This is a genomic window from Microcoleus sp. AT3-D2, from assembly GCF_036705715.1.
GTDB lineage: Bacteria > Cyanobacteriota > Cyanobacteriia > Cyanobacteriales > Microcoleaceae > Microcoleus.
Genome location: NZ_JAUBVE010000002.1, coordinates 1 through 56,744 on the forward strand (window position 1 = coordinate 1; position 56,744 = coordinate 56,744).

Sequence of the window (56,744 nt, forward strand, 5' to 3'; positions counted from 1 at the left end):
CTATTGTTATCGTCGAAAGAGTGCGTCATCTGTGGAACAAAATCACTCACGAGGTACAATTTTACTTAAGTTCTTTACCAGTAGATGCTCAGCTAAATGGTCGTGCTATTCGTCAACATTGGGGGATTGAAAACCAAGTTCATTGGAGTTTAGATGTGACTTTTAATGAAGATAAATCCCGCATTCGTTCTCTCAACAGTCCTCAGAACTTCGCTCTGGTAAGACGGCTGGCGCTGAATGCGGTCAACCAGGAAACAACTCTCAAGCGTAGTCTGCGACAAAAAATCAAACGGGCCGCGATGAACAATGACTATATGATGCAAATTCTCAAGTGCTTTTGTCAAGCATGATTGAGATGCTCTTACCCTGAGCATATTCACTCCCTTGACTATCAGCAAACTCCACTAAATACTGACATTCCTTTTCCGTATCATACACTTCAATAATAGTTCCCACAAGTCCAACTGGCAAACTAGAAATAGATGCGTATTCGGGTTCCACTAGCGCTAATCGCGTATTTGAAATCGGCTTGAGAATCGCAACAGAATCCAAAACTCTAAAGTGTTTGATCATAGTTTAACAAAAGCTGAAATCCAACAACGGTTAGAATTAGTTGAAGTCATTCCCCAGAAGTACCTTCTCAAGGTTTTTAGGGGCAGGTTTAGTTAGGATATACGCGATCGCAGCGAGTTTAGCCCTTTCACGCACCCGCCCTCCCCACGCTAGGATTTACACTTTACTTAGGTCTTAACTTCGCGCTGCTAAACTCAGAAGCCACAATCATCGACCCAATCCCCGCATCCGTAAATATTTCTTGCAGCAAAGCATGAGGAATTCGACCGTCAATAATGTGAGCACCATTCACACCCTGAGCCAAACTCCGCACACAACAATTAACTTTCGGAATCATCCCCCCAGACACAACTCCCGACTCAACCAACTGTCTCGCTTCCTGAATATCTAACTTAGCAATCAGACTCTCTGGCTTGTGATAATCCTCCAAAATTCCCGCCGTATCAGTCATCAAAATCAACTTTTCCGCTCCCAAACCAGCCGCAATTTCTCCAGCCACCGTGTCAGCATTAATGTTGTAAGATTGACCTTTTTCATCCGCCGCCACGCTCGACACCACCGGAATATAACCGCTGTTCACCAAAGACTCCAAAATCTGGATTTTCACGCCGCTGACTTCACCAACAAATCCAATTCCTTCCCGGCCATCTGGACGAGCTTGAATCAGATTGGCATCCTTGCCACACAATCCCACTGCTTTGCCGCCAGCTTGGTTGATTAACGAAACAATTTCCTTATTTACTTTCCCCACCAAAACCATTTCTACAACTTCCATTGTCGCCGCATCAGTCACCCGCAAACCATCCTTAAATTGCGGCTCAATCCCCAATTTTTCCAGCCAAATATTAATTTCCGGGCCGCCGCCGTGAACCACAACCGGACGCATCCCCACGCAAGCTAGCAGCACAATATCCCGAACCACCTTGTCTTTGAGATTGCTATCTTTCATCGCTGCACCGCCATATTTGACCACAATGGTGCGACCGGCAAAGTGTTGAATGTAAGGCAGTGCTTCGGACAGCACCTCTACTCGATTAGTGTCCGAATTCCTAACAAAATCGCTTTGTTTGAGCATGGGTAAATTACAAAAGACTAAAAACTTAATTCTAAACTTTAATGGCTAAAGCACATATTAACAGCCACAAAAATCACTTTTTCCCTTCAAGTTATGGACGCAGAGGCCCGATCGCCCTTATTGAACCCCATTATCAAAAAATTAATAGGTTTTTTTAATAAAATCATTAAAATTTATGTATTATAACTTATACATTTTTTGCTACAGTCAAGAAATGTATAGCTCCATTGATTTACTTAACGTTTTATGTTAACTGCTGTCGCCCAAAACTCCGAAAACCTTCAGTACCAGCTACCCTCAGAGGCTGAGTCGTCCCCCCGGATGACGGTATTTTGCGATTTAGATGGGCCCATAGTCGATGTGTCCGATCGCTACTATGCCACCTATCAACAGGGATTGGCCGACGCTCAAGCAGCTTATCTTGCTAGGGGAATCAACCTCAACCTTCAAATCCTCAGCAAACAGCAGTTTTGGCAGATGAAGCAAAACCGAGTCCCCGATGCTGAAATAGCCAAAAGTTCCGGCTTGTCGGGAGAAGAAATTCACGTTTTTCTCGGATGCGTGAGTCAGATTGTCAATCAGCCAGACTTGTTGCACTTAGATCGCATCCAGCCGGGAGTGCAATGGGCGATCGGACTTCTGCACTCCCGCGGCGTGCGACTGATTTTAGTCACCCTGCGACCGAGAAATCAAGCCGTTCAACTGTTACAAAATTACGGTTTAGCCAGACTGTTTACCAGCATTCGCGGAACTCAGATGGCGGATGCCGCCTATCACAACTATACAGCCTTAAAAACTGAATTGTTGGCTGAAGTGGCAGAAGAATTTGAGTCATCCCTGGGTTCGGCTTGGATGATTGGAGATACAGAAGCAGACATCCTCGCAGGAAAAGCATTGGGAATACCTACAATTGCCGTTACCTGCGGAATTCGCAGCCGCTATCAACTCCAAAAGCACCAGCCTAATTTCATTCTCAGCGATTTGATTATTGCCGTTCATCACTTATTAGGTTCGGCTCAACAAGTAATAGTAGAATGACTACAGTTAACTGTTGACTGTTGACTGTTGACTGTTGACTGTTGACTGTTAACTGTTAACGAATGACTGATGACTGATGACTAATGACTAATGACTAATGACTAAGGCTTTTCTACATTTTTGGTCATTTCCCACAAGCGATTGAGCGGAAAATAAATTACCGGAGCCCAAAGACTGCTAAGAATAGCAGAACACAAAGCCACTCGCTGGTGATAGCTCCAAATTTCCAGTAAAGCCCGATCGCCCATAGAAAAAAATTGCAGCCCCATCACCGTTTCCGCTACCACCGCCATCCCAAACACAATTAGCGCGATCGGAATCGGATCTCTCTCAACAATATCTACCGGAATCGACCAGGTTTTCTGCAAAACAACTGTTAGGACTCCTACAACAACTAGACTGACAGCATGGGTGGGATGAGGAGCCGTCATCGCATCTTGAAGAAACCCCAAAACCAAGCCCATGCTAGCAGCTCCCCAAACTGTACGTTTCCGCTTAATACTCCAAGCTACCAACCAAATTAACAGCCAGTTGGGTCCAATTCCCAGCAATTCCATTCCCGGCATCCGAGTGGGCAATATCAGTATGCACAGCATCACAGATAGAAATGTAACTGCGAAGTTGAGAAATGGGCGCGATCGCGAAGACATCCGAGATAAAGCTTTCATTGTTGCTGTGCTCCCTCAGATGCTGCTGAAGATTGACTCTCCGACTCCTTCGGTTCGGCTTGCTTAGAGTGGGGGTAAACCACCGCCCACTCCAGAGAATTCATCGGTGCAGAGAACTCAACAACAGCTTCGGGAGCCGGAGTTTTATTCATATCCACCGAAACCACTTTTCCCACCGGCAAACCAGGAGGGAACAACTGACTGAAAGAAGAAGTTGAAACCACATCCCCAGGCTTGACATTGGGAACATTATCAAAAAACTCCATCACCGCCTGATTTCCGCCTTTCCCGCGCATAAAACCCATGTGGCGACTGCGGGTAATTCCCACACCCAATTGACTCGTAGCGTCGCTGACTAACAGCACCAAGCTAGTATTAGGAGTAACGCTGACAACCCTGCCTACCAAACCGCCGGGGCCCATGACAGTAAAATCTGTTTTGATGCCATCCTTACTGCCGCGCCCCAAGGTTACTTGCTGCCACCAGTGGTCTGCGCTGCGACCGACAATAGGAGCTACAATTCCTTGAGGTTTCTTACCCGAAACGTAACCTAAAAGCTCTTTTAGCTTCTGATTTTGATTTTCTAATTCTAATACCTGCGCTTGCAATTCTTGAGTCCGCGCAGAGATGAGTTCCTCTTGCCCAGAGCCGTTGGCATGAAACGGACGAGTCACCCAATTGTAGACTTCAAATACTGCCTCACCTTGTGTTTGCCGAACTCCCCAAGCGGCCGTTACAGCTAAACCTAAAAGAGCAATTGGCAGTCGCAGATCCCACCACTTTCGGAATGTATTTTTTAGCATAATTTCACTAATCTAAAATTGTTAAGTCAGGATTTTAGATTTGAGATTGCAGCCGTATTTCTAAATCCACAATCCCAAATTTGTTAACTACATATTACGCGACGACTGCCCGCTGAAAACCCGTTCCAACTGTTTGTTTTCCAATACCCTACCAGTTCCCAGAACCACGCAGCACAGAGGATCGGCTGCCACGTGAGTGACAATTCCTGTTTCGTGACTGATCAGAGTATCTAAACCTTTCATCAGCGCGCCACCACCAGCCAGCATAATTCCCCTGTCAATAATATCTGCTGCTAATTCCGGGGGGGTGCGTTCCAAAGTACGCTTGACAGCTTCCACAATTACTGAAAGCGGTTCCGACATACTTTCGCGAATTTCTGGGCCTTTGATAGTAACAGTTCGTGGCAAACCAGACAGTAAGTGCAAGCCCCGCACTTCCATCATTACATCGTCATCCTCTGGAGTTGGATATGCAGAACCAACCTGAATCTTTATTTCTTCAGCAGTGCGTTCGCCGATAACCAAATTGTGAACTTTTTTCATGTATTGGACGATCGCCTCATTGAGTTCGTCGCCGGCTACCCGCACAGACTCACTGATCACCGTACCTTGCAAACTCAAAACCGCAACTTCCGTCGTACCTCCACCTATATCTATAATCATATTGCCAGTCGCCTCAGCAACAGGCAGTCCAGCCCCGATCGCCGCAGCGATGGGTTCATCAATTAACCGTACTTCTCTAGCACCAGCCTGAGTCGCCGCCTCAATGACAGCACGCCTCTCGACTCCGGTGACACCACTGGGGATGCCAATAATTATCCGTGGCGAAACTAAGCTTCGGCCTTCGTGAACCCTGCGGATAAAAGTCTTCAGCATGAGTTCTGCCGTATCGAAGTCTGCAATTACCCCGTCGCGAAGCGGGCGCAGTGCTATGACATTCCCTGGCGTGCGGCCGAGCATTTTTTTTGCTTCTTCTCCAACAGCCAGCGGTATTTTTAAATCTTGGTCGATCGCCACTACAGAAGGTTCCTGCAGAACAATACCTTGGCCCGATACATAAACGAGCGTGTTAGCAGTACCGAGGTCGATACCCATATCTCTAGATAACGAAAATCGATTGAGAAGACCCACTGATTCGTACCCCCCCCAAAAACTAAAATACTATTGTGTGCAATAATGTTGTTACAAAAGTGTAACCGAGGTGGATTCTATTACGTTTTTCATCCTGAGTCTAGTCAGAAATGTACATTGTCGAGCTCAGGTTGAGCGCAGACTTGCCAATCATCCACCATCAATATGTTCTCCTAACTCGATGTACAATCAGGATGAAGCCTCACAAGCGTTGTTCCAAGTTCAGTTTGGAGGCTAATGCGCGTGTGGACTGTTTAACTACATCACCGATCGACCACATTCCCAAAAAAGTTTATGAGTCTTAATGTTGTGACTTTAGTAGGCCGCGTCGGCGGCGACCCGGACGTGAAGTATTTTGAGTCGGGTACAGTTAAGTGTAGTTTGACGCTGGCAGTGAACCGCAGAACTAAGAACAGCGATCAACCAGACTGGTTCAATCTGGAAATCTGGGGCAAAACAGCGCAGATTGCTGCTGACTACGTTCGCAAAGGCTCTCTAATTGGCGTAACAGGCTCTTTGAAGTTCGATCGCTGGCAAGACCGCAATACGGGTTCAAATCGCTCGAAGCCTGTAATTAAGGTAGACCATTTAGACTTGCTGGGCTCCAAACGCGACAACGAGTCGGGTATGTCGCAACACAACAGCGAATTCTAGCGTTTGGGGAATTTGGGAATTAATATTTGTGAATTGGGTGGGTGCTTGTGACTTCAGAAAAGTTAGAAATTGTTCAAACTGAGTACCAAGCTGGGCAAGTAGCTTTTGAGAGTGGCCGGTATGCTCAAGCTGTGCAGAGTTTAGAAACAGCTACCGGTTTAGTCGATCGAAATTCCCGGTTGGGCGGTGAGGTGCAGATGTGGTTAGTGACAGCCTACGAAGCCTCTGGCAATACAGAAAGGGCGATCGAGCTTTGCCGCAAGCTCACCCGCCATCCCCGCCAAGAAACCCGCCAGCAAGCAAAGCGCTTGCTGTTCATTCTCGAAGCTCCCAAACTCACTATACCTCCTGAATGGATGGTGAAAATCCCTGATTTGGCAGCTTTAGATGAAAATCAATCAATCAGTTTTCAAGCCAATCCGAACGCTGATATCAAGTACGCTAAACCCAAGCCCGCCGTACCAGAACCCGTAGATTTGAGTCAGGTTAATACGAAAGATAATAGGTTTATTTGGGTGGCGTTAATTGCGATCGGGCTAATTTTAGGTGGCTTATTTCTTAGTTATTAATCATTTTTTCATTCGCACAAACTCTATCTCTAGGGTGCGCCGAGGCGCACCTGACCCCTACTGAGAGAAGTTAAGCAATGCCTTTTAGCAATTATAAAGGTATCAGCGCTGTCACCAAAGAATTCCCAATTAATTACCGACGGGATAATTTTATTGTAGAAACAGAATTTGCAGTCAGCGACGTTTTTCGGAATGAATTAGAATTGATTTTCAATGAGGGAGTATTTGACAACTCGGAAATCGCCATTTGTAAAAATATCATTTATCCTCTATTAAAAGAAGTTGGGAAAAATTATTGCAGTAATGTTATCCTCTGGAGTCACTAAACCTTAGTCTATAATGATATCAAATCTGTTAGCATCGGCATTATTCCTATCTCTGTTCTCGACCTCTGCGTAAATCAGCGTCAATCCGTTGTCATCTGCGGTTAATACATTCTCTTTTTTAAACCGCAGATACAGGCAGATAAACACAGATTAACGCAGATGAATTAGATCAATTCCGGTTGCACCATCCATCCGTGATTGTTGACTGTTGATGGGATGTGACTATTCCGATGCAACCGGAATTGATACGAGAATCTGTCAGGAATTCCAGATTATATATTGGCGAAGCGCTCACCCCTCGGCACAGTAGTTTTTGACAAGCCCTATTTCATATTAGTTGAATCCAAGAAAGAGAGCGCATTTGATGAACTATGGGGGCAGTGTTTGGCAGAAATGAGCGCCGTGCAGCGACTTAACAATGAACCGGGAAAAACTATCTTTGGTAGTGTTTCTAATAGGGTAATGTAGCAGTTTGGCAAGCTCAAATTAGAAATGTTTACTCACAATAAAATTTTCTATACGATTCAGGACTTAGAGCGACTGTTTGCAGCCGTAACTATGTTTTTAAACAGTGTGAATTACAATTAGAGGAGAAGGAAGTTCGGCAACGGATTATTTAACCGATGTAACGGATGTAACGGATGTAGCCGAGGTTAGGAAGAAGGAATAAGGAAGGCAGCACAAGTGATTTTTACACGGATACACCGCTTAATTATCGAGCATGAGGCAGGAGTCAGAAGTTGAATAGCGATAATTGCTAAAATAAAAAAAAGACCAAACCAGAAAGGCTATTATTGTGAGCGATTCAACCGTAGACCAGATTTTGAAATTGGCCTCTCAGCGCGCCGATGCGGCTGAGGTATACTACCTGTCGAGTCAAGACACGCCCATCGAATTTGAAAACAATCGCCTCAAATCCCTGCAAACCAAAGCACTGCAAGGCGTAGCACTCCGGCTGATTTACAATGGCAAAATCGGTTTTGCTAGTTCCACAGATTTAACGCGGATAGACGATTTAGTAGATGCAGCGATTCAAACAGCCGAAATCGGCGACCCCGCAGAATTTGAACTAGCCTCCAACTTCCACCTAAAAGGCCCGGAAACCACCTACACTCCACCCACAACTCAAGAATTAGTCGAAAACGGCAAAAACCTGATCGAGCAAGTTCACGCCTACAATCCCGATATTATGGTAGATGTGGGCTTCCACGTCCGCAGCGGCCGCGTGAAAATTGCCACGACGCAAGACGTGTATGCCGAAAGAAGCAGCCAAATAGTCAGCGGTACGATCGCGGGCAATTTGGTACAGGGAGAAGATTTTATGCAAGCATACAGTTACGACGTAGCGCGCGATCGTCCCCTAGACACCAACAGCATCCTCGAATCACTCCTCGAAAAATACCGCCTCGCCGAACATTCAGCCACCATCGCCAGCGGTTCCTACCCAGTATTATTTACCCCCAGAGCCGCCGCTAGCACCCTCGGCGGCTTGTTTGATACCATCCTTTCAGGTCAAGCAGTAGTTCAAAAAGCCTCTCCCCTAGCCGACAAAATCGGCGAAACCTTATTTGACGAACGCTTTACCTTTTTTGAAGACCCCACTTTAGGCCCTTCTGCTTGTCCCTTTGACGACGAAGGTACGCCCACCACCCGCAAAATCTTGATAGACAAAGGTACTGTCACCGGATTTTATTGGGATCGCAGGTGGGCCGCTCGCGCCGGTGTACAATCAACCGGCAACGGTTTTCGTGGCGGATTGTCTCGCCCCGGCCCTGATTTGACTAACTTTTGCATTTCCCCAGGAAATACCGCCACTCAAGACTTGATTGCTAGCATGGACGAAGGTCTAATAGTAGAGCAGGTTTTAGGTGCCGGTCAGTCCAATCAGTTAGCTGGCGAATTTTCTGTCAATTTGGACTTAGGCTATAAAGTAGAAAAAGGCAAAATTGTGGGTCGCGTCAAGAATACAATGGTGGCAGGCAGCATTTTTGAAGCGTTTAAAAATTTGGCAGATTTGAGTAGCGAAGCCGAATGGGTAGGCGGTGCGGCATATTTGCCGAGTATGCTGTTTCAACAGTTGGGTGTAGCTTCCAGGCAATAATTTCAGTGCGGTTAATTCCAGGTGACGCTGATTCTTTTGCTAGAAAAATTTTAGCACTCACCTCAAAAAAACCCGGTTTCTGCCACAAATTCTCTGTGAAATCGCCCTTCGGTAGCTCATAAACCTGCTTTTGGGTATGCGGTTCGCAAGTCCAGACGTGGAAATAAAAACACAGAAACAGTGCCGGCAATTCAACGCTTTGCTAATTCATGCAAATAGGAAAAAACAGGGAAAAAGGTACAATGAAAGAGCAAAATGTCAAGGATGGAACTCGGAAGAAGAAAAAGCACTTTTTCTTTCTTTTACCTTTGGTTTTTTGCCTTTTAACTCTAGTGACTGGATGCGTTCAGTACGATGTCGGGGTTAACTTTGAGAGTCAAACTCGTGGCGAAATCGTGCAGCACATTAAACTGGGGGAAAGGTTGACGAGCTTCAGCGGCGAAACTGTTGCAGAATGGTTGAAAAGCGTAGAACGCCGGGTGAGGTTGCTGGACGGAAAAACTAAACGGCTTTCCCCCACAGAAGTTCTAGTGAGGATTCCTTTCAATAATGGAGCCGAGTTGCAAGACAAGTTCAACCAATTTTACAATCCGATCGCACAAACCGCAAAATCTCGGGTTGCAAGTCCGCTAGAAACAGATTTGCCGAAGTTTGAATCTCACCTGAATGTCAAGCAGAATAATTTGTTATTGGTGCTGCGAAATCGGTTGAGTTTGGAATTGGATTTGCGCTCTCTTTCACTGCTTTCTTCTAATGGCAGTCTGCTGCTGAGTCCGGGGGGACTTTTGGAGCTAGACTTTAGCTTGAACACGCCTTGGGGCGCCGAAAGTATTGAAACTGTCGCCGGTGCGCTGGTTCCCGAAAGCTATCAGCAAGGAAAACAGTTAGTTTGGAAGCTCAAACCCGGAGAAGTTAACTATTTGGAGGCGATATTCTGGATTCCCAGTCCCGTAGGAATTGGGGCGCTGATTATTGCCTTATTTGTAGCCGCGGGCATTGCTTTGAAATATAAAATATTGCCAGCACTTGGAATCGGCAAGAAACCGCAAAACATCGGCCAAACCTAAAGAGGATATGTCCTGCAGGGGCGGGTTAACCAATCTCTTCAATCAACTCTCAGAGCTGCAATAAACCCGCCCCTCCCCGGATATTATGGTTAATTGACCCGATTTGATGTTATCAAAAAAACTGGCAGGATCAGCCTAAAGATGGTTGACGATGGGCCAATAATTTGCTTAACCTGAATTGAGAATTAGGAATTGAGAATTAGGAACAGAGAAAATGCGAGCGCTAAATTTCTTCTTCATCTTTCTGATTTGCTTGGCTCTAGTATTTTTCAGCATCGAAAATACACAGTCAGTCGCGATTCAAGTTATCGAAGGCGTCCAAGTTAAAGCTCCGCTGTGCGTAGAACTAATTGTAGCGACCGGATTAGGGGCAACACTAGCGTGGCTGTTCAGTCTGTGGTCGAGAATGCAGCGAACCCTCGCGTTGCGCCAAGAGATGCGCCAAGTTCGCGAAAAAGAGCAGCGGATTCAGGAATTAGAACAAAATCTTGAACGCTATAAAGCCGAAGTAGAAAGCCAACAACCTTTGTTAGAAAGTGCAGAACCGATAAGTTTAGAAATAGCAGCCATTGAGGCCAAAGCTGCGGAAATAACCGCCAATTAATTTGATATGCTCTCTCGTCTTCCCAGAGGCAAAATCTAAAATCTAAAATCTAAAATCTAAAATCTAAAATCTAAAATCGAATGGCCGTTTCCCGAGACCAAGATGGCTTAGAAACGATTTCCGAGGGGATCGCAATTTTAATTGACCTAGCAGAACGGGGAGAAATTGATCCTTGGGACGTTAAGGTAATTGAAGTGTTTGATCGATGTCTGAGCAAGCTTACGAACGCCTGCGATGCAGATCAGAGTAAGGATTTCTCCGATTTGTCCCACTCCGGCCAAGCGTTTTTGTACGCTTCAATGCTGGTTTTGCTCAAAGCAGAAAGTATCGTCCTCTCAGAACCCCCCGCGAATCCCGACTCGGCCGACGAGCCGGCAGTAGAAGACGCAGAGCACTCAGGCGGGCGACACTTGCCGCAGCACTTAGAGCGGCAATTGCGCCGTCGCGGTGTAGCTCAACTACCGCAAAAACGCCCGGTGACTCTCCCAGAACTGATTGAGCAGTTGCAGCTAATGAAAGCAGCAATGGAACAGCAGACAGTTACCCCCCGGCGTCGCCCTACCTCAAAAATGCGATCGCAAGCGGCCCAGGCTATCTTTGAGCTAGCTCACCAAGAAAATCTCGTAGAAACTGCTAGCGAACTCGAACGGTTTCTGGCTCAGCGGGGCGCGGAAATAGACGAGGGTTGGCTCGACTTGGACAAATTGCTGGAACTCTGGCATCATAACGATTTGCACTCTCCTGTCAACCCAGAACTCCCGGTATCGACTGGGGAAGTTAACTTGCCAAATCATGACCGCGTGGGTATTTTTTGGGCGTTGTTGCTGCTATCGGCTCAGTCTAAAGTAGAGTTGCTTCAAGAGGAGTTTTACCAAGACCTCAAAATCCGCGCGCTTTGAGCTTGCAGGGTATTAGGTTCTCGGGCGAAACTAATAACAATGCCACTGCGTCGGTTAAGATTCTAGGCAGAATCTCGCTCTCTGGCATTCTGTTGCTGAGTCCCGAATGCGGAGAGCGGGAGTTTGAAGTTATTGCTGGTTCCCGATACCTGGTTTCTTAAATCCAGGTTAATTCGGAATAAATGATTGATAGCCTGGTACGATGTCGCCTATAAAGAGGTCAGTCGATTTTAGATTTTAGATTTTAGATTTTAGATTTTAGATTTTAGATTTACTTTCGCATTGAATCTGAGAGCTTGAACTAGCGTCTAAAATTTTGAAATCGACCCGGACGCTCGCGTCGGAAACTTGTACCCGTTTTTGGGCGGGGTCAGGATTTTGCTGTGCTCGATCGATTCGACGATCGCAACCGCTAGCATCTAATTGTTCAGTTGATATCAGTTAACAGAGGGTTGAGGAAGTTAATAATGAAAGCGATGATTCTGGCGGCCGGTAAAGGCACTCGCGTCCGTCCTATTACTCAGACAATACCCAAACCGATGATTCCCATCCTGCAAAAGCCAGTGATGGAGTTTTTGGTTGAATTGCTCCGCCAGCACGGATTTGACCAAATTATGGTCAATGTTTCCCACCTGGCAGACGTGATTGAAAACTACTTCCGCGACGGTCAAAAGTTTGGCGTACAAATTGGCTATTCTTTTGAAGGGCGAATTGAGGAGGGAGAAATGATTGGAGAGGCTATCGGTTCGGCTGGTGGCATGAAACGAATTCAGGACTTCTCGCCGTTTTTTGACGATACTTTTGTGGTGCTGTGCGGCGACGCTTTGATTGACTTGGACTTGACTGCTGCTGTGAAGTGGCACCGAGAAAAAGGGGCGATCGCTACTATTGTTATGAAATCGGTTCCCCGCGAGGAGGTTCCCAGTTACGGAGTGGTGGTAACAGACGAGTCTGGCAAAATTAAAGATTTCCAAGAAAAACCTTCTGTAGAGGAAGCTCTGAGTACCGACATTAACACTGGTATTTATATTTTTGAACCGGAAATATTCAAATACATCCCTTCGGGTCAGGAATACGATATCGGTTCGGAGTTATTTCCCAAGCTAGTAGCAGAAGGCGCCCCTTTTTACGGGATTACGATGGACTTTGAATGGGTGGATATCGGCAAAGTTCCTGACTATTGGCGGGCAATTCAGAGCGTGCTGCTGGGACAAGTTAAAAATGTTTCGATTCCGGGAATTGAAGTGCGCCCCGGCATTTACGCTGGTTTGAATGTAGCTGTTAACTGGGATAAAGTTGATATTACTGGGCCTGTTTACATTGGCGGGATGACGATCATTGAGGATGGAGCAAAAATTGTCGGCCCGACAATGATTGGCCCAAATTGCTGGCTTTGCAGTGGCGCTACTGTGGAAAACAGCGTGATTTTTGAGTATTCGCGTTTGGGCCCGGAGGTGCGGTTGGTGGACAAACTGGTGTTCGGGCGCTACTGCGTTGATAAAACCGGGGCTGCGATCGATTTGCAAGCGGCGGCTCTCGATTGGCTGATTACTGACGCACGCCAAGTTTTGCCGACTCAACACGGAGAAGAGCGGCGGGCGATATCTGAAATTCTCGGTCATGGTGCATAATTGCTAATTGCTAATTGCTAATTGGTAATTACTCAAGGTAAGGTGCGCAGTGCGCACCCTACTTTTACAGCTATTATCTCACCTTTCAATTCGGGTAATGTGCTTAGGTTGCACCCTACATTTTAAGACTGAAGATAAGTATATTGGCTGAGACTCCGCTCGTAATTTTGCAGCAAAAGCTGGGCCTCGGAAAGAGTAATTTTATTTTGCTGCAAAGCTGCTTCTGTCTGACGGCGGATGCTTTCCACCAAATTTTCTGAATCGTACTGTACATAGCTGAGGACTTCTTTCATAGTGTCTCCTTTCACCACGTGTTCGATATGATAGCCAGAAGGTGTTAGCTGAATGTGAACTGCATTTGCGTCACCGAATAAGTTGTGAAGGTTGCCCATAATTTCTTGATAAGCACCTCCCAAAAATAGCGCCAAATAGTAAGGTTCTCCAGGTTTGAGAGTATGCAGTTCCAAAACCGACTTCACATCTCGCAAATCGATGAATTGGTCTATTTTACCGTCGCTGTCGCAGGTGAGATCGGCTAAAATACCGCGTTGAGTTGGTTCTTCGTCGAGTCTGTTAATTGGCATAATTGGGAACAATTGGTTAATGGCCCAACTGTCCGGTACGGACTGGAAAACAGATAAGTTGATGTAATAAATGGACGCCATCACCTTTTCTAAGTCTTCCAAATCGTCAGATACGTATTCATTTTGCCGCGCGATCGCCTGGATTTTATCGCAGCAAGCCCAGTACAACTGTTCGGTTTTCGCCCGTTCCGCAATTCCCAAATAGCCTAAGTTAAATAAACTGACCGCTTCTTCCTTGAATTGGATAGCATCGTGATAAACTTCTTGGTAATTTTCGGGACTGATAGATTGGTAAATTTCGTAGAGATTGCGCGGAATTTGGTGCGCGTTTTCATCTACTGGTTCTGGTACTTCTCTAGGGACATCGCTAGTACCGAGTACGTCAAAAACTAACACTGATTGGTGAGAAGCGATCGCCCGCCCGCTTTCGCTAATGATAATTGGAACCGGGATTTTGCGCTCGTCGCAGGCATCTTTCACTCCCGCTACTACGTCGTTAGCGTAGTTTTGCATATTGTAGTTTTTGGAAGCGTGGAAGTTTGTTTTAGACCCGTCGTAGTCAACGCCGAGTCCACCGCCTACGTCCAAGTAGTTCATATTAGCTCCCAATTTAGCTAATTCTACATAAATGTGGCTGGCTTCTCGAATGGCGTCTTTGATGACGCTAATTGAGGAAATTTGAGAGCCGATGTGGAAGTGCAGTAACTGCAAACAGTCGAGCATTCCAACTTTTTCTAGTTCGGCGACGGCGCGGATAATTTCAGGAATTGTCAAGCCAAATTTTGCCCGATCGCCCGTAGAACCTCCCCAGCGGCCAACACCTTTGGTAGTGAGTTTTGCTCGCACTCCCAAAATCGGTTTAATTCCTAATGCTTTGCTGGCGGCGATTGCGAGTTCTACTTCCTCTATTTGCTCCAGCACAATTACGGAAGTTTGCCCTAGCCGCTGCGCCAAAATAGCAGTTTCGATGTATTCGCGGTCTTTGTAACCGTTACAAATTAATAAAGCGCCAGGGCTTTTTAATGTCGCCAAAGCTATCATTAATTCCGGTTTAGATCCGGCTTCCAGTCCGAAGTGATGGGGTTTACCAAAACGCACCAAATCTTCAATTAATTGTCGGTGCTGGTTGCATTTTACTGGAAAGACACCGCGATAGACATTTTTGTAATTGTACCGAGCGATCGCTCTGGCAAAACACGAATTTAAGCGCTCGATCCGGTCTTCCAAAATATCAGAAAAGCGAATCAACAGTGGCAAAGCCAAATTTCGCTGTTTCAGGGATTCTACCAGTTCGCACAAGTCGAGGGAACCGCCGCGATCGCCCTTGGGAGACACTGTAACGTGACCGGCTGCATTGATCGAAAAATATGGTTCGCCCCAACCTTGAATGCGGTAGAGTTTCTCACTATCTTCTATTGTCCAAGATTCTTGTGGCAGTTGAGCTGCCGTTACCAAAGCAGTGTCTGGTGCCGCCAAACTCGTGACTGTTGGCGAGTGAGTCGATAGCGGATCGAGATCGGAGAAAGCAGCGGTGGCTGGGGAACTCATGTTATGGGAAACCTCTTTTAGGAGTGGTCAAATAGATAGTTTATCGCACATATCGGGTTTCCTGATGCAGTTGAAAAATCACTTTGGGTACACGGGCGGGCGATTTTAGATTTTAGATTTTAGATTTTAGATTTTAGATTTTAGATTTTAGATTTTAGAATTGACTCTACAGATAGATGAAAAGCGAGGGATTGAACTAAAATCTCAACCGTAATTGCTCTCCAGGATTCATTTCTTCAAGCAAGTATCCCTATGCAGGTGAACTCAGAAACCGGGTTTCTGAGTTCACCTGCACCAAGAGAGTGGTCGGACGATCGCTCGCCCGACACACACTAACCAAAAATCACCTCCGGCGGCGCCATGTCAGCCCCCATCATCAATCCCCCGTTATTAGACTTCTTCAAGCCCGGTTGAGGTGCTTTTTCAGGGGTCTTCTGAGCCGGTGCAACTGAGGCTGGCGGTGTCACCTGCGTTGGAGGTACTGCCTGTGCTCCTGGCACCACGGGTTGCTGCGACAGCCAACCCAAACCCCCTACAGCTCCAGCCATCAAAGCGGTGTAGCCGATGTACAAATGCACCGGACGCATTTGAAAGCCTTCGCCTGAGTCGGAATCGGAAACAGACACATACATACTGGGAATTGGAGTCGGAGCGGGTTTGGGCAAAGCATTCGCCATAGCGCTGCCGTCTAGTCCCAAGGCGTCGCCGAGTCTGCGGATAAAACCTCTAACGTAAATATCTTGGGGCAGTTTTTCCATTTCCCCATTTTCGATCGATTCGATGTGGTGCAGCGGCACGAGAGTTTGACTGTGGAGTTGCTGCAGGGATAGGGAGCGAACTTGCCGTCCCTTACGCAATTCTCTACCCAACTCCTGCAAGCACTCTTCTCGCTCTTGAACTGCTTTTGCTGCTTCTTCTTCCTTGGTGAGTTTTTTTGGCTTTTTGGGAAAACCGAACCCTGGGAAGGATTTTCCGGGGACAGTGACAGTTGCAGGTGGAGCCAACTCGACTTTAATTTCGTCTTGGGGCGCTTGTTTGCTGTCTTCAGAAGTGTTAGTGTCTCGATCGGAATTTTCTTCTGTATCGGACTCGGTTTGGGGCGGCGCTTCCACACTAGCGCTGCGCCAATAGAAGACAGGAGCAGCTACTGATGGCTCCAATTCTTGAATTTCTGTCACCGTCTCAATGGCAGGACTTACAGCAGTAACACTATCTTGGGGTACTTGCGGTTCAATTTTGTTTTGTTTGGGAAATCTGTCAAATGCAAGCTTGACGGCTTCTCTGCTAACTGCTCTAATTAAAATTTCGGCAGCGGAGGCTGCTTCGCCCAACATTGTTTGTAGGCTAGCTAGAGCGTGGCTATAGGTGTCGCTACAGAGGAGTTCAGCTTCTATTTGACCTAGGACAGAACGAAAACTTTCTTGAGAAATTTCAATAGTTGGGTGATCTGTCACCCCAAAATAAGCCTCGGGTTTCAGTGCCATAATATTCATGTTGTCTTGGTAGAAGGTATCTGAGTACGTTCTTCGACAGGTTGGCAGTGATTCCGGATGTAGGTTGGGGGAGAGTGGGAGAGTGGGGCATCGGGTATCGGGCATTGGGCATCGGGCATCGGGCATCGGGCATCGGGCATCGGGCATCGGTTGCCCCTCACGAATAACTATTGTTTGTGGATGCGATCGAGCAAAAAAAGAGCCCCGAAAATCCCGACAAAATGGGCAACAGTGGCGTGAGTATTGGCGAGTACCACAAATATATCTAGAGGCTGAATAAATCGGCCCAAATCAACTGCGGCACCGAACAAGGCTTGCGGCTGAGCTAGAGATTTGGCTAAAAGCGTGCCGCTGATGGCTTCTGCGCCGATCAGCGTCAGCACCATTCCTGATAAGTTGCTCATCAGTGCCAGCCGCACCTCTTTGATGGTGTCTGCTTTTTTGGGACGGACTGCGTTAGCGGGCGATCGCAGTTGTCTCGACAAGCGGGTGAAGCGGAAAGAGCGATATATGCTGTAAGCGAGTACGGCCAGCCCGCAAATGGCAAAAAATACGCCGCCGCCGGTGCCGGCACTGGTTGAACCCGCAGCGGCGTTAGCCCTGGGGAGGGCGAAGGGGATGGCAAAGAGCAAAATGATCGCCGCTACCACCCCTAGCACTACCTGTACCCAGAAGCAAACCCAGCCTGTTGTACGAAGGGCAAAGGCTACTCGCTGTACGGCGACAGGAAGCTTATCGTTATCTAACTGATTAGTCATATTTTGAGCGGGTATAATTAATTGGCATTAGTTGGCAGCAGTTTTTTCTCTTCGGGGACGGTTGACGGCGGTTAACCCTCTTTATAATAGAAGTAGCAATGTTTAAGATTTGTAACTAACATTGGATTTCACATTTGAATAGCGTCGATCGCCAGGTACCCAAAGCAATGACACAACTACAACCCACCGTCACTCCCAAACTGGAACAGCCAAAGTTTGGCTTCAACAGCTACGCGGAACGCCTTAACGGTCGAGCCGCGATGATCGGTTTTTCTCTAACTTTAATTATCGAGTATGTCACAGGCCAGGGCTTGCTGTCCTGGTTAGGTCTCAACTAATTTTAGCAATGGCGCGGTCAGCCTTACACTTTGTCTTGACTCTTCCGGCAGCGGGTGTCGCTTCTGCTGACCGCGACAAATTCGGGAATTGATTAAAATATTAATTAGAAACAAGCCCAGCGGCTTCTCTGTGGAGAGAGATCTGTTCCCGAATGCAATAGCTGGCTTTTGGAGGTGTATATGGGGTGGAATTTTGATTTGACAAGCTTGGCAATTTTGCCTCGCTCCCGTACAATTCCCCACAGGCGAGAACATTAATTTAGGTGAAGCTAGTCTTTGAGCTAGAAATCCCGATCGTTCCGCCAACTCTAAGTTTTAGAGATTGTAAATAAATATAGAACAGAGTAAAACCAAATGAATGCTTCGTGGACGCGACTTTTGAGGTCAGCTTACCGTAAAGAGCCAATTACCAGCTTTGTTGTGACAGTGGGCGTTGTCGATGCAGCCATCGGCAGCATGGGTGCGAGTGGCTCTTTATTGGCTTTTGGGCTCGGTACCGCTGGGGTGGCGATGGCTCTCCGCTGGTGGCAATTTTACCGCTCTGCTGCCGAACAACCCGCGCCGGCTCCGGAATACTATCTTCCTCCTCAGTCTTCTAGACCTCAGTTGCCCGTGCTTAATGTGTCTAAAAAAAATCCTCCTTATTAAGATTACTGGGCAATGGTGACTGGGCGATGTGCCGATCGACTCCCTGGATCTGAGGCACTAAAAGATAGGGCAAGAAAGTCTTTCGATCTTGGATGCTTGGTTTATGAATATTTCTGTTGCCGAGAAACTGTACAAAATTGGCTCTGTAGCTGCCTGTAGTGGTTTGTCGGTGAAAACTGTTCGTTACTATGAGGAGATGGGCTTGCTGTCTCCTGCGGTAAAGCGATCGCCCGCTGGTTATCGCTTGTTTGGCGAAACGGTATTTAACAGGTTGGCGTTTATTAAACGATCTCAGACTCTGGGTTTGAGCCTTCAGGAGATTAAGGATATTTTACAAGTTCGCGATCGGGGAGAGTTGCCTTGCTCTGAAGCGAAGCAGCATCTAAGGGCTAAGGTAGAGGAAATTTCCGTGCAAATTGCAGCCTTAGAAACTTTGAAGGGGGAGTTGCAAGGCATTCTCAACTGCTGGCAAGAGCAACCCTCGCAGGCGAGCATTACTAGCACGATTTGTCCGAACATTCAGCGGGATTGAGCAGCGGAAAGATACAAAAAAAGGGAAGGAATTATGGGTTTCCTTCCCTTGATGGTTTTGTTGGTGGTTTTGTCGATCGTTTGGTCGATCGTGTTGAGCTTTTAACTGTTTTCGCAGAGTTTGCTGTTGCTTTTTGAGTTGCCGAGCCCTGGCTGAGCCGCCTTTACCTTTGGAGTTTCTACCCTCGCTGCGAGGAGACTCCCAACTTTTTAGTCTCATATTTTTAAGTGTTTGCACTACTTCTATAATACACCGCTAGATTTTCACTGTCAAGTATTTTTTAGAGCGATGTTTCCTAGTATCAACTTTTGACTGAGGGGGATTTGCTACAGACATAGCGATGCTGCGCCCATAAGCATCCTACAGCCCGATAGTGCCCCCATAAGCACCCTACAATTAGAGTTTTTTGTGGGATTCCGTTAACAGCTCTAATTGTGTATATAGCGGTTCTCAAGCGTGGTGAGGTATGCCCTATGCCCTATGCCCTATGCCCTATGCCCATGAGTACCTCATCTTTCTGAGAAAGGCTATATTTATCAGTCCAAATATCCGGCGGGTATTTCAGCATCTGTAAAAATTGGCAGGGTTTCCCAACTTTTCACCCATTCCGGCAATTGGACTACTTTTTTTAGCTGGAGCGACATTTCTATTAAGGAAAATCCTAAATTGTGGAAATCTTGAATAAGTTCGGCTTTCAAGAAAATTTCATTTTTAGCTAAATCGGGAGCATTAGTCGCAATGACAACGCTGTTGCCGGTTTCTAAATTGCATATATAAACTTGTGCGAACACAGTTTGAATTGTTTTCACCGCTGCCGCATTAAACTCTTGTTTGTGGAACAGGTGGACAACTAGAACACCTGCGCTTGACAAGCGAGTTTTGCACAGTTGGTAAAATTCTTGTGTCACCAATTTATAGGGCATATAGCCGCTGCCAAAACCAGCATCCACGATAATTATATCGTTTTTTACTGTGGAATCTTGTTGGGCTAGATATTCGCGCCCGTCTTGAATGGCTACTTTGAGTCTGTCGTCGAATTGAATGCCAAAAAATTTTTGAGCTACTTCGACTACTTTTTGGTCAATATCTGTACATTCGACTATCGCGTTAGCGAAATAATGGTGGAAAATTCTGGGGAGGGTGCCGCCACCAAATCCAATTACATAGATTTTTTTTGGGTGAGTTTTCCAGACTAATGCTAGCAGCACGGATCGGGAATAGGGAAAGATTAAATTTAGTGGATTGTTGAGGTCTAGGATTGATTGAGCTACATTTGTGATTAAGGTTTCTCTGTCTGCTAAAAGCAGTAAGAGGACTGAGTTTATTTTTTTTACGGCGATGCAGTTGTCGCCGGAGTTTTGTTGAAATAGGATGCCGTCTGGCTGTTGCTGAAGCCAATTGATTTGTTGGTGAATAGCTGTTAAATTGCTAGTTTGTCGATCGCCTTTATAATCAGTCATACGATTTAAGATTTAAGATTTTAGATTTTAGATTCAGGGTAAAGGCATCTTAACTTTAACCCAAAATATGCGTAACTGCTCACCGCAGCGCAGTTGCGGTGAGCAGTTACGATGAGTATGAACCCGTAGAAGGGCGCCTGAGTGTGTCGGAGTTAGTTTGAATAATTCATGTAGGGGCGATTCCCTACGGGATAGCTGCGCTTCACGCACTTTGTGACAAGTTGGGACGTAAGGGCGATCGCTATTAGGTCATTATTCCGCACTGTTTGCTACAATTATTTAAGTCAGCTCTAAGAACTGCCATGACTCAAGCTACCTCAATAACAACTGAATATCAAATAAATGTAAGTTCTCCAGTCTGGCAAAAAGTTGAGCAAATTGCCGGAGAATTTAACTTGTCAGTTTCTGAACTATTGGAACAGATAGGCGAAGGTCAACTGAAAGTTGTTGCAGTTCCAACTAATTCGGAAAAAATCAGCGATCAAGATATTGCAAATGCTTTCATTTGGTTAGCTTCGCAAAATAATGTAGCAATCAACGTCTACAAGCTACAAAAACTCTTATATTACGCTCAAGCTTGGTATTTAGGAGTTTACGGCAAGCCACTCTTTGATGCAGATTTTCAAGCCTGGATTCACGGGCCAGTTATTCCTGATTTATTGGAGAAGTATCAATGCCAATTTAGTTGGGAACCAATTACAGAGAAAATCGAACAACCGAAACTTCCTCAAAAAATTGGGCAATTTATCGAAGAAGTTGCCGAGGCATATTTTGAGTATGATGATGAAACTTTGGAACGAATGATTTGCAGTGAAATGCCTTGGCTGGAAGCGAGAGGGGATTTGCCGAGAGACGAATCTTGTGATGCGATTATTTCTCAAGAGTCGATGAAAAAATATTATTCTGGTCGTGTTTTCTCTAAATAATATAAGTGAGGGCGATTCCCTACGGGATAGCTGCGCTTCACGCACTTTGTGACAAGTTGGGACGTAAGGGCGATCGGGCTTTTGCTCTCATGCCTCACTCTATTGACCTATCGTCAGCAATAACTATGATATAGTATAAAATACGATATTTAAAAAAGCCATGTCTCAAGCAACATTAACTGATGTTTCCTTAGATCCAATATTAGAGCGCTTGACGCAACTTGCCCAACTAGAACCTGATTGGGATTCTTATGGTGCATTGCCCGTTTCGCCCGTTGCTTTTGTAAAAGCCTGTCAGTTGCTTATTCATATCAAATACTCTCTTTCGCCTTTAGTTGGCGATCTAATTTTACCCTATGATGCAGCACCAATTGCTAATGGTAGCCTACAACTGGAATGGCGAAGCCCACATGGCAATCTAGAAGTGGAAATTCAACCTGATATGAATTTCAGCTATCTACTAATTAAGGGAGAAGGAAACGAGAGAAAATTTGAGGAAAAAAACCAGGTGTCATTATCTGAAGTCCTGAATGTGGTGTCTCAGCTATTGATTCCATAAGTCAGGATGAGATAATGCTACAAGAAATTGCAGACAATGATATTCTTTATCGTCGAATTCCTAATGTACATCTCTATGAGGATGGTACTGTAAAATCAGTTGCTTTCCAGGTTAGAGGAAAACCTGATAACAGTATCTCAGTTGAGTTAGCGAGGCTAACAACTCCCCAGGAAATTTTAGCTCGTGCGAGAAATCCTGACACTACAAAAGTGGGTGTGTTGGTAGCAGGATATGTCCGTTCTTTAGGTTTCATTATCCGCCACGATCCCTTGCAGGATAATCCAGCTCATTGTCTTATTGAGGGGGAAAACAATAAAGTCAAGTGTAAACTCTTGGCTGAGGCTACAACTATTTTAACTTTGCCTGAGTAAAGGCGATCGCACTTTTGGACAAATTGGGACGTAAGGGCGATCGCACTTTTTCACAAGTTGGGAGATGAGGGCGATCGCTCCAGTTTATTAAACAACAGAAAAATCTACATACCATTCAGGTAGTAGATATCATTCATGGCTCCTCCCCAATCTCGCACATCACTTAACTCTGCTTTGATAGCATCGACAAGCGACTTAATAGCTTCTTCAATTTCATTAGGATCTGTATCTAAATGCGCCTCCGTAAGAGCATTCCACCTATCTCGGAGAAGATAGCTAATTGTTTGACAATATTTTGAGCCTCGGGCATGGTGCTTCTGATGAAAATTTTTTGGTAAGCGCATCAAGTTGTCATCGCCATCTTTCTTAAAACGATTATACTTTACTGCTGCAATTACTAATTCACTTTCATCACAAATAAAGTGGGGAATTATATGGTGATTAACGAAACCTCCCCCTGCTGACGGATAATTCTTCTTCTTAAGCTGTTGCATCACTTGTGATTTCTCAAGATCGGGAAGAAGATAAATAAGATCGTAGATTGAACTTAGTTGTTTCCTGTATACTAAATCACCTTGATTAGCTTCTTTAAAGAGAATTTCTCCATTCGAGCTATCATACATAATTAAATATTCACCAGGTTTAATGTTGCACTGTATGCAGAAAGGTGAACCTGGTAGAATCGATTTTCTTGTCCACTGTCCAATACCCATTAAATTACCCCAATTCACCAGTGAGTAGTTTGAGAAGAAGAAGGAAGATAATTTCCATTTCATCATCATCACTTATTGCTTTTTTAATTTGAGAGCGCAGACCCAGACGGTCTAAACCTCTTAGTTTTCGGAAAACCTTTTTTTCCTCTGGGTTTAGTTGATTATTTCTGTCTGCTTTTTCAAGCTGGTTGCCAAAATTTTGTAATAAGTCTTCAACTCTCATCTCCTCAAGTTCTCTTCGGAATTTTTTAGAGTTAAATCCTTCAGGTCTTCGTTTAGGAGTAAAATCAGGAAGATTTGGAAGCCTAACTCCTCCAAGTGCAAAAGCAAATGCAATTACTCCAAAAACCAATCCAAATGCGATCGTGAATCCCCACTTTACTATAAACCAAACTACCTTCCCAATTCTAGAAAGGACTTGGGAAGTAGTCTCATTAGGATCTTCGGACGATGACTTTAGTTTTGCCATATTACTGTTGATACTCCTGCCAAGTTAAAATGATCAGCTTTACGGCAATTTTTCTGGAGATTTTTAAGACTTAGTTAGACAATATCATCTCATTTCATTCTCGTCATTAGCAAAGAGTCGCATTTAGTAGCCATTTTTTCCGTAAAGTATATTGAATAAAGTAGGATTTAGTTGCCAAAGTATCAAACAGTAGGATAAAATAGGCAAAATCACAACCCAGACTCGACCTATGGATGTTCAAGAAGTCTTAAAACTGGCTGACGACATCGTATTCGCTAAGACAGGAAAACACCTCAATCATTTACAAGAAGGTATATTGCGTGGCACTTGGCAACGCCAGAAATACCCAGAAATTGCCAAAACCTGCTACCGTAGCGAAGCTCATGTCAAAAAGGTCGCATCAAAATTATGGAAACTTTTATCACAAACATTAGGCGAAGATATCAATCAATCTAACTTTCGATACACAGTGGAAAGATTGCAATTATCCATAGTTGAATCAAACTTTGGAAACTATTACGCACAAATTGATAATTTCAGTGTTTGTGAGAACAATTCGCATCCCTCAGAAATCCCAAATACAGAAAAACCTAATCAGCCAATTTATAACCAAACTAAACCTAAGGAGCGACTAGACTTATCGGATGCACCAGAACCCAACCTATTCTATAACCGCACATCCGAACTCACCACGCTCGAAAACTGGATTTTAGGCCGCACCCGCCTCATCACCATCTTAGGCTTATCCGGTATTGGCAAAACCGCCCTTACTCTCCAACTAATCTCACAAATTCAACACGAATTCGATCGCATCATCTGGCGAAGCCTCCGCAACTCTCCACCCCTGGCATCACTCCAAACCGACTTAATTAAATTCTGTAGGGGCGATGCCCCCGTGCCCGTTCCCTATCCCGAAGAAAGGGCAACCACGGGGGCATTGCCCCTACTAGAATATTTACGATCGCACCGGTGTCTCATCATCCTCGATGATATCCAAACCATTTTCAGCAGCGGACAACTCGCAGGAAATTACCAACCAGGATATGAAAATTACGGCGCATTCTTCAAACAAATAACAGAATCATCCCACAACAGTTGCTTAATCCTCCTGAGTTGGGAAAAACCCAGAGAAATCGCCGCCTTAGAAGGCGAAAACCGCCCCTGCAAATCCCTGCAACTCAACGGTTTAGGCGCGGAAGCACAAGAAATATTCAGAGAAAAAGGTTTAGCTGAACCGGAGAAATGGTCAGAACTAATTGACCTTTACCGAGGCAATCCCTTATGGTTAAATATAGTTGCCACATTGATTCAAGACTTATTCGGCGGTAGCGTTTCCGAATTCCTCTCCTATGATACCCTATTCTTAGGTGACTTAGAATCACTCCTGCACCAGCATTTCGATCGCCTAACAGCATCCGAACAACAGGCGATCACATGGCTAGCCAATACCCCCGAACCAGCCGACATCTCAAAAATACCAGAAAACTTCCAACTATCACCGCCAGAACTCTTGAAAGTCATGCAATCTTTAGGACGACGGTCATTAGTTGAAACAGTCAAACAAAACGGGCGATCGCACTTTACGATCGCGCCCGTAATCAGAGAGTATATAACCAACAAAAAATGAAAATCGCTACCTGGAACGTCAACTCAATCCGCACCCGCATAGAACACGTTACTAGCTGGTTGCAAACAAACTCCCCAGACGTTCTCTGCCTCCAAGAAACCAAAGTTCCAGATAAAGACTTTCCCCTAGAATCCTTCACCAACCTTGGCTACAACTGCTACATTTCCGGTCAAAAATCCTACAACGGCGTCGCCATTTTTAGCCGATCGCCCCTAACGCAAATCAGCAGCGGATTTGCCCCCCTTCTCGGCGACGAAATCACAGGTATTTTTGACGAACAAAAACGCCTAATAGCGGGAATTATCGACGATATTTGCATTATTTGCGTATACGTTCCCAACGGTTCCGAAGTCGGCAGCGAGAAATATGAGTACAAGCTAAAGTGGCTCAAGCTGCTGCAAGAATACCTCAAAATAGCACTAGATAAATTCCCCAACTTGTGCATTTGCGGCGACTTCAACATCGTCCCGGACGATCGAGATATCCACAATCCCAAAGCCAATGCTAACTCCGTCGGCTTGTCTGTTGCCGAGCGCCTCGCACTCACAGAAATCATAGAATTAGGATTAAACGACCCCTTTCGGAAATTCACCACAGAAGGCGGTCATTATAGCTGGTGGGACTACCGCGCTGCCGCATTTCCCCGCAACAATGGTTGGAGAATCGACCACCATTATCTCAGCCCTCCCCTGTACGAACAAGCAAAAAACTGTACAATAGACATTGCTCCCAGAAAATTAATCAAACCCAGCGACCACGCCCCCGTAATTGTCGAAATTTGATTTATAAGTTATAAGGTTAATAACAACCAACAACTGAAAATCATGTTCTTAGTAACCGGAGCAACAGGCGCACTAGGCCGCCGAATTGTACGAGAAATCAGACAGCAAGAGAAGCCTGTCCGCGCATTCGTTCGCCTCGCATCTCGCTACTCAGAACTAGAAAACCGAGGCGCCGAGATTTTTATTGGCGACTTAAAACAAGACAAAGATATTAAAAAAGCCTGCCAAGGAGTGCAGTACATCATCAGCAGCCACGGCACCGGCGGCGATGTTCAAGCAGTACACTACCGCGCTAACATAGAATTAATCGACTGCGCCAAAGAAGCGGGAGTGCAGCACTTTGTCTTTCTTTCGGTACTGGGAGTCGATCGAGGATACGAAGATTCCGCAGTATTCAAAGCCAAGCGAGAAGTAGAAAAATACCTGCAAAACAGCGGATTGAATTATACAATCTTGCGGCCTGCCGGTTTTGCTTCCAGCTTATTACCCCTAGCAGAAAGATTTCGAGAAACCGGACTTTACCTGCTGATTGGCGACGGCAAAAACCGCACCTCTGTTGTCAGTACCGACGACTTAGCAAAGATTGCAGCAGACTCGCCAACAGTCGAAGGCGCCCGCAACCAAATCCTGCGAGTCGGTGGCCCGGATGTGCTGACAAGAGACGACATTCCGCGCATTTTCGGACGGTTATTCAAGCGCGAACCTATGGTAATCAACCCGCCACTGATGGTGTTTGACGGTTTGAGAAATGCCTTGGGTTTATTGAATCCTCAAGCTCAAAAAGACTTAGGAACTTTGCGGGTATTGCTGGGTAACGAGTATTTCTGCACTCCCGAAGAAGTGCAAAACTTGGAATCAATCTACAGCATGAAAATGGAATCCTTAGAAAGCTTTTTGCGACGCAATTTGAGCGTTTAAAATGCTAGTTATTCTCGTTACCAGGCTCTGCCTGGTAATGAATATCGGGAGGCTCTGCCTCCAAATTGTTATCTCATTTTAATGGAGGCAAAGCTTTCCTATATGCGTCCCCAGCCTCTTCCTGGGAACGAGCAAATGTAGCGCCAAATAGCAACTGGAAACCATTTAAGCAGAAATAGGTACTGGTTCAGCACCAATATAGCTCGTAACTGCGATCGGCGGAGAAGTCGGTTTAGCAATCAAATAACCTTGAACAAAAGTTGCTCCCCGTTCCCGCACGCACTCAAACTCCTCCAAAGTTTCCACACCTTCAGCAACAGTTTTAATTTCTAATTGAGCGGCAATTTCTAACATCTTTTCCGTAATGAGAGCCTTATAATAATCTTGATGGACGTTGCGAATCAATTGCATATCCAACTTAATAAAATCGGGACGCAGTTGGTGCATCAAATTTAAATTAGAAGAACCGCTGCCAAAATCGTCCAGGGCAATTAAAAATCCAGCTTCTCGGTAAAACCTCAGAATATTAATCAAGTGATCGATATCAGGAGGGTGTTGAGATTCCGCTACTTCAAAAACAATATTGCTGTGAGGGATTCCCGCTTCATCAATAGCCTGTACTGTTCTTCGCAGGCACGTAGCGGGATCGTAAACTGAAGTGGGAGAAAAATTAATAAAAATTAGTTCTTTGATATCGTAAACCTGGGCTTCGCGGATAGCGCGAGTCCGGGCTAAAACATCTAGTTGAAAAATTAGGCCTGCTGATTCTGCTTGGGAAAAAATTCGACCCGGATAAATTAAGTTTCCTTGCTCATCAATTCCTCGGAGCAGCGCTTCGTGGGCAAAAATTTTAGAAGTATCTGAGGTATAAACAATGGGCTGAAAATGCGTAGTAATGCGTTCTTCGGACAATAAATCTAACAGCCAATCAGACTTGCTGAAGTTAATAAAAGAGTCTAAGGAAGTGCTGCGATAAAAATCGCTAAGTTTCGGCTGTTCAACTTCCCGCATCCACAAAACTTTTGTCTCTTTCAGCTCTTGAGTTGTTAGCACAGATGATGCTAGGGCATTAAACTTTTCTTTTGCTATTGCCTCAAGCATAATGTACAAACACTTGCTCTCTTCTAACAGCCGGAATTCAAGTTTAGCCTTGGTCAGTGCAGAAATAACCTTATTCAGCGTGTGCGATACTGGAAACCACAAGTATAGACCTCCGCTGCCCTCTATTTTTGCGGGTACTGTTTCGCAGCGAGAGCAGGAGCCGAAGGCTTTGCCACTTATTTGCATTGGAATATCCTCCGGTTTTTGGGTTAATATTAGATTAATTAGGAATTAATTACTATTATAAGCTCATTCAGCAATTAATACATCTATCTCAAGATGTAAATCTTAATGAACTTGTATTTAAGAATTATTGCAGTATTTATACTTGCCTCCGGTTTCAAATCTTGGCAAAATCTCTCAGTATAGAACAAGTACGTCTCAGTGAACACAGTCCCCAATTCTCATACAGTGAGAACGCAAAGACTTGCTCTTTATTCTCTATTGCTGCTCTTATTCTTTACGCCTTATTCTATAATTCCCTTTGCCAAAACAGCCGCTACAGTTAATTTTTTAGCAAAGGGGAATTAACACGCTCGTGAAGCGCAGCTATCCCGTAGGGAATCGCCCGATCGACTAATTTATGCGTACCACAAATATACACACCCGGACGATCGCCCAAAACACACTCACTGGCTGGGGAATATCCAATTTAATTTTATAATCGGGATGACCGGATTTGAATTAAGCTCTCGGAACTATTCTACCACTTGCCGCCATCCTAGTACAGCTCCGCGTAAGTATACAGACTATATTCGTGGTAGAATAACATAGTTAGTTTAGACCAGTTTCGGTAGGTGATAGAGGAGTCATATATGGCATTATTAAGGCCTAAAACATTAAGCTGTTGCACATTTAAACTGTGATACAAGCATTACCCTTATTTTTGATTTTGCGACCCCATTTAATTATTAATTGCCCTTCATTTAAGAGGCGGTGCAATAAATACTCTAGCTCTTCAATAGATGTAAAAAGTCGATTGACAATATATTCTTTTGCCGAATGCCATCCTAATTCAATTAAGTTATAGTCGGGGCTGTATTCGGGGAGGAATTCTAAAGGTCGGTTAGGCATTTCTGTTTCAATTATTTTTAGGTACTCTTGTTTCTTGTGAAAACTAGCATTATCAAGGATAATCACTATTTTCGCTCCTTTTTCAGCAAATTCTGAGGCTTAATTACCTGCTGATATCCATTCATTAATTAGCTCTTCATAAAAGAGTTTTAGCACTTGATAAAAATTATATGAATTGCCTTTGTTGAGGAACTCTACCACTTGTTTTTATCGGAATTTCTCACTCCTCCCATTACATTAACTCTGCCTTTTCTCCGGTCTCCTCAGACCTTTTTTCGGCTGCTTTTTTACACCAGCTCTTTCTGATGGTGACTCTTAAACTAAATCCACTCTCGTCCCAAAACCACACCTGTAAACGTTCTGGCGATTCTTTTCCTATTTTTAAATATTCGGCTATCTTTATTTTAAACGCAGTTATTTTTTCGGGCTTTATCTTCGACTCTAGGCTATACTTAGCCCAGATGTAAACCTACTTTTTTTGCTTTAATATCCTCCGAACTTGTCCTCCAATTAATTTTATTCCTGTGGATTACTCTAAGTATGTTGCTAATCTCTGCGCTGTCCATCGTCCAAAATTATATCCTAATTATTGAGGCTCTTTTTCTATGGCCTATAATAACATATCTATATATTTATCTGTGGCTTTTTTGTGATCCCCCTTCATCCTTTCATCTATTAAAATTTCTGGATTTTCTGGGTCTCCATTTATACACCAATAAGATACTTTGTTGACTGAATAACCCAAAAAATCAGCGATGTTAGATTGTGTTTTAGCGTCATTGAGCAATAATAGAATCAGAATTCTTGCTCTGACATTTGCTTTTTTTTCTCTCTTAAGGCTGTTTGTAGTTTCTCTATTTGTTTGGGATTGAGATGGTTTTTGGCGGGTATTTTTTTAGGAACAGACTCAACTAAATTTTTATTATACCCTATTTAAAGGTACAACAGCTTAAACCCCAGTCGCAGTAAAAGCAGCCCAATAATAAGGATTAGCAAAAGGATAGGGTTTGCGGTTGCGAATTTGCTGCAAAGAAGCCTCCGCAATCAGGCGAGAACTTTGAGAAAGCCGATCGAACATTTGCGAAATTTGAGGTTGGAAATCCGCCAGCAACACCTCCAATTCCTCGCTAGTCAAATCCCGCAGCCACCTTTGAGCGTCCCCCAGCGCGATCGCCACATCTCCCACCTGCAACCGAGAAAACCGTCCCAGATTTTCATAAAACTTGCTCGTCAGCAGCAGCGTAGAAACATCGTTCACCTTCCAAAGACTGCTGACCACACTAGACGTGCCAGCATACAACAAACCCGCCGACAAACCCACAAAATCTCCTCCAGCACCGCTAACTCCGCCAGCGGCAATTTCGCAACCCGATAAAGTAACTAAAACATATTGCCGAAAATCCAGATTAAAAATTTCCTCCAAACTCAGAGAATCATTCCTCAAAAACACTGCGGATTTCAGAGACCCAGCTAAATTAAGCAAACTCAAACAAGCAAAGTGAGCGCATTTTTTCTGCTGCAACTGCACTGTTTTCTGGGGCGAATTCCCACTATTAGCAGACATTTGTTGGGAAAAAGCCTCTTTAATTGCCGGCTTATGGCGCACAACTTGTGTACTGGTAAAATACTGGGAAATATTGCCGATTTCAATGTTGCTATAGAACGCATCTCTGGTGAAAGTTGGAATTGCCAAAAGCTGCTGCAAACCGGGGCTGTACCGACCAATAGCCGCTCCGTGTGCACTTTGTCTCAACAGCAATAGCTGACAGCTAGGAGCATAGCGAATTCCTCCGGCAAATCGATCGATCAAATAAGCAGCAGGCGCTGCAACGTCGCCAAAAGACGAACTTTGAGAAAAATCCGAAAGGGTGTAGGTTTCCAGATCAAAACCGCTGCGATCGCTCCACCCAGACCTAAAAATTCCCCCACCATCCTCAAACCCGTCTCTCCCCGCCAAAGGCAAAGCGTGGAGTGGCAAAGCGTGCAAAAATCGGTGCGGCACAAAAATCAGCCGATCGCAATTATCGGGAATCAGCGCCACCACTCGATCGATTTCCAGCATCGTAGCCAAGCGTTTGAGGCGAGCCGGGAGATGATTGATCCAGCGACCTTTTTGTTCAGAATAAGCGCTGAGGTACTCCTGGGCCCAACTTTCGACAGCCAAAGCATTTTCCGACGAACACAGGTGAACGGCCGGATATTGTGCACTCTTTACCACCACAAAAGCGACCAGCAACTCCCCCAAACTCGCCCACACCACAGCAGCGCAATTGTCATCAGGCAACAATTGGCGAATTTGCTCGAAAGCGATCGGTTCAACTTTGTGAGCTAGGCTGAAGAAAGGGTCGTTTGCCTGCACCTCCCGCGCAATCAACCTATCAAACTGCTTCCACAATTGATTTAAGTGCATGAAGTCCGAGTTCGGCAGCAGAGAACCGCTGTTCAAACCTTGGCTATCGCCCTCAGAAATCAAGGTCGTGTTTCGCTCAGGTTCTCCCTGTTCTTGATGCCGCTGTTCCCCCGCTATTTCCAGTTGCAGCGACTCCAACTCGCTTCGCACCGCTGCGGGAATTTCGGCTTTCGGAGTCAAGTGGCATTTAACCAGCAGTTCTACCAAATTCCGATTTTTGTGGCGTTCGGCGTATTCCAGAGCCTTAGCGTAATATTCAGGTTGGCTGGCGCCGAGTTCCAGGCAAACTTGCACCAGGCATTTATAGAGTCCAGCCCAAGTGCGGGTTAATTTGACTTTTGCGGTACTCGTCTGATCGCCAAAATCGACTGTATCAACCCCAAGTTCGCAACGCAAGAATTCCACAGTATCGACAGCAGCAGTAAAAACCCCGTAGGCGCGAAGCAACTCGTCTCGAACTCGGTAAGCTTGACCCAAATAAAATAAAATTTCAGCCCAGCGGTGGGGATACGTTTCGCGAGTGTAGACTTGGGTGGCGCTGTGATAGCAGCCGATCGCGCTTTCCATGTGGGACAAGTTTTCCGCCTCTGTCAGTTGCGAATAAGCTCTGCCGAGATAAATTTGCAGCATTGCCCAGCGGTTGGGATATGCCTGCCTGGTGTAGACTTCGCCCGCATTTTGATAGCAGGCGATCGCGCTTTTGAGGTTGCGGTTTTTTTCCCCTTTCACATGTTCGCAGAAAGCGCGGCCGAGGTAGGCACACAGCATTGCCCAGCGTTCTGGAGATTTTTGGCGGTTGCAAAACAGCAAAGCATTTTGATAGCAGGCGATCGCCATTTCCAAATTTTCGGCTTTTTCCCCTTTCACCCGCCGACTGTAGATCCTACCGAGGTAAGTTTGGATCGAAGCCCAGACTTCGGGAAATTTGATGCGGGTGTAGACTTGTAAAGCATTTTGATAGCAGACGATCGCCATTTCCAAATTTTCCACCGGATCGCCTTTGATGCGATCGACAAACACCCGGCCCAAATTCCTTTGAGTCGTCGCCCACTGCAGCGGAAAAGCTTCCCGAGTCCGCACCTGCAAAGCTCTCTGATAGCACGTAACCGCGTATTCGAGATTTTCAGCTCGGTTGCCCCGCAGCAACTCGCAGTAAGCATTTGCCAAATTATTTTGAGTTGTGGCCCAACGCCGGGGAAACACCTTGCGGTTGTAGACTTGCAAAGCATTGTGGTAGCAAGCGACTGCCAGTTCCAGATTTTGGGCTCGGTTGCCCCGCAGCCGGCGGCTGTAAGCACGGCCAAGATTGTTTTGAGTGCTCGCCCACTCTCGCCCGAAAGCCTCGCGGCTGCGAACTCGCAGGGCATTTTCAAAGCAGGCGATCGCGTGTTCTAGATTGTCTGCCGGATCTCCCCTGAGACGCTCGCTGTAAGCGTTGCCCAGATTATTTTGCAGCGTCGCCCACTGTTCCGGGTACTGTTCGGGCGTGCGTACTTGTAGGGCATTTTCAAAGCAAGCGATCGCCTGTTCGATATTTTGAGCCTTATCACCTCTGGGGCGATCGCTGTAAGCGTTGCCCAGATTGTTTTGCATCACCGCCCATTCTTGGGGAAAGTCTTTGCGGGTAAACACCTTAGCAACTGTTTCGTAACCGGCAATTTCGATTTCCAAGTTATTAGCCTTGCTGCCGAGGGGAAACCGCCCAATTTTGTTGCTCAGATTGCCGATCAGGGCTGCAATCCGCCTTCTCTCGGATTCTTTGGCAGCAGAAAACACCAAATTTGCCCAGCAGCGTAGCAGTTGTGCAAAATTCTGGTCGAGTTTATCTAAATTGTTTCTCAGCAGCGAGTACAGGTGCTGCGAATCAGCGCCGCGCGCCACTGCCTGCAATACTTCTGCTAAAAAAGCCAGATATGCTGCCCCGGTTGCGGGCAATTTAGAATTGCCCTTTGCAGATTCTAAGGGTGCGATCGCCATTTGGAAAAATTTTGCAGCTTTCAGCAAGCTTTCTCGCGTCAGTGCCACTTCTTCCAAATAAAGCGTTTGCACGAACCCAAAGTCGATCGACTTTGGGTTCATCCTCAAAATCAAATCTATTCCTGAGTCCCCAGGATTTTCCAGCAGCGCTTGGAGCATATTAACATCAGTTTTGCGACGCTGTTCGTCCATCGTGCATTCCGCCAAACTATTAACCATAGGAGCGCTGCTTCCGTGCAACCAAGTGAACTACCCACCCCTAAATCGTAGTACCGAATATAGTAGGGGCTTCTGTACTCATAGGCGAGTGCCTTAGCGGAGACTTTCGTCCCAGCTTTGGTCTTACCTCGCATCCTAAAGCCGAAACGGCTGAACCTTCCGCCTTTAGTATTTTGATACCTTCTGCTTTCATCTTTATCGCTGCGTTCCCCTCCCGATCGCGATCGGTAGCACAGTGAGGACAAGTCCCTTTCCTCATATCTAATGGCATCTCGGTCATTGGATGGAAACAATTAGAACAGAGTTTGGAAGTGGAAACCCCTCTATCAATTTCGACTAAGTTCCCGCAATCAATGCCCGCAATCCTACCTTCTTTTGTTGTCTGGTTCTCAGCTTTGATTTCAGTCAGTATATATGCAATATATTTCCCTGAATATTTTTTAATAATAATTGAATTATGAATTTTACCCTCACTTAATCTATATCTATTTATTTTCGGCTTATTTATTTTCCTATAGCGGCAACTCCTAGTAGTCGCTACCAATTTGACGTTTTTAGGATACTGAAATGACTGTTTTTTATCTTGATATGGGAACTTATAAAACCCAGCAAATCCATCCAAAAAAAATTTGTATTTCCTGGTTAAATTGAGCCTATTAAGTTGCAATAATTTGCTGTAAAACTCACCTAACCATCCACTTTTATCTAATTTATTGAGACTCGGTAAAAGTGTGTTGAACCGGGAGCATCCAAGTCCTTTACCAGTTTTTTTATAAACTTCAATTGATTTATTTAGACCATAATTAGACCACCAACGCGCACACCCAAAAGTAGAAGCTACTTGTATTTGTTGATTTTGGGTAGGATACAAACGAACTTGGATAGCCTGGTGTAGCAATCAACATCACCTCCTTGGTTTTTCTATTCTCTCACAATATACAGTTGATGATCCAAGCATTACGAAAAAATTTTGTGACGAGGATTACATATTTTATCTCTTGAAAGCCCTCTCCAAAATTACTTGAGGATGCGATCGTCCTCACCTGCCCTCCCCACTATAACGGTACTCGGTTTAGTGGGAAGGGGGCGAAATAGTTAAACCAGGATTCACAAGTCCCAAAAGACACGCTATAGCGAAACTAGCACATACGATCGTTAATAGTATTATTTTGCGCGTGGCTCTTGAGTAAAATCGCGGTTAAAGGCGTTGTCACCCTGTGGCGGCGGGTTTCACAGACATTTCTAAACTTGACAAACCCGCCCCGACAGACTTGCAGCGGGACGGGTTTACTTTTACCCCGATCGGACTTAGGCTAAGAAACCGGGTTTCTGGGAAACAATTGGGTTTAGTAACGAGAAATCTCGAAAGAAACCGGGTTTCTGAGGAAGAGTTTGTCCTGGACTAAGTGAGTTATCTAGGATATGGCGCGATTTTCAGCGCTACAGCTAACAAAAATCAACTCAGTAGATTTTACTGTACCGCTTGAGAACGCAAGGCTGACTCCACTGCCTGCAGAGCTCGATCGACTTCAGCGGAGGTGACAATCAGCGGCGGGACAAACCTCAGCACTTTCGGCCCTGCGGGAACCAAGAGCACTCCTGCGGCGATGGCAGATTTGACGATATCCGCCGATGTAAGTTCGATATCAGCTTGCAATTCCATCCCGACAATCAAACCCCAGCCGCGCACTTCGGCAATTAAATGCGGATATTCGGCCGCCAACTTGTTGAGGCCTGCTTTTAACTGTTCCCCGCGCTGCTGCACGTTTTCTAGAAGGTTTTCCCGTTCCAAAGTTTGGCAAACGCACAAAGCTACAGCGCAAGCAAAAGGATTGCCGCCGAAAGTGCTGGCGTGACTTCCCGGTTCAAATACATCGCAGGAAGATTTGCACAGCATAGCGCCGATCGGGATACCGCCACCTAACCCTTTCGCAGATGTAAAGATATCCGGTTCAATGCCGAGGTTTTCGTAGCCCCAGTATTTGCCACTGCGTCCCATCCCGACTTGCACTTCGTCGAGAATGAGCAAAATGCCTTTTTCGTCGCAAATTTCCCGAATTCGCTGGAAGTAAGCGATATCTCCGGGGCGAACTCCGCCTTCGCCTTGCAGCGCTTCCAGCATAATTGCAGCTACTTGGCGTTCGTCTTTGTCGAGTTGCTCGATCGCACTTTCGATCGCATTAATATCGTTGTAGGGCACATAGTGAAATCCCGGCACCAAAGGGCTAAAACCCTTCTGATATTTAGGCTGTCCCGTTGCCGTAATTGTCGCCAAAGTCCGCCCGTGGAAACTCGCAACGGCGGTAATGATTGTCGGATTCGAGATATTTAATTTTTCGTGGGCATACTTGCGGGCGAGTTTAATTGCCGCTTCATTAGCTTCCGCGCCGGAGTTGCAAAAGAAGGCTCTGTCCGCACAAGAATGGTCTACAAGCCACTTCGCCAGCTCGCCCTGTACGGGGATATAATAAAGGTTAGAAACGTGGTGCAGGGTCTGAATTTGCTGAGTTACCGCTGCAATCATTGCCGGGTGGGCGTGTCCGAGAGTGCAGGTCGCAATACCCGCGACAAAATCGAGATATTCGCGGCCCTCGGTATCCCAAACGCGGCAGCCCAGGCCCCGTTCTAGGGCGATCGCAAAACGCCCGTAAGTCGTCATTACATAGCTGTCGAAGCTCTCAGAACTGAAGGGACTGGCTTCGGCTTGCACGCTTGGTTCTTTTAGTAAGGTTTCTGGACTCACGAATCGCTCCTTAACACATAATATTCAGACCTCGATTGTACGGTAAAAATCCAGGTTAGCGGTGCAGGCTGTTAGTTTTGTCATAAAATCATAACAGTAACCTCAATTAATCCCTCACAAATCTACTGATGAGTTATTACATTTCTCCTAACTTTCTCGATAAAGTTGCGGTGCACGTCACTAAGAACTTTTTAAATTTGCCCGGGGTAAGAGTTCCCCTAATTTTGGGAATTCATGGCCGTAAAGGAGAAGGCAAAACTTTTCAAACCGAACTGGTTTTTCGGCGGATGGGCTTTGAACCGGTGATGATATCTGGCGGGGAATTAGAAAGCCCGGATGCAGGAGATCCGGCGCGTTTAATTCGCTTGCGCTACCGGGAAGCTGCGGAGCAAATTCGCGTGCGGGGTGAGATGTGCGCCATCTTTATTAACGATTTGGATGCCGGTGCTGGCAGGTTCGATACTACTACTCAATATACTGTCAATACTCAGATGGTCAATGCGACTCTGATGAATATTGCTGATAATCCAACTAATGTGCAATTACCGGGAAGTTATGACAGTACGCCGCTGCACCGAGTGCCGATTATTGTCACCGGAAATGATTTTTCTACGCTGTACGCGCCACTGATTCGCGACGGGCGGATGGAAAAGTTTTATTGGGAACCCAGCCGGGATGATAAAATTGGCATTGTTGGGGGAATTTTTGAGTCTGACAAATTGTCAAAAACCGATATTGTGGCGTTAGTTGATAATTTTGGCGATCAGGCGATCGACTTTTTTAGTGCTTTGCGATCGCGCATTTATGACGAACAAATCCGCGAATTCATTCACAAAGTAGGAATCGAGCGAGTTTCCAAGCGTTTGGTAAATACTTTGGAAGCAGCGCCAGATTTTCATAACCCGAATTTCAGCCTCGCTCATTTATTAGAAATGGGCAGTTTGATGGTGGGCCAACAAAAGCGGATTAAGGAAATGCGCTTAGTAGATGAATACAACCAATCGCGGCTTTTTAACGTTCAAGGAACCCCCAATGCCCCTGCTGCTGCGCCAACGCAAAGTGAATTAAACGACCCGTCATCAAAATATTATAAGGCTTACGTAGAGCCAAGTTCTGAAGGTGGTAACGGTCATGCGGCGCGGCTAAGTTCCGAGGTATTGGAACAAGTAAAGCAGTTATTAGCAAGAGGCTGCAAAATTGGCATGGAATATGCAGATAATCGCCGATTTAAAACTGGTTCTTGGCAAAGTTGCGCGACGATTAAAACTGCACAGGAAAAAGATGTGGTTGCATCTTTAGAAACTTGTTTGGCGGAACACGGCGGCGAATACGTGCGGCTGATTGGTATCGATCCAAAAGTCAAGCGGCGGGTAGTTGAAACAATTATTCAGCGGCCAAATTAGGACAAGCGTTTACAGATTTAAATTCTTGCATATTTGGGGCGGGCTAGAAGCCCACCCCACAAGAATTTGATTTTTTTTTGACAGAACATAGACCTATTATGGTTCTTCACTTTCATCTCTTGCAATTATCTGCGTTCATCTGTGTTTATCTGCCTGAAACCTGCGGTTGACCTATCAATCAAAGATTTATGCAAGAAGTCTATTATGCAAAAATTTATCAAAGGTTGCCCGATCGGGCATAGCACCTTGAGCACCCACTTTAGTTGTGCACAGAGCGCCCGCTGCTGCGCCCCACCGCACCGCCTCTGAAAGCGACAGACCGGCATCTAATGCAGAGGCCAAGCCGCCGTTAAAAGCATCGCCAGCAGCCACAGTGTCGATCGCCTCCACAGCAAAAGCCGGCACAAAAAAGCTGTCATCTGCAGTCACAGCAACAGCCCCGCGATCGCCCAATTTGACAATAACATTCTTGACACCGCGCTCCTGCAAGTGTTTGGCAGCTACAATCGCTGTTTCCGTGTCATTCACCCGAAAACCGACTAGCTGGCTGGCTTCCACTTCATTCGGCGTGATAATGTCAATTAGCGGATAAAGTTCCAGTGGCAAATCCGCCCTAGCCGGTGCTGGATCGAGAATAACTCGCACCCCCGCTTGACGAGCAGCTTTCGCAGCTTTTTGGACAACTTCCAGGGGAATTTCTAACTGTAACAGCAAAGATGTAGCTCCTGTTAAAAGTTTTTTGAGACGTTCTATCTCGGCTTCACCGACATTGTTATTCGCGCCCGGAATCACAATAATATTATTTTGACCTGTCTCGTCTACGGCGATAATTGCCACTCCTGAATGAGTGTTTTGGTCTATTAATACATTGTCTGTACTTAAACCATAAGATTGTAAATTTGTCAATAATTCTTCAGCAAATTTATCGTTGCCGACGCGACCGATGATGTGGGTGGAAGTGCCGAGACGAGCGGCGGCGACGGCTTGATTTGCTCCTTTGCCGCCGCCGGCTGTGAAAAAATTGCTACCGATGATAGTTTCCCCTGGCTGCGGCAACCGGGGAGTTTTTGCTGCTAGGTCGATGTTGATACTGCCGAATACGATAATGGTCATAGGGCATGGGGCATGGGGCATGGGGAATTGGGCATGGGGCATGGGGCATGGGGCATTATAGAATTGGGAATTAGTAAGGGGTAGCAACTCGCAAATAACCCATAACAAATAGACATCTCCCATAATTATCGTGGAACAGGCAGGATGCCTGTTCAAAATCTGCTTTTTAGGAGAAGTCTAATAACAAACAACAGCTAACAGCCAACAGTCAACAGCCAACTGCCAGCTGCCATCAAACGTGCTAGAACAGTTATGGTCTTCATCGGTCAATTCAATGGCTGCAATTACTCTCGATCGCAATCCCTGTGTCCTGCTAGTAGAAACAGACGAAGTTCTCGCCGGACACTTGAGTCTCGACTTAAAATCCTCCGGTTACGAACCGGTAGTGGCTTCTAATACCGCCACCGGCCAACATTTAGCCAGTGAATTGCAGCCAGCTTTGATTGTAATCGATCGGATACTTGGCGCTGAGTCGGGGCTGTCACTGTGTTCTCACCTCAGAAGTATTGGCAATCGGGCGCCGGTGCTGCTATTGGTCGGCCGTGATACAGTTGACGATCGCGTCGCTTGTCTGGAAGCTGGGGCGGACGATTATTTTCTCAAACCTTACCGCACTGAGGAGTTTTTGCAGTTGGTGCGCTTGTATTTGCAGCCGGATAACAGCAGCAACGAACAATTGAGGTTTGGCGATTTAGTTTTGGATTTGGCCTCTAGGCGGGCCCTACGCAATGGACGGGCGATCGACCTGACGATGAAGGAATATGAGCTGCTAAAGTATTTGATGGAACATCCCCGCGAGGTTTTGACTCGGGAACAAATTCTGGAAAATGTTTGGGGTTACGACTTTTTGGGCGAGTCGAATGTGATTGAGGTTTACATCCGCTATCTGCGGCTCAAAATTGAAGATGAGGGCGAAAAGCGCTTGATTCAGACGGTGCGCGGTGTTGGCTATGTGATGCGGGAAGCTTGAAGAAGTCAGTTGACTGTTGACTGTTGACTGTTGACTGTTGACTGTTGGCTAGTTCTAATGTTCAATTCCCAATCTAAAATCTAAAATCTAAAATCATTATGAGTTATTTAACTAATTTGCTCGGTATTGGAGTAAGTATATTTTTGCTGGGATGTTCGCCGACTTTACCTGTTGCCAATGCTGGTGCTACTGGTATTTTGGCGGCTGAGTCTCCTACGGCGACAACATCGGGTCAAGTGCTGCCTGTTTCTGCTAGAGCTCGGATAGGCGATCGCCCAATCGAACTCGAAGTGGCGAAAACAGTGGAACAGCAAGCTATGGGCTTAATGTACAGAACTTCTTTGCCGGATGACAGAGGAATGCTGTTTGAGTTTAAATCGGCGCGGCGGGTCAATTTTTGGATGAAAAATTGCAAGATTTCTCTGGATATGATTTTTCTGCGAGATGGGGTGGTTGAGGCGATCGAAGTTTCTGCACCTCCTTGTACTGCAGATCCTTGTCCTACCTACGGGCCCGATACTGCTGTCGATCGAGTTATTGAACTCCGGGGCGGGCGAGCTGCTGAACTCGGTGTCAAAAAGGGCGATCGTATTGAAATCGAGTTTTTCCAGTAAAACTTCGGACTGTTTCAGTAAAACCTGCAAAAAGACACCATCCCCCGGTTTCCATCGCCCAGAGAGCCCCCTGCCTTCGGAATACCCAAGAAAATTTAGAAACTTTACAAAAATTGATAAAATCTATTAGAATATTAATGTAACATTCAGTACAAACACCCAAACATTTGCTACGATGTCGATCTCAGTCAGTCAGGACTTGAGCTTGTTTCCGGAAGCTGTAGATGGTTGGTCGCAGGTATGAGACGAGTCAGCGACTCGTTACCAATCCTGAGAGACGATACTCAGCCTCAAGGTGTAGCAACACGAAAAGAAATTCTCTGGAAGTTCTGGCGATCGAGGTAAATCTACTAAACCTATCTAAAGTAGTATGCTACGAGCCAAGTTAATTGGCGGTAATTGGCAAACTTAACTTCTGGTAGCATTTTCGGGTTTGATCGAAATATCTAACTAATTTTGCCAAAGTAGATTTGCGGATTCTGCATTTCGGCAGATGAAGTTAAACTCTGAACTTGGTTTAGTAGTTTTAGGTAGCAGAATTTATTCTGATTCGCGCTGCAAAGATGCCGAGGTATTCAGTTTAGGTTCGATCGCGATTACCAGTCGATCGGGCCGACATCAGCAAAATTGCAAAACCTTTCACTTTTTGGGAAAGGTTAGCTTTACAGTAGCACTCAGCATTACGTTTGGCAGTTCAACCGCTAATAGCGTTTTAAAAGCTATCGACGGTAACAAGACAAATTTAAAACTGGCTTATTACTCATCACAAACATCAGGTTCACATCAGAAAATGGTGTCCTATACTTAGAGGTGAAATCACATGGCACCCGCTAAATACACTCGATTAATTCGTTTTTTACAAGAAGATTTGGCAATTTCTCCCGCGTCAATTGCTGTCGCCGAACGTGGCGGTGACAAACAGCGGCAGCGCGATAAAGACCCGAATTCCTTGCCGATGGTTCTGTGGCAATACGGTTTAGTCACTCTCGAACAGTTGGATAAAATCTTTGATTGGTTATCCGAAGCATACTAAAAGGATTTTAGATTTTAGAGATAATCCAAAATCTAAAATCCTTTAACAACTGAGATTAGGATTCAGCCAAGAATTTTGCAGCAGCGGCAACGCCGGCACCAGGAGTGTAGCCTTCATGACCCAGTTCTCGCAACACGACTTCTAAAGAGGAAATTGCTGCTAGAATATCACGATCGCACACAAAGCCCAAATGGCCGATTCGGAAGATTTTACCTTTCAAATGGTCTTGTCCGTCGGCGAGAGCAATGTCAAATCTCTTTCTCATCAAAGTCCGCACTTTTTGAGCATCTACGGATGCTGGCGGCATAACCGAAGTAATCGCAGGGCTGGCGGCATCGTCAGCAGCAAACAACGGCAAACCTAAAGCTTTTACAGCAGCGCGAGTAGTTGTCATCAACCGTTTGTGTCGCGCGAAAACATTTTCCAACCCTTCTGTTTTCATCATCTGCAGCGATGCTTGCAGCGCAAAAAACATATTGACAGGGGGAGTAAAAGGAGTGGTATTTTTGGCAGCGTCTTTGCTATATTTCCCCAAATCCAAATAATAGCGGGGCAGTTTCGCAGTTTTGTAAGCTTCCCAAGCTTTGGGACTGACGGCCACAAAACCCAAACCTGGAGGAATCATGTAAGCTTTCTGAGAACCCGAAGCAATGACATCGATGCCCCAAGCGTCCATCGGAATATTGACCGCGCCTAAGCTAGTGACAGCATCGACCATAATTAAAGCTTCACCGTGGGCCTTAACGTGGCGGTTGATCGTTTCGAGGTCGTTGAGGACGCCCGTGGAGGTTTCCGAGTGGGTGATGATGACTGCTTTGATTTGCTTCTCTGTATCTGCTTCGAGTTTTTCGCGGAAGTTTTCGGGGTCTAAAGGTTGGCCCCACTCGGCTTTAATAATTTCGGCGTTTAAACCGTAAGCTTCGGCGACTTCGGCCCAACGTTCACCAAATTTGCCGTTAGTGCCGACTAAAACTCGATCGCCCGCACTCAAGAAATTAATTATCCCAGCTTCCATCGCCCCGGTACCAGAAACCGTTAAACTCAGCACGTCACTTTTTGTTTGGTGCAGCCATTTCAAGTTTTCGGTACATTCTGCAAAAATCGCGTCAAATTCCTTGCTGCGGTGGCCCATCGGGTGTTTTGCCATCGCTAACAATGCCGCTTCAGGCACCGGCGTCGGGCCGGGAATCATCAGCATTAATTTGTTGTCCATGATATTGTCCTAAGTTTTTCTGTGGGAGTTATATAGAATAAATCAAATACGATACGTCACGTCGCGTCGATACTCTAAGTTTTTTAACTTTTAACTCCCTTGTGGTTAATTTCATTTAGAGCCCAGCGATGTTCTACCGCTAAGTTCGATCGCTCGCAGCTTTGTTCTAATTGCTTTTGAATGGCAAGGGCTTTACGCAGTGTAATAATAAGTTGGTGCACTTGTTGCTGCTGCGGCGATTGTGGACTGACAGCAAACATCGTTTTGCGTTCTAACAATTGAAGTAGCAATTCATAATGAATGTACGAAGGAAGGGGGATTGGCTCCATGAAAGCTAATATACCTCAGCGAACCGACACCCCATTGCAATTGCATGAGGCATCACAGGTGAACATTAGATGCCCGATTTTTTATTTGTTTTCTAACCGTACAATAACCCCTGCTTTGCCGATCGAATATTCGGGGCTGGGTGCGTTGGACACGCTAAATTTTGCGATCGACAGGCTTACAGAATAGATTTAATTGCTTTCTGGCAAAATATTTCTATGCAATATAGCTTTCAGTGCTATTTCTTTTTTACAGTAGCGCTTGAGTCGATGCAGGCTAGAAATTCTCATTATTTACCTACTTAATCATTTTTTATCAGAATTAAGGGTGGTTTGTCAAGCGGTCTCGCCTTTCACTGGCTGGGAGGGCGATCGGCAAGGGAGGCTAAAGCTGCGCCTGGATCGGGCTGCTTGACCAGAGATTCGCCGATGAGAACGGCTTCGGCGCCGGCGCTGGCAAGTTTAGCGAGGTCGTCGGGAGTGTGGATTCCTGACTCGCTGACAATGAGGATGCCTTTTGCTTGGATTTCGGTTTGTCGATCGGCTAATAGTTGGCTGGTGGTTTCTAGGCTGACGGAAAAGTCTGCTAGGTTCCGGTTGTTGATGCCGATCAGGTTAACGCCTTCTAGGGCTAATACTCGATCGAGTTCTTCGAGAGTGTGAACTTCTATTAAAGCTGTCATGCCCAAAGTCTTGACAATTTTGACAAAATATTGTAAGTCTTTGTCAGATAGAATGGCGGCGATTAGCAACACAGCATCGGCGCCGTGAATCCGGGCGAGATAAATTTGGTAGGGATAGATAATAAACTCTTTGCAAAGTAAGGGTAAATCGACGGCTGCACGGATTTTAGCTAGGTTGTCGAAACTGCCTTGAAAGAACTTTTCATCGGTGAGTACGGAGATGCAACTGGCGCCGTTTTGTTGGTAAGCTAGGGCGATCGCCACCGGGTCAAAATCTTCGCGAATTACGCCTTTGCTGGGAGAAGCTTTTTTAACTTCGGCGATGATAGCGGGTGTGGTTTTGCCGTTTTTAAGGGCGGCAAGAAAGTCGCGGATGGGCGGTGCAAACGGGAGTTTTTTGTGAAGATCGGCTAACGGGGTGCGATCGCGCTTTTGGGCCACTTCAGCTTCTTTTTCCCAGACGATTTCTTCGAGGATGTGCTGGGGTTCGGCGTCGGGTACGGCGATTTGGTAGCTGAGGTAGAGTACGGAGACTGATGTGCTGGGGGGACGGCGGCGGATTTGAAGCATGATAAGGGGATAAAGGGCGATCGTAACAAGTTTCAACGTATTATATAATGGTTTACGATTAATCAAACAGAAACAAACCCGGATTTACATGAAAAAATTTACCCAAAGCCTCAGCTTGTTTTTTGCTAATTTCTAGCTGACCGTTAACGATTTCAGTTGCCGTCTCAACTGTGCCAATAATTTCTACTAAATCTGCTATTTCTAAACTTCTAGCATCCATCAAATGAAGAAGTCTTGAGTGGGGAGTTGAAGCATTCAGTTGATAGTGAGTTTCTTCATAATCCTCAATTAGTTTGACTAAAAGTTCTAACAGAGTATCTTCTTCGGGAGTTAGATTTTTCCGAGACAGCAAGTTTTCAACTATTTCTAAAAAAGTCTCGTTTTCATCTTCATTTTTGATGATTCGAGGTTGATATTGAGATAGCAAGCTGCTGTACCTGTCGGAGTCAAAAGTAAGGGTCATTTTTCCAGTTGTCTTTGTCATATTCTGCATGAGTCAAAATGTACTTGATATAAACAATCTGCTTTTGATAGTTAAGACTTACGATTAAGCGATATTTATTTCCTTTGATATTGAAAATTGTAAAATTTCCAACTGCTTCAGCTTGAGGATAAATAGTTTGAACTTCAATAAGTTTAGTCCAGTTGGCTTGACTAGCAATCTTGTACCAATCATCGAGGGCTTCGCAGGAATCAGCATGATTTTGGCAGTAGTCTCTTAATTTTTTGCGACTGATAACGTGCATTGAGCGATCGTTCAGATGTTTGGCAGATACCTAATTCTATCAAATTTAAGTGCGAACGGCTAAAACCCCAATTTAACTAAAAGGGCGATCGGGCTTCTTTTTCTATGTTTTGGCGGGAATAGTTAGTTTTGACATACTCTTTTAGTACGGGTGCAAGGGTAAAAAATGTGCGATCGCCCTCCTGGATTTTTTCAATTAATGAACGCCGTCTCAAGGATTGCATAACTTGCAAAAATTGCGATCGAGATAATTGCAGATTCTCTGGCACTTTTGAGATGGAAACTGGCGCGGTTGCACTCGCTAGCCATGACATTACCTGTTTTTCTGACTCGGATAAGCGATTAAATGGCTGATGCAGTAAAGATTCTAAATCACCTAAAAATAGTGTACCCTCAGACAAAAATTCCGAGAGGCTGCCGTTAAACAAATCTTGAATCATTGTCGCAACTATTTTTAACCACAAGGGGTTGCCTCTGTATTGTTCAATTAGTTCTGACAATTTGGCATCTTCATTTAAACCTTTTTCTCTCAGGATTTCCCCCGATTCAACACCTAAACCATTGAGTTGTAATGAGCGAATTGGCTGATTTTTGCCTTCTAATGCGGCGATTTCTCTAGGCTTTTCCGAACTGAGCAACACTAAACAACTATTGTGAGATAATTCTCCTACCTGTCTGAAGAGTGTGCCGTAATCTTCATATCCAGGTTTATAATTGCCAGCGAGTTGTCTGCTGCTATTTACCATTTGTACGTCATCGAGTATCAGCAGACAGCGGTATTTTTGCAAGTAGTCCAGTAGGGGCAAACCCCCCGTGGTTGCCCCATTCTCTGGGACAACAATGCCATCGGCATTTGGGGCGGGCACGGGGGCACCGCCCCTACTGAAGAATTGAATTATATTTGTTTGAAGTATTGACAGGAGTGGAGATGTGGCGAGACTTCGCCAGATGACGAAATCAAATTCATGTTTGATTTCATTGACAAGTTGTGCGGCGAGTGCGGTTTTGCCAATGCCGACTAGGCCTAGTATGGCGAGTAGGCGGGTGTTTTCTTGTAAAATCCACTGTTTGAGGGTGGTGAGTTCGGATGTGCGATCGTAGAAAATGCCAGACTTAGGCATTTCAGCTAAGAATTGACGCACTTTTGGTTCAGTGTTGCCTTTGTTTAGAGGTTCTTCATCGGTTGGTGAATTGGGGACTTTTGGGGAGTGTGAATTATTTTCACAGAAGTTGACTTCACCAATTTGTACAATATCTTTATTAAAGTTCCAGAGATTTGAGAATTTTACTTGCTCCAATCTGACTCTAAAATTTGCTTTATTGACTTCTTCGCCTAATACTTCTGATAGTAGCTTCCATAATGCAGAGGCAATATCTTTAATGTGACCTTCACTACAGTGAGATTCATCTGCTATTTTTGAGTATTTCTGACCTTGTAAAGTTCCCCGCAGTATCACCTCTTGCAGATTGTCTAAGTGTTTTCCCGTATTTATAAAAACTAGGTCGTCGGCAAGTTTTAAGACTTCTTGAACGTCCATAGGTCGGGTTAATGCTGGGGTTTTGCCTATTATATCCTACTCAATCCGACTTTTTCCGACCCGATCGAGTTTGTCCAGCTTTTTCTGGCGTGGGTAAATGGCAAATGATATAAAAGTGCTTACTTTATCCGACTTTTTCCGACTGGACAAGACTGAGATTTTAGAGTCACAATCATATTTAAGAAGCACTATTATAGCTTTTCCATAAAAAAAAAATGACTACACAAGCATTATCCCTCCCCCAAGCAAACTTAGAAATGGTTCTCTGGCAAGTAGATGCCGATTCAATGAGTAGTAGCGAGTTGTATGTCTGGTTAAATGATTGCGGCTTGCCCCACGAAGTCACCATCAGATTGCACGAGTTGGCTACCTACACGAAAAAATCTGGTAACAAAGTTTTGGCTGTAGGGAAAATTATTCTGCTCAAAATTATCGAGTTTGTCAAAGCACATCCTAATTTAGCTACGGGCATTGCTATAGGAGTTGCTGTGGGACTATTGGTACGTTCAGTACCAGTTATCGGCCCAGTGTTAGCGCCATTGGCAGCAGTGCTAGGTATAACTGTTGGTGCGATCGCTGGACATAGACTAGATCAAGGCTACCGTCAAGTAGATGGGATAGTTGGAGTAGCACAAGACATTATTGAACTCGCCAAATTGTTTTTTCAACTACTGATTGATGTTTTCAATGCAGTTTTTATCAACGTTATCACTGCTTAAATAAGAAAATTTGAAACAATCAGGAGGCTTAATATGTCAGGAAATAAAACCCTAACTAAGGAGCAAATCCTTAAAGCGATCGAGGAATTGGCAAAAAATCCAGATGATAAACTCGGAATTTTAGCTGAGATTGGGATTGGTGTGGTAGGTGCGGGTGCTGCTGCGGGTGCTGTTGCGGCTTTCGGCGGTACATCCATATTATTTGGGCTAATAGCGGTTGCACCCCCAGTAGGATTGGTTGTTGGCGCTGCTGCATTAGGTGCAGCAGCTCTCGTTGGAGCAAAGAGGATCATCTTTGATGGCAATTTCAACGAAGGGAAAAAAGCAGAAATGCTCCAACAGTTAAAAGAACAGCTAAGAGAGGTTGAAGCAAAAGAAAGAGCATCTAAGGTTAGAGACAGTGACAAGACAAAATTTATCGTTTCCTTGAAAGAACCAGTTAGGCTTAATCTAATTACCCCTCAAAGGGCTCAGGATTTAATGAGGGCTGTCGAAAGTGGTCAAATACCTATCACAGAGGCAATTAAGATGGTTCAGGCTATAGTTGAAGCAGCTAAACCCCAGTAGTCTTTTAAATCCACGACCTGAAAATGCTAAGCATAGGCTATGTTGTTCTGGTATTTCTGATAATTGACTTAGCTGCTAAAAGAGCGATCGCCCTTCTATTATTGAGGTACGATCGCTCTTTTTTTGAGTATCACTAATTCTGTTTCTCCAACACCATAGGGGATTTTTACCGCTTTGACAACCATTCATAAGAGAAGCTATAGCCAGTAGGAGAAAATCGGAGTGGGATAATTGGTATAATGAAAGAATCCCGATCGCAGACAACCCAATGGAATCTGATGAATGCAGTAACTGTGACCAATCACCAAATTTGGGATGAACTTGCTCAACTATTAGCACCGATAGCCCTGAATCACCTGATCGAGAAACATCTAGAATCCTGTAATTACAAAATACGCGGTTACTGGGATAGCAATAAGTTTTATGAAGAAATAGCTTTCATTCATCCAATCTATGCTGAGTTAATCAGCCGATCGATCGGCACAAATATCATCAACAACCATTGCACTTCTCACTGGATTAAACTTAAATTTTTACTCAAAGCCGATTTATCTGCTGGCGAAAACAACCTGGTTAGCGATGATGGCGATGATGAAATTGGCGAACTGACTTTAATTTTAGATGCCAATCTCAAAGTTATTGATGAAAACTGGTCGATCGATATCGAATCCCCTTTTGTTGTTGCCAAAATTCAGCCAGTTTGCAGCATTCTGCCTAAAGTGCGTGAAGGGTAGCTATCCCGTCGGGAATCGCACTTTAACTTAACCCTTTTCCTGCGATTGAATTTCATCGCCTGCAACGCTCTCGATGCCGCCTCAACTACGCTTGTCCACTCAGAAGATTTAATATACTCCTCATCAGAAACTCCTGTCCCCAACGCCTCAAAAACTAAGTCTATAGCCTGACAAACTGCTGAGATCAAACGGGCTTCTTTTTCATCTTCAATAATTACTCCGATTGCCGCATTCGGGTTTTCTGCCAACACAGTATCGTCGTAAAGAAAATGAACCGCCTCATCAAAACTGTCGCACTCAATACCGGGCGGATAATCGCTCTCTAGCCAAGCTTTCTGTTGATATTCTCTATCTGCCAAACTTCGGAGAGTTTCTAATAACTCCTCTCTCATTTTCGGATACTTTACCATACAACTTTCTCCTTTACTAAGGTGCGTACCAGGTTTGCCACTGCAACCATTCATCTAAAGGGATGTGAGCTTCTGTGGGACTATTTTTGATGCTACCTGCGATGGGTTGACCATTTTTACCGATAACTTGACCGTCTTTTCTAATAATAACGTGGTCTACCTGCTGAGAAGGAAAACTGCTATCTGCATCCCCTTTGTCAATCCTTACACCATTTCCCTGATTTGTAGGATCTCGCCACCGCCAACCTGGTTTCTTTTTGTTTGGCTGTGCATCGCCCCAGGATTCGGGTATTTTCTGGCTGGCTGCTTCTGGAAATGTCCAATCTTGACTTGAAATCACCTCGCACCTGGTTTATGCTTAATCCTGTTCCTAGACAGCAATTTTAGCACAGAGGATATATCGACCTTAAATAATTTATCACTAATATGAGTATTAACGATAAACTCAAGACCATCCTAACTCAGTTACGATCGCACTTCGAGCAACTCTACGGCGATCGGCTCACCCAAATGGTGCTCTACGGTTCCCAAGCCAGAGGCGATGCACGCCCCGACTCTGACATTGATATTTTAGTCGTCCTCAAAGGGCAAGTAAACCCAGGCGAAGAAATTAAAAGAACCAGCCACATTCGAGCCGATTTGTCGCTCCAAAATGATGAAGTGATTAGCTGTCTGTTTATGGACGAACAGCGATTTATACATTACAACGGACCTTTATTGAGGAACATTCGTAAAGAGGGAATAGCTTTATGAAGCCAGAACAATTAGACTTGCTCCTGAAAGCTCGTCAAAGTCTATCGGCGGCAAAGCTATTACTAAATAATGGTTTCCCAGACTATGCAGCATCTCGCGCTTATTACGCCATGTTTTACATTGCTGAGGCATTTTTAGATGGCGAAGGAATGTCATTTTCCAGTCATGCCACAGTGATTGGAGCTTTCGGCCGAGAATTTGCCCGTACAGGAAGACTTCCTGCTTAGTTTCACAGATTTTTAATCGATGCTCAAGACTTGCGAAATAGTGGGGATTACGGGGGACTTGATACTGTCACTGTCGAGCAAGCTGCGGAGCAAATTAACTGCGGCGAGCAATTTCTCGAATTAGCTGAAAATGCGATCGGCACTCTACCACCGCCCTAAAACGATATACTGAAATCCCCGACTTCTTCAGTAAGTCGGGGATATAAAACAAGAAAACAGCCCCTACTAATTAATGGCTACCCGCTCCAGCCGCCCGTTTAAACGCCTCATCCAACACTTCCGAAAGCGTCGGGTGAGTGTGAACTCGGAATGCTAAATTGTTCACAGACTCGCGCTGGGCGATCGCATTTGCCGCCTCCTGAATCAAATCCGCAGCGTGCAAACCGAAAATGTGAACTCCCAACAACTCCCCAGTATCTTTCCGGTAAATCACCTTAGCCATACCGTCGGTTTCACCCTCCGCAATAGCCTTAGAATTTCCCTTAAAATAACTCTTGACAGAACCGACCTCAAACCCTTCAGTTTTTCCTAACTCCTTCGCCGCAGGTTCAGTCATCCCCACATAGCTAATTTCCGGGTGAGTAAACGCCGCCGCCGGGATACTCAAATAGTCAACTTCGCGGGTACGGCCACAAATATTTTCTACTGCGGCAATTCCCTGAGCAGACGCAGAATGCGCTAACATCATCTTGCCATTAACATCGCCGATCGCCCACAAATTTTGCACCGGTTCTCCCGCCGCCAAAACCTGCATCTTATCGTTAACTGGGATATAACCGCGCATCGTTTCCACGCCAACAGTTTCTAACCCCAAATTCTTGCTCACCGGAACCCGACCAGTTGCTACCAAACAAGCGTCTACTTCCAAAACTTCGACAACTTCCTTAGTTTTGAAATCAGCTAATTCAATAATTACCGGCGAACCAGGAGTAATCTTCTTCGCCAAAACACCCACTTTTGTTTCAATATCGCGGGGTGCAATTAACACTCGTTCTGCCAACTTAGCAATATCCGGGTCAAAAGTCGGCATCAATTGGTCTAGAGCTTCAATCATCGTAATTTCGCAGCCCAGGGCCGTGTAAATATCCGAAAACTCCAAACCGATATAGCCACTGCCAATAATTGCGATCCACTTCGGTAGCGATTCCAACCTGACAGCATCGTCGCTGGTAAATACTGTTTTGCCGTCAATTTCTATCCCAGGGGGGACGAAGGGAATCGAACCGGGAGCGAGAATAATATCCTTGGCGGTAATAGTTTTCTCGCCTTTATCGGTTTCCACGGTAATTTTTTGAGCACTAGCAATTTTGCCCCAACCTTGGATGACATCGACGTTCAAACGTTTGAGGCTGTTGGTCAAGTCGCCGCGAAGTTTGCTAACAATAGTATTAGCGTGATTGGCGATCGCCCCGCGATCGAAATCCACACTGCCCAATTGAATTCCCAAAGTCTTGAGGTGGTGGGCATTCCGCAAATCTCGCACTCGCCCGGAAGCCGCCAACAGCGCCTTCGAGGGAATGCAGCCGCGGTTGACGCAAGTCCCTCCCATGTCCCCTGCTTCGATAATTGCCACTTTCAGCCCGCAGCTAACCGCGTGTATGGCCGCGCCGTGTCCGCCCACGCCAGCGCCGATAATTGCTAAATCGTAATCAAATCCCTGAGTCACCTTAAAATCTCCTAATGCCTTTGAAATCTTAGGACTCAAGCAAAAAACACCGTCTCTCCGTCCTTTCGGGGTGGCGCGTTGCCATCGCAACCTTTGAACAGCGGTAATAGTTGCATAAGTCCTGTCTCCTTATTCTCGACTAGACTAGGGTTAATTAGACAACGAAAGAGCCGTAACTGAGATTTTTTCAGGGTCAATGATTTTGAGCTGGGTCTACACAAAGTCTCAAATCACTCAGTAGGCGGGTGTAAAGTTAAATACAGTTTGAAGGCTGACAATGCCCGCAGCAGGTTTGATATTGGGGCAGCAACTTGGGCCGCAGGCATTCCCACCGCCCGGTTAAATTCTGTCCCCCTGCTTGTTTGAGTCGGTTTTCATGTCTAATATCTGCACGCGCCGGGGCGCACAGAGTTTGTTGGCAACTTTTGGACTCTATGGAGTGGCTTATGACGGATGACGATGACCAGAAAGATTTACGCCGGGCCTCGGCTCAATCATTTTTTGAGTCCCTGGATGAATTGTTCGATTCTATAGAATCGAACAGCAGTCAAGCTGCACAACCTAAATCTCCACCGCCTCCGGCTAAGTCTGCGAGTCAGTCTTCGAGTTTGCCGAAGAAGACTAGACCTGCGAAAATTAATTTGTCGGATTTTGAAGATGCGATCGCCGATTTGGAACAGTTTATCCAGAGTAAACACCAGAAACGCCCGGAATCCAATCAATAGTGCGATGACACATTTTCAAGTAATGACTGTTGAGTGTTGACTGTTGACGGTTGACTGTTGACGGTTGACAAGCGAAAAATTTTAGATTAATGTTTACGCTCCCAGATGAATCTGTGGAGTCAATTTTTAATGTCAAATTCGGTAGCAGAGGAATCATTCATCTCTCTGTTCTCTGACTCTGTGTCCTCTGCGGTTTAATCAGGCCAAAGCAAGCAGAATTGATATCAATCTCAAATCTCAAATCTCATAGCATAGAAATGATTCATCTCTCTGTTCTCTGACTCTGTGATCTCTGTGTCCTCTGCGGTTTAATCATTCCAAAGCAACCAGAATTTATATCAATTCCCAATCAAAATCGACGGGCTGTTAACGGTGCTTTCGGCTTGACCTGCTTAGGTTGCACCTACAAAACATTCACATTTGGTTGAGGATTGCTTTACAAGAATCAAGCCAGATAAATTATCTCAATTTACTATTAATAGCCTTGTTTTTAGGCTTTGACGGCTGCGGTAATTGCCTCGATCGCACTTCGATCGCACGATCGCCGATCGCACTCACAGGCAACTCCCATTCATCAATATCAATATCATTGCGGAACTTCACCGGAATATCAGCACCGTTAATAATAGCTCCCAACAGCCGCGGCCCAGATTTATGCGACTCCTCCTCCTCAGATTCCAGCAACTGATCTGCAGCCTCAGACAACATACTAGACAAAGTGTAACCAGGCCGCGCCACCAAAATCATACCGTCCGTGTACGGTTCCAACGTCAGCGCGTCGTTGCACTCGCTCAACGCCGGAGAATCCACAACCACAAAATCAAAGCGGTTGCGAACATCCTCAAACAATCTCCGCATTTCGCTTGATTCTAGTACGGCGGAGGCTTGCCGCAAAAAGCCGGGACTCGGCACAACGTATAGGTTCTCTACCTCTGGAACCAAAAGGACGCACTCGCTAATATTGCCGTAATAGTGCAAAGGTTCCACAGTCGCCAAAGGATCAGCAGCAATTTTCAAAGATTCAACGTTAGAAGGCGATCGCAAATCTGCTTCAATTAGCAAAGTCCGTTTACCCGATCGAGCCGATGCAATTGCCAAATTGTAAGCACTAAAACTTTTCCCCTCCAAAGGCGCCGCCGAAGTCAGCAACACCACCTTCACCGGTTTGTTCCCGATCCGGCGCAAATTAGTACGCAACCGCTCGTAAAATTCCAAATAGGGAGAATTTGCCTCCAAGGCCAGCGGCATTATTTCATCGCCGTAAAAATCAAACACCGTCACTTCAGGCAAAACTGCCAGTATCGGCACCTCTTTTTCCACCAAAGCCGCCCGCACTTCTTCCCAACTGTAAAACTTGCCGTTGAGCATCCCCAACAAAAATATCAACCCCCCGCCCAGCAGCAATCCCACAAATCCTCCCACCGCCAGCATCACGGGCAAACCTCTCTTGTTTGACTCAACGTCATCAGTTTGCGGCAATTGGGCGATTCTCAAACTCCCCGTTGTCTCAGCTACCGCCGCCTCAGCATCTACCAAAGCCGACTGCATCTTGTCGTAGAGAGCTTTTTTGAACGCCACTTGCTGGGCTAACCGCGCTTGTTCTAACTGCTTGTTGGGGATTGTCGCGTGTTCCCGACGCAATTCTTGTTCAGTTTTCTCGATTCCTTGGAGTTGCTGTTGCACCGTATCCCGCTGCGTTTGCAAAGCAATCAAAGTTTGAGCTAACTGCTGTCTAGCCGGATCTAAAGAAGAGTCTACCCGAATTCGATCGGCACTTCTGAGCGGAGCCGCCACCCCGTTACCGCCTAGTACCTCAGACTGCCGCTGCTGCAACTGCTGCTCAAAAGCAAGTTTTTGTTTAAGCAATTCCACAATTTTCGGGTGTTCCTCCTGCAAGTCGCTGCGGAGAATTTTGAGCTGAGATTCGATCGAAAACAATTGCACTCGCAGTTGGGCAATAATTGGATCGGCAGAGAGTGCTTGAGCGACGTAAGCTTGCTCCACATTCAATCCCAAGCGATCCTGCAAACTGTTAATTTGAGCTTCAATTCCTCCCAACTGCACGCGAAGTTGCCGCTGCTGCTGTTGGCTGCTGGTAATCGCTTGCGGCAGTGCACCGCTCTGAGCTGCTAAAATTGAAGTTCCTTCTCGTTTTTCGTAGGCTTCAAGTTTTGCTTCCGTGTCTCTAAGTTCCTGAGTTACTGTCGGCAAACGCTTGTTAATTTGGGCGATCGTCTCACGCAGTCTAGAAGTATTAATACTTTTGCTGTGTTCCACCATTTCGTACATCAGCGTCTTTACTACCGCTTCTGCTTTTTTGCGATCGGCATTTTTATACAATACTTGAATCAAAGCGCTGGGGTCATTATTCTTACTGGGCATTTTTATCTGCACATCTTTTCCCAGCTTTTTAGCCAAAGCTTCTACTTTTTCCGCTTCTTCTTTGTTTAATTTTCCTTCGGGTTTGATGAGTTTTTTCGCTGCTGGTTCAACCACCCTTGTATCCAGCAGCATATCTTTAGTTATTTCTTGTCCTTCCTGTTGGATTTTAGTAGTAGTAGATGAAAAAATCACGCTCGGTCTGTCGTAAGCAAGCGTACCTATTGCAACGTAAACTGGCGCAGGCTTTGGCTGCATGGCAACTACCCCCGACACCCCCACAGTCACCGCGAGAGTAGCCAGTCCCACCCACTTGTATTGGTCGAAAGCAATTAAATAACGTTTAACAACTGATAAAGTCATGACGATTTTAGATTTTAGATTTTAGATTTTAGATTGCTAAGTGTTAACGATAACTAATGATTGCGGACTAATTCTACAAATCCCCCAAAAACCTTAGAACTTTCGGTCGGTGATTAAAACCCATATCGCCTAAGTCATTCTCCATCTTAAATCTTAAATCTTAAATCTTAAATCTAAAATGGTATGACTACCTCTCATTACGTGATGGGCCAAACAAATCTGTTACCCCATTTCTCAACTGCTCAAAGAACAGAATAAATCCCAAAGTATCCCGGAATGGTCGAGTAAAAGTATTGATTACATAACCAATGCGCTCTACCAAATTCCTACCAATCACAATCACATCATTATCTTCGAGCATCGGGTTCTGAGAAACATTGCCCTCCAAAGCAGCTTTAGCATCTATCGAACGGTTGATTGCTCTACCTTGCTTTTCGTCGAACCGAATCAGGGCTATTTTTCGCAAGTCAGCAAGATTAACAGGCAAGTTGTTGAGAGCATCCAAAAACCGACTGCCATTTTCAACATAGAACGAGGTCAAACCACCACTAGCGTAACTCAAAACTCGAACGTAGATCCTGGGCTTAATCAAAGTAGACCGCGAAACCAGAGCTTTATCGTAGTCTAGGTTTTTGGTACTAGCGTCCAATTCCGGGATGACAATCACATCTCCCGATGCCAAAGGAAAATCGAACAAATCGTTACCGTTTGCTAGGGGAGTGTAGAGGTCGATTGGTTCCTCCACCGAGGAGCCGTCCATCAGCGTCCGCCGCACTCGCACCTCCCGCAAATCGGCTTTTCCCGTGACTCCCCCCGCAATCGCCAAAGCAGCCGAAATTCGACCAGAACCCGCAGGAAGCGTGTAAAAACCCGGTTTGCTGACTTCTCCGGTGACAGTGATTTGGACGGGGACAGCAGCAGCAGCGAGGCTGTACCTGGATGCCAAATCTCGATCGGAGTTGCGATCGGGCGTAACCTGTTTATACGGTACGACGATCGCATCTCCATCTTCCAAACGCAAATCCGGCGGAGCAATACCAGTTTGCAACGGTGTCAAAATATCAACAACTTGCTCCGCGACAGCACCTCCCGGCAGAGTCCGCCGCACCCGCACCGCCCGCAGTTCCGCCGTAGGATTAGTCCCAGCAGCAGCAGCCAGAGCCGCAGGAAGCTGGGGGGTTTGCAGCGGATAAAAACCCGGTCTGGCAACTTCCCCCGTCACCGTCACCACTACGGGGCGCTGAACCAGCAAAGCAGCCGAGACTTGAGGATTTTTGATAAATTGGCCAAAGCGCTCCCGGAGGCGCTGCTGTGATTCTTCGACAGTAAGGCCGCGCACATTTACTGTTCCGATTAGCGGCAGTACAATTACCCCTTCAGGGCTGATTGCACCCGTAAAACCTAGCTCTGGGAAGCGCTGAACTTGAACAGAAATCTGGTCTCCCGGGCCCAGGCGGTAGGGCCGATTCCGAAAAGCTGGGTTAATATCCCGGTTGAAATTCGCAGGCGGCGGTGGCGGTACAGGCAATGGCGGTGGCGCCACGAGTCGCTCGTCTCGTGGAACAACAGATTGAGCTAAAGCCGTTTCCGAAAAATTTTTGCTA

General features: G+C 45.6%; 59 protein-coding genes and 1 pseudogene (1 of these 60 running past the window's edge). 32 read left to right on the plus strand and 28 right to left on the minus strand.

Going from position 1 to position 56,744, the window contains the following annotated elements; genetic code table 11:
* Window positions 1-350: ISAs1 family transposase (locus tag QUB44_RS01445; RefSeq protein ID WP_333362204.1), on the plus strand; the 350-nt coding region annotated here is incomplete at its 5' end.
* Here the strand turns inward: QUB44_RS01445 and QUB44_RS01450 are convergent.
* Both QUB44_RS01450 and argB read right to left on the minus strand, forming a co-directional pair.
* Window positions 328-573 carry a DUF4926 domain-containing protein gene (locus tag QUB44_RS01450; protein WP_333362206.1) on the minus strand — a complete coding sequence of 82 codons (246 nt, stop codon included), beginning with the start codon at window positions 571-573 and terminating at the stop codon, window positions 328-330. The two genes, QUB44_RS01445 and QUB44_RS01450, sit on opposite strands and share 23 nt — an antisense overlap.
* 163 nt (window positions 574-736) lie before the next feature.
* Window positions 737-1,648: an acetylglutamate kinase gene (gene argB, locus QUB44_RS01455; RefSeq protein ID WP_333362207.1), complete on the minus strand. Its 912-nt coding sequence runs from the start codon at window positions 1,646-1,648 to the stop codon at window positions 737-739.
* Window positions 1,649-1,894: 246 nt separating this feature from the next.
* On the opposite strand from argB, the gene QUB44_RS01460 reads away from it, so the two are divergent.
* Window positions 1,895-2,686 (plus strand): HAD family hydrolase, encoded by a 792-nt coding sequence (locus tag QUB44_RS01460; protein WP_333362210.1) that lies wholly within the window; start codon window positions 1,895-1,897, stop codon window positions 2,684-2,686.
* Between the two features lie 101 nt (window positions 2,687-2,787).
* On the opposite strand, the gene mreD is transcribed toward QUB44_RS01460, so the two are convergent.
* The 3 genes from mreD to QUB44_RS01475 form a co-directional block, all read right to left on the minus strand.
* Window positions 2,788-3,354, minus strand: a complete 567-nt coding sequence (gene mreD / locus QUB44_RS01465) for a rod shape-determining protein MreD (RefSeq protein ID WP_333362213.1) — start codon at window positions 3,352-3,354, stop codon at window positions 2,788-2,790.
* A complete protein-coding gene (mreC, locus tag QUB44_RS01470; protein ID WP_333362215.1) occupies window positions 3,351-4,157 on the minus strand; it encodes a rod shape-determining protein MreC in 807 nt (268 codons plus the stop codon). The genes mreD and mreC overlap by 4 nt, the downstream gene beginning before the upstream one ends.
* Before the next feature lie 87 nt (window positions 4,158-4,244).
* Entirely contained in the window at window positions 4,245-5,252 is a 1,008-nt protein-coding gene (locus tag QUB44_RS01475; protein ID WP_015174156.1) for a rod shape-determining protein, read from the minus strand.
* 330 nt (window positions 5,253-5,582) lie between these two features.
* Between QUB44_RS01475 and QUB44_RS01480 the strand changes: the two genes are divergently transcribed.
* The 8 genes from QUB44_RS01480 (at window position 5,583) to QUB44_RS01515 (ending at window position 13,139) form a co-directional block, all read left to right on the plus strand.
* Window positions 5,583-5,942, plus strand: coding sequence for a single-stranded DNA-binding protein (locus tag QUB44_RS01480; protein ID WP_190663675.1), 360 nt, complete (start codon window positions 5,583-5,585; stop codon window positions 5,940-5,942).
* Window positions 5,943-5,989: 47 nt separating this feature from the next.
* Window positions 5,990-6,511: a tetratricopeptide repeat protein gene (locus QUB44_RS01485; RefSeq protein ID WP_333243477.1), complete on the plus strand. Its 522-nt coding sequence runs from the start codon at window positions 5,990-5,992 to the stop codon at window positions 6,509-6,511.
* Window positions 6,512-6,588: 77 nt separating this feature from the next.
* Entirely contained in the window at window positions 6,589-6,837 is a 249-nt protein-coding gene (locus QUB44_RS01490) for a hypothetical protein (protein WP_333362218.1), read from the plus strand.
* Window positions 6,838-7,633: 796 nt separating this feature from the next.
* Window positions 7,634-8,938, plus strand: coding sequence for a TldD/PmbA family protein (locus QUB44_RS01495; RefSeq protein WP_333362221.1), 1,305 nt, complete (start codon window positions 7,634-7,636; stop codon window positions 8,936-8,938).
* 242 nt (window positions 8,939-9,180) lie between these two features.
* Window positions 9,181-10,005: a DUF3153 domain-containing protein gene (locus QUB44_RS01500; protein WP_333362224.1), complete on the plus strand. Its 825-nt coding sequence runs from the start codon at window positions 9,181-9,183 to the stop codon at window positions 10,003-10,005.
* Between the two features lie 214 nt (window positions 10,006-10,219).
* Complete coding sequence (locus tag QUB44_RS01505; RefSeq protein WP_333362227.1) at window positions 10,220-10,609, plus strand: LapA family protein; 390 nt, start codon at window positions 10,220-10,222, stop codon at window positions 10,607-10,609.
* Window positions 10,610-10,689: 80 nt separating this feature from the next.
* Window positions 10,690-11,508 carry a segregation/condensation protein A gene (locus tag QUB44_RS01510; RefSeq protein WP_333362230.1) on the plus strand — a complete coding sequence of 273 codons (819 nt, stop codon included), beginning with the start codon at window positions 10,690-10,692 and terminating at the stop codon, window positions 11,506-11,508.
* A gap of 467 nt (window positions 11,509-11,975) precedes the next feature.
* Window positions 11,976-13,139, plus strand: a complete 1,164-nt coding sequence (locus QUB44_RS01515) for an NDP-sugar synthase (RefSeq protein WP_333362233.1) — start codon at window positions 11,976-11,978, stop codon at window positions 13,137-13,139.
* Between the two features lie 122 nt (window positions 13,140-13,261).
* Here the strand turns inward: QUB44_RS01515 and speA are convergent, their stop codons facing one another.
* The 3 genes from speA to QUB44_RS01530 form a co-directional block, all read right to left on the minus strand.
* Window positions 13,262-15,271 carry a biosynthetic arginine decarboxylase gene (gene speA / locus QUB44_RS01520; protein WP_333362236.1) on the minus strand — a complete coding sequence of 670 codons (2,010 nt, stop codon included), beginning with the start codon at window positions 15,269-15,271 and terminating at the stop codon, window positions 13,262-13,264.
* 332 nt (window positions 15,272-15,603) lie between these two features.
* Complete coding sequence (locus tag QUB44_RS01525; protein WP_333362239.1) at window positions 15,604-16,755, minus strand: helix-turn-helix domain-containing protein; 1,152 nt, start codon at window positions 16,753-16,755, stop codon at window positions 15,604-15,606.
* 176 nt (window positions 16,756-16,931) lie between these two features.
* Window positions 16,932-17,522 (minus strand): DUF3611 family protein, encoded by a 591-nt coding sequence (locus QUB44_RS01530; protein ID WP_333362242.1) that lies wholly within the window; start codon window positions 17,520-17,522, stop codon window positions 16,932-16,934.
* A 167-nt stretch (window positions 17,523-17,689) separates the two neighbouring features.
* Between QUB44_RS01530 and QUB44_RS01535 the strand changes: the two genes are divergently transcribed.
* From QUB44_RS01535 to QUB44_RS01545, 3 genes are all read left to right on the plus strand, one after another.
* Entirely contained in the window at window positions 17,690-17,860 is a 171-nt protein-coding gene (locus tag QUB44_RS01535; RefSeq protein ID WP_172186391.1) for a hypothetical protein, read from the plus strand.
* A 354-nt stretch (window positions 17,861-18,214) separates the two neighbouring features.
* Window positions 18,215-18,508: a hypothetical protein gene (locus QUB44_RS01540; RefSeq protein ID WP_333246171.1), complete on the plus strand. Its 294-nt coding sequence runs from the start codon at window positions 18,215-18,217 to the stop codon at window positions 18,506-18,508.
* A gap of 103 nt (window positions 18,509-18,611) precedes the next feature.
* Entirely contained in the window at window positions 18,612-19,040 is a 429-nt protein-coding gene (locus QUB44_RS01545; RefSeq protein WP_333362245.1) for a heavy metal-responsive transcriptional regulator, read from the plus strand.
* A gap of 536 nt (window positions 19,041-19,576) precedes the next feature.
* Here QUB44_RS01545 and QUB44_RS01550 read toward each other — a convergent pair.
* Window positions 19,577-20,500: a fused MFS/spermidine synthase gene (locus QUB44_RS01550; RefSeq protein ID WP_333362248.1), complete on the minus strand. Its 924-nt coding sequence runs from the start codon at window positions 20,498-20,500 to the stop codon at window positions 19,577-19,579.
* A 302-nt stretch (window positions 20,501-20,802) separates the two neighbouring features.
* Here QUB44_RS01550 and QUB44_RS01555 point away from each other — a divergent pair, with 302 nt between their 5' ends.
* The 3 genes from QUB44_RS01555 to QUB44_RS01565 all read left to right on the plus strand — a co-directional run bounded on the left by QUB44_RS01555 (window position 20,803) and on the right by QUB44_RS01565 (window position 22,356).
* Window positions 20,803-21,426 carry a type II toxin-antitoxin system antitoxin SocA domain-containing protein gene (locus tag QUB44_RS01555; protein ID WP_333362251.1) on the plus strand — a complete coding sequence of 208 codons (624 nt, stop codon included), beginning with the start codon at window positions 20,803-20,805 and terminating at the stop codon, window positions 21,424-21,426.
* Between the two features lie 160 nt (window positions 21,427-21,586).
* Window positions 21,587-21,985, plus strand: a complete 399-nt coding sequence (locus QUB44_RS01560; protein WP_333362254.1) for a hypothetical protein — start codon at window positions 21,587-21,589, stop codon at window positions 21,983-21,985.
* A 14-nt stretch (window positions 21,986-21,999) separates the two neighbouring features.
* On the plus strand, window positions 22,000-22,356 hold the full coding sequence (locus tag QUB44_RS01565) for a hypothetical protein (protein WP_333362257.1): 357 nt from the start codon (window positions 22,000-22,002) through the stop codon (window positions 22,354-22,356).
* 104 nt (window positions 22,357-22,460) lie between these two features.
* Here QUB44_RS01565 and QUB44_RS01570 read toward each other — a convergent pair whose 3' ends face one another.
* Window positions 22,461-23,069, minus strand: a complete 609-nt coding sequence (locus QUB44_RS01570; RefSeq protein WP_333362260.1) for an AHH domain-containing protein — start codon at window positions 23,067-23,069, stop codon at window positions 22,461-22,463.
* 4 nt (window positions 23,070-23,073) lie between these two features.
* Window positions 23,074-23,538: a hypothetical protein gene (locus QUB44_RS01575; RefSeq protein WP_333362263.1), complete on the minus strand. Its 465-nt coding sequence runs from the start codon at window positions 23,536-23,538 to the stop codon at window positions 23,074-23,076.
* Between the two features lie 229 nt (window positions 23,539-23,767).
* On the opposite strand from QUB44_RS01575, the gene QUB44_RS01580 reads away from it, so the two are divergent.
* From QUB44_RS01580 to QUB44_RS01590, 3 genes are read left to right on the plus strand one after another with little or no spacing between them, the layout of a single operon-like run.
* The gene (locus tag QUB44_RS01580; RefSeq protein ID WP_333362265.1) at window positions 23,768-25,165 is read left to right on the plus strand and encodes an NB-ARC domain-containing protein; all 1,398 of its coding nucleotides are present in this window, start codon (window positions 23,768-23,770) and stop codon (window positions 25,163-25,165) included.
* Window positions 25,162-25,947: an exodeoxyribonuclease III gene (gene xth / locus QUB44_RS01585; protein WP_333362268.1), complete on the plus strand. Its 786-nt coding sequence runs from the start codon at window positions 25,162-25,164 to the stop codon at window positions 25,945-25,947. Before QUB44_RS01580 ends, xth begins: the two co-directional genes overlap by 4 nt.
* A 42-nt stretch (window positions 25,948-25,989) precedes the next feature.
* On the plus strand, window positions 25,990-26,865 hold the full coding sequence (locus tag QUB44_RS01590; protein WP_333362270.1) for an SDR family oxidoreductase: 876 nt from the start codon (window positions 25,990-25,992) through the stop codon (window positions 26,863-26,865).
* Between the two features lie 165 nt (window positions 26,866-27,030).
* Here the strand turns inward: QUB44_RS01590 and QUB44_RS01595 are convergent, their stop codons facing one another.
* The 5 genes and pseudogenes from QUB44_RS01595 to QUB44_RS01615 all read right to left on the minus strand — a co-directional run bounded on the left by QUB44_RS01595 (window position 27,031) and on the right by QUB44_RS01615 (window position 36,389).
* Window positions 27,031-28,152, minus strand: a complete 1,122-nt coding sequence (locus QUB44_RS01595) for an EAL domain-containing protein (RefSeq protein ID WP_333362272.1) — start codon at window positions 28,150-28,152, stop codon at window positions 27,031-27,033.
* 669 nt (window positions 28,153-28,821) lie between these two features.
* Window positions 28,822-29,931, minus strand: a pseudogene (locus QUB44_RS01600) (IS630 family transposase).
* A 58-nt stretch (window positions 29,932-29,989) separates the two neighbouring features.
* Entirely contained in the window at window positions 29,990-33,646 is a 3,657-nt protein-coding gene (locus tag QUB44_RS01605) for a CHAT domain-containing protein (RefSeq protein ID WP_333362275.1), read from the minus strand.
* A 40-nt stretch (window positions 33,647-33,686) separates the two neighbouring features.
* Window positions 33,687-34,544, minus strand: coding sequence for a helix-turn-helix domain-containing protein (locus QUB44_RS01610; RefSeq protein ID WP_333362278.1), 858 nt, complete (start codon window positions 34,542-34,544; stop codon window positions 33,687-33,689).
* 573 nt (window positions 34,545-35,117) lie between these two features.
* Complete coding sequence (locus QUB44_RS01615; protein WP_333362280.1) at window positions 35,118-36,389, minus strand: aspartate aminotransferase family protein; 1,272 nt, start codon at window positions 36,387-36,389, stop codon at window positions 35,118-35,120.
* Window positions 36,390-36,517: 128 nt separating this feature from the next.
* Here QUB44_RS01615 and QUB44_RS01620 point away from each other — a divergent pair, with 128 nt between their 5' ends.
* A complete protein-coding gene (locus tag QUB44_RS01620) occupies window positions 36,518-37,792 on the plus strand; it encodes a ribulose bisphosphate carboxylase small subunit (RefSeq protein ID WP_333362282.1) in 1,275 nt (424 codons plus the stop codon).
* A 186-nt stretch (window positions 37,793-37,978) separates the two neighbouring features.
* On the opposite strand, the gene rbsK is transcribed toward QUB44_RS01620, so the two are convergent.
* Complete coding sequence (rbsK, locus tag QUB44_RS01625; protein ID WP_333362285.1) at window positions 37,979-38,905, minus strand: ribokinase; 927 nt, start codon at window positions 38,903-38,905, stop codon at window positions 37,979-37,981.
* Window positions 38,906-39,179: 274 nt separating this feature from the next.
* On the opposite strand from rbsK, the gene nblR reads away from it, so the two are divergent.
* From nblR to QUB44_RS01645, 4 genes are all read left to right on the plus strand, one after another.
* Complete coding sequence (gene nblR / locus QUB44_RS01630) at window positions 39,180-39,875, plus strand: response regulator transcription factor NblR (protein ID WP_333362289.1); 696 nt, start codon at window positions 39,180-39,182, stop codon at window positions 39,873-39,875.
* 98 nt (window positions 39,876-39,973) lie between these two features.
* Window positions 39,974-40,489 carry a DUF192 domain-containing protein gene (locus QUB44_RS01635; protein WP_333362292.1) on the plus strand — a complete coding sequence of 172 codons (516 nt, stop codon included), beginning with the start codon at window positions 39,974-39,976 and terminating at the stop codon, window positions 40,487-40,489.
* 493 nt (window positions 40,490-40,982) lie between these two features.
* Complete coding sequence (locus tag QUB44_RS01640; protein ID WP_333362296.1) at window positions 40,983-41,297, plus strand: hypothetical protein; 315 nt, start codon at window positions 40,983-40,985, stop codon at window positions 41,295-41,297.
* A 12-nt stretch (window positions 41,298-41,309) separates the two neighbouring features.
* Window positions 41,310-41,522, plus strand: coding sequence for a DUF2949 domain-containing protein (locus QUB44_RS01645; protein WP_333158203.1), 213 nt, complete (start codon window positions 41,310-41,312; stop codon window positions 41,520-41,522).
* Window positions 41,523-41,577: 55 nt separating this feature from the next.
* On the opposite strand, the gene QUB44_RS01650 is transcribed toward QUB44_RS01645, so the two are convergent.
* Window positions 41,578-42,735, minus strand: a complete 1,158-nt coding sequence (locus QUB44_RS01650) for an alanine--glyoxylate aminotransferase family protein (protein WP_333297204.1) — start codon at window positions 42,733-42,735, stop codon at window positions 41,578-41,580.
* 83 nt (window positions 42,736-42,818) lie between these two features.
* Entirely contained in the window at window positions 42,819-43,064 is a 246-nt protein-coding gene (locus QUB44_RS01655; RefSeq protein WP_333055069.1) for a DUF5340 domain-containing protein, read from the minus strand.
* Between QUB44_RS01655 and QUB44_RS01660 the strand changes: the two genes are divergently transcribed.
* Complete coding sequence (locus QUB44_RS01660; RefSeq protein WP_333362300.1) at window positions 43,063-43,251, plus strand: hypothetical protein; 189 nt, start codon at window positions 43,063-43,065, stop codon at window positions 43,249-43,251. The two genes, QUB44_RS01655 and QUB44_RS01660, sit on opposite strands and share 2 nt — an antisense overlap.
* A gap of 163 nt (window positions 43,252-43,414) precedes the next feature.
* Here the strand turns inward: QUB44_RS01660 and trpC are convergent, their stop codons facing one another.
* From trpC to QUB44_RS01680, 4 genes are all read right to left on the minus strand, one after another.
* Entirely contained in the window at window positions 43,415-44,314 is a 900-nt protein-coding gene (trpC, locus tag QUB44_RS01665) for an indole-3-glycerol phosphate synthase TrpC (protein WP_333362303.1), read from the minus strand.
* 58 nt (window positions 44,315-44,372) lie between these two features.
* A complete protein-coding gene (locus tag QUB44_RS01670; RefSeq protein WP_333362306.1) occupies window positions 44,373-44,798 on the minus strand; it encodes a transcriptional regulator in 426 nt (141 codons plus the stop codon).
* On the minus strand, window positions 44,761-45,060 hold the full coding sequence (locus QUB44_RS01675) for a type II toxin-antitoxin system HigB family toxin (RefSeq protein ID WP_333037951.1): 300 nt from the start codon (window positions 45,058-45,060) through the stop codon (window positions 44,761-44,763). The genes QUB44_RS01670 and QUB44_RS01675 overlap by 38 nt, the downstream gene beginning before the upstream one ends.
* Before the next feature lie 76 nt (window positions 45,061-45,136).
* The gene (locus QUB44_RS01680) at window positions 45,137-46,597 is read right to left on the minus strand and encodes an NB-ARC domain-containing protein (RefSeq protein ID WP_333362309.1); all 1,461 of its coding nucleotides are present in this window, start codon (window positions 46,595-46,597) and stop codon (window positions 45,137-45,139) included.
* A gap of 215 nt (window positions 46,598-46,812) precedes the next feature.
* Between QUB44_RS01680 and QUB44_RS01685 the strand changes: the two genes are divergently transcribed.
* From QUB44_RS01685 to QUB44_RS01695, 3 genes are all read left to right on the plus strand, one after another.
* Complete coding sequence (locus tag QUB44_RS01685) at window positions 46,813-47,316, plus strand: hypothetical protein (protein ID WP_333362311.1); 504 nt, start codon at window positions 46,813-46,815, stop codon at window positions 47,314-47,316.
* A gap of 33 nt (window positions 47,317-47,349) precedes the next feature.
* Window positions 47,350-47,883 (plus strand): hypothetical protein, encoded by a 534-nt coding sequence (locus QUB44_RS01690; RefSeq protein ID WP_333362313.1) that lies wholly within the window; start codon window positions 47,350-47,352, stop codon window positions 47,881-47,883.
* 278 nt (window positions 47,884-48,161) lie between these two features.
* Window positions 48,162-48,617 (plus strand): hypothetical protein, encoded by a 456-nt coding sequence (locus QUB44_RS01695; RefSeq protein WP_333362316.1) that lies wholly within the window; start codon window positions 48,162-48,164, stop codon window positions 48,615-48,617.
* Here QUB44_RS01695 and QUB44_RS01700 read toward each other — a convergent pair.
* Together QUB44_RS01700 and QUB44_RS01705 are read right to left on the minus strand one after the other, a co-directional pair.
* Entirely contained in the window at window positions 48,575-49,027 is a 453-nt protein-coding gene (locus QUB44_RS01700; protein WP_333362319.1) for an SCO4402 family protein, read from the minus strand. The two genes, QUB44_RS01695 and QUB44_RS01700, sit on opposite strands and share 43 nt — an antisense overlap.
* Window positions 49,028-49,043: 16 nt before the next feature.
* Window positions 49,044-49,367 (minus strand): hypothetical protein, encoded by a 324-nt coding sequence (locus QUB44_RS01705; RefSeq protein ID WP_333362322.1) that lies wholly within the window; start codon window positions 49,365-49,367, stop codon window positions 49,044-49,046.
* Window positions 49,368-49,453: 86 nt separating this feature from the next.
* Between QUB44_RS01705 and QUB44_RS01710 the strand changes: the two genes are divergently transcribed.
* From QUB44_RS01710 to QUB44_RS01720, 3 genes are read left to right on the plus strand one after another with little or no spacing between them, the layout of a single operon-like run.
* The gene (locus tag QUB44_RS01710; protein ID WP_333362325.1) at window positions 49,454-49,780 is read left to right on the plus strand and encodes a nucleotidyltransferase domain-containing protein; all 327 of its coding nucleotides are present in this window, start codon (window positions 49,454-49,456) and stop codon (window positions 49,778-49,780) included.
* Complete coding sequence (locus tag QUB44_RS01715; protein WP_333362328.1) at window positions 49,777-50,007, plus strand: HEPN domain-containing protein; 231 nt, start codon at window positions 49,777-49,779, stop codon at window positions 50,005-50,007. The genes QUB44_RS01710 and QUB44_RS01715 overlap by 4 nt, the downstream gene beginning before the upstream one ends.
* Window positions 50,008-50,037: 30 nt before the next feature.
* Entirely contained in the window at window positions 50,038-50,166 is a 129-nt protein-coding gene (locus QUB44_RS01720; RefSeq protein ID WP_333362331.1) for a hypothetical protein, read from the plus strand.
* Between the two features lie 70 nt (window positions 50,167-50,236).
* On the opposite strand, the gene lpdA is transcribed toward QUB44_RS01720, so the two are convergent.
* Window positions 50,237-51,673, minus strand: coding sequence for a dihydrolipoyl dehydrogenase (gene lpdA, locus QUB44_RS01725; protein ID WP_333362334.1), 1,437 nt, complete (start codon window positions 51,671-51,673; stop codon window positions 50,237-50,239).
* Between the two features lie 446 nt (window positions 51,674-52,119).
* Here lpdA and QUB44_RS01730 point away from each other — a divergent pair, with 446 nt between their 5' ends.
* On the plus strand, window positions 52,120-52,398 hold the full coding sequence (locus tag QUB44_RS01730; RefSeq protein ID WP_333158222.1) for a hypothetical protein: 279 nt from the start codon (window positions 52,120-52,122) through the stop codon (window positions 52,396-52,398).
* Between the two features lie 459 nt (window positions 52,399-52,857).
* On the opposite strand, the gene QUB44_RS01735 is transcribed toward QUB44_RS01730, so the two are convergent.
* Window positions 52,858-55,140 carry a lipopolysaccharide biosynthesis gene (locus QUB44_RS01735; RefSeq protein ID WP_333362337.1) on the minus strand — a complete coding sequence of 761 codons (2,283 nt, stop codon included), beginning with the start codon at window positions 55,138-55,140 and terminating at the stop codon, window positions 52,858-52,860.
* A gap of 187 nt (window positions 55,141-55,327) precedes the next feature.
* On the minus strand, window positions 55,328-56,744 hold the 3' portion of the coding sequence (locus tag QUB44_RS01740) for a polysaccharide biosynthesis/export family protein (protein WP_333362340.1). The gene runs 161 nt beyond the window's last position; only the last 1,417 of its 1,578 coding nucleotides appear in the window; its start codon lies off the right edge, out of view — the gene reads right to left on this strand; the stop codon is at window positions 55,328-55,330.

Coding starts and splice junctions, on each gene's coding strand:
- QUB44_RS01450 (WP_333362206.1), bottom strand. CDS start 573: ATGATCAAACACTTTAGAGTTTTGGATTCTGTTGCGATTCTCAAGCCG.
- argB (WP_333362207.1), bottom strand. CDS start 1,648: ATGCTCAAACAAAGCGATTTTGTTAGGAATTCGGACACTAATCGAGTA.
- QUB44_RS01460 (WP_333362210.1), top strand. CDS start 1,895: ATGTTAACTGCTGTCGCCCAAAACTCCGAAAACCTTCAGTACCAGCTA.
- mreD (WP_333362213.1), bottom strand. CDS start 3,354: ATGAAAGCTTTATCTCGGATGTCTTCGCGATCGCGCCCATTTCTCAAC.
- mreC (WP_333362215.1), bottom strand. CDS start 4,157: ATGCTAAAAAATACATTCCGAAAGTGGTGGGATCTGCGACTGCCAATT.
- QUB44_RS01475 (WP_015174156.1), bottom strand. CDS start 5,252: ATGGGTATCGACCTCGGTACTGCTAACACGCTCGTTTATGTATCGGGC.
- QUB44_RS01480 (WP_190663675.1), top strand. CDS start 5,583: ATGAGTCTTAATGTTGTGACTTTAGTAGGCCGCGTCGGCGGCGACCCG.
- QUB44_RS01490 (WP_333362218.1), top strand. CDS start 6,589: ATGCCTTTTAGCAATTATAAAGGTATCAGCGCTGTCACCAAAGAATTC.
- QUB44_RS01500 (WP_333362224.1), top strand. CDS start 9,181: ATGAAAGAGCAAAATGTCAAGGATGGAACTCGGAAGAAGAAAAAGCAC.
- QUB44_RS01505 (WP_333362227.1), top strand. CDS start 10,220: ATGCGAGCGCTAAATTTCTTCTTCATCTTTCTGATTTGCTTGGCTCTA.
- QUB44_RS01510 (WP_333362230.1), top strand. CDS start 10,690: ATGGCCGTTTCCCGAGACCAAGATGGCTTAGAAACGATTTCCGAGGGG.
- QUB44_RS01515 (WP_333362233.1), top strand. CDS start 11,976: ATGAAAGCGATGATTCTGGCGGCCGGTAAAGGCACTCGCGTCCGTCCT.
- speA (WP_333362236.1), bottom strand. CDS start 15,271: ATGAGTTCCCCAGCCACCGCTGCTTTCTCCGATCTCGATCCGCTATCG.
- QUB44_RS01525 (WP_333362239.1), bottom strand. CDS start 16,755: ATGGCACTGAAACCCGAGGCTTATTTTGGGGTGACAGATCACCCAACT.
- QUB44_RS01530 (WP_333362242.1), bottom strand. CDS start 17,522: ATGACTAATCAGTTAGATAACGATAAGCTTCCTGTCGCCGTACAGCGA.
- QUB44_RS01535 (WP_172186391.1), top strand. CDS start 17,690: ATGACACAACTACAACCCACCGTCACTCCCAAACTGGAACAGCCAAAG.
- QUB44_RS01540 (WP_333246171.1), top strand. CDS start 18,215: ATGAATGCTTCGTGGACGCGACTTTTGAGGTCAGCTTACCGTAAAGAG.
- QUB44_RS01545 (WP_333362245.1), top strand. CDS start 18,612: ATGAATATTTCTGTTGCCGAGAAACTGTACAAAATTGGCTCTGTAGCT.
- QUB44_RS01550 (WP_333362248.1), bottom strand. CDS start 20,500: ATGACTGATTATAAAGGCGATCGACAAACTAGCAATTTAACAGCTATT.
- QUB44_RS01555 (WP_333362251.1), top strand. CDS start 20,803: ATGACTCAAGCTACCTCAATAACAACTGAATATCAAATAAATGTAAGT.
- QUB44_RS01560 (WP_333362254.1), top strand. CDS start 21,587: ATGTCTCAAGCAACATTAACTGATGTTTCCTTAGATCCAATATTAGAG.
- QUB44_RS01565 (WP_333362257.1), top strand. CDS start 22,000: ATGCTACAAGAAATTGCAGACAATGATATTCTTTATCGTCGAATTCCT.
- QUB44_RS01570 (WP_333362260.1), bottom strand. CDS start 23,069: ATGGGTATTGGACAGTGGACAAGAAAATCGATTCTACCAGGTTCACCT.
- QUB44_RS01575 (WP_333362263.1), bottom strand. CDS start 23,538: ATGGCAAAACTAAAGTCATCGTCCGAAGATCCTAATGAGACTACTTCC.
- QUB44_RS01580 (WP_333362265.1), top strand. CDS start 23,768: ATGGATGTTCAAGAAGTCTTAAAACTGGCTGACGACATCGTATTCGCT.
- xth (WP_333362268.1), top strand. CDS start 25,162: ATGAAAATCGCTACCTGGAACGTCAACTCAATCCGCACCCGCATAGAA.
- QUB44_RS01590 (WP_333362270.1), top strand. CDS start 25,990: ATGTTCTTAGTAACCGGAGCAACAGGCGCACTAGGCCGCCGAATTGTA.
- QUB44_RS01595 (WP_333362272.1), bottom strand. CDS start 28,152: ATGCAAATAAGTGGCAAAGCCTTCGGCTCCTGCTCTCGCTGCGAAACA.
- QUB44_RS01605 (WP_333362275.1), bottom strand. CDS start 33,646: ATGGTTAATAGTTTGGCGGAATGCACGATGGACGAACAGCGTCGCAAA.
- QUB44_RS01620 (WP_333362282.1), top strand. CDS start 36,518: ATGAGTTATTACATTTCTCCTAACTTTCTCGATAAAGTTGCGGTGCAC.
- rbsK (WP_333362285.1), bottom strand. CDS start 38,905: ATGACCATTATCGTATTCGGCAGTATCAACATCGACCTAGCAGCAAAA.
- nblR (WP_333362289.1), top strand. CDS start 39,180: ATGGCTGCAATTACTCTCGATCGCAATCCCTGTGTCCTGCTAGTAGAA.
- QUB44_RS01635 (WP_333362292.1), top strand. CDS start 39,974: ATGAGTTATTTAACTAATTTGCTCGGTATTGGAGTAAGTATATTTTTG.
- QUB44_RS01640 (WP_333362296.1), top strand. CDS start 40,983: ATGAAGTTAAACTCTGAACTTGGTTTAGTAGTTTTAGGTAGCAGAATT.
- QUB44_RS01645 (WP_333158203.1), top strand. CDS start 41,310: ATGGCACCCGCTAAATACACTCGATTAATTCGTTTTTTACAAGAAGAT.
- QUB44_RS01650 (WP_333297204.1), bottom strand. CDS start 42,735: ATGGACAACAAATTAATGCTGATGATTCCCGGCCCGACGCCGGTGCCT.
- QUB44_RS01660 (WP_333362300.1), top strand. CDS start 43,063: ATGAAAGCTAATATACCTCAGCGAACCGACACCCCATTGCAATTGCAT.
- QUB44_RS01655 (WP_333055069.1), bottom strand. CDS start 43,064: ATGGAGCCAATCCCCCTTCCTTCGTACATTCATTATGAATTGCTACTT.
- trpC (WP_333362303.1), bottom strand. CDS start 44,314: ATGCTTCAAATCCGCCGCCGTCCCCCCAGCACATCAGTCTCCGTACTC.
- QUB44_RS01670 (WP_333362306.1), bottom strand. CDS start 44,798: ATGACAAAGACAACTGGAAAAATGACCCTTACTTTTGACTCCGACAGG.
- QUB44_RS01675 (WP_333037951.1), bottom strand. CDS start 45,060: ATGCACGTTATCAGTCGCAAAAAATTAAGAGACTACTGCCAAAATCAT.
- QUB44_RS01680 (WP_333362309.1), bottom strand. CDS start 46,597: ATGGACGTTCAAGAAGTCTTAAAACTTGCCGACGACCTAGTTTTTATA.
- QUB44_RS01685 (WP_333362311.1), top strand. CDS start 46,813: ATGACTACACAAGCATTATCCCTCCCCCAAGCAAACTTAGAAATGGTT.
- QUB44_RS01690 (WP_333362313.1), top strand. CDS start 47,350: ATGTCAGGAAATAAAACCCTAACTAAGGAGCAAATCCTTAAAGCGATC.
- QUB44_RS01695 (WP_333362316.1), top strand. CDS start 48,162: ATGAATGCAGTAACTGTGACCAATCACCAAATTTGGGATGAACTTGCT.
- QUB44_RS01700 (WP_333362319.1), bottom strand. CDS start 49,027: ATGGTAAAGTATCCGAAAATGAGAGAGGAGTTATTAGAAACTCTCCGA.
- QUB44_RS01710 (WP_333362325.1), top strand. CDS start 49,454: ATGAGTATTAACGATAAACTCAAGACCATCCTAACTCAGTTACGATCG.
- QUB44_RS01715 (WP_333362328.1), top strand. CDS start 49,777: ATGAAGCCAGAACAATTAGACTTGCTCCTGAAAGCTCGTCAAAGTCTA.
- QUB44_RS01730 (WP_333158222.1), top strand. CDS start 52,120: ATGACGGATGACGATGACCAGAAAGATTTACGCCGGGCCTCGGCTCAA.
- QUB44_RS01735 (WP_333362337.1), bottom strand. CDS start 55,140: ATGACTTTATCAGTTGTTAAACGTTATTTAATTGCTTTCGACCAATAC.